Here is a 49,441-nt window from a genome sequence, read left to right on the forward strand (position 1 = left end):
CGCGCACCCCCGGCGCACGCCGCCCGGCCCCCTGGGCGGGGGTCGGACGGCCGTTTCGGGGACGGGAAGGCAGGGCGGGGCGGGGGCGCGGGCGCGGGCGCCGGGATCCGGGCCTCAGGCGCCCGGGGTACCCGCCAGCGGCATCGAGGCGGCGACCAGCTTGCCGTTGCGGGCGGCCTTGTCCAGGGCGTCGCGCAGCAGGTCCTCGCGGGGCTGCTGACCGATGGTGCCGACGGGGGCGGCGTACACCAGGACGCGCTGCGTCTTGTTGACGGCGGCCCGCCAGCCGTCGGTGACCGACAGCGGCCGGTGCGCCTGCCACCAGGCGATCTGACCGGGCTGGAGGACCGAGTGCAGCTGGCCCGCGGCGAGCAGGATCGACCAGCCGGTCAGGGCCTGCGGGACCTCCTCGGTGTCGGTCATGGGGATGAAGCCCTGCTCGATCAGGAGCGGGAGGAAGTCGTCGCCGGGACCGGTGGTGCCGGGGCGCGCGATGGGCGCGGTCGGCTCCACCACGAGGGCGGGGTGCAGCTCCCCGTTGATCAGGATCAGGCCGCTGGTGATGCCGAGGACGGCCTGGCCGCCGGGCACGGACTGCGGTACGTCGCCGGCGGGGGCGGCGGCCGGGGCGGGGCTGTCGCCCGTGATGGAGCGGACGGCGCCCTGGAGGTCCGCCTCGGGGACGGAGACGACCTGCGAGGGGATGCAGCCGGCGTGCGCGAAGGCCAGGACGGCCGTCTCGTCGCCGACGAACAGCACGGTGCTGGTCTGCTCGCGCTCGGAGTCGCCGGGGGTGCGGCAGGAAGTGCAGTCGTAGCTGCCCGGGGATCCGTCACCTGCGAGCAGCCGCTCGGCCTCCTCGTCGCCGATCTCGGCACGTACCTCATCACTGACTTCGAGCATGCGCGGCACGGGGTGGCTCCTCGGGACTAGGCGTGCGGGGCCGGGGGTTCCGGCTCGCCGGGCTCAACGGGGGAGTGGTGGCCGGGGTCACGCCGTTTGAGGGAACGGAATCGAACCGGACCCCCGAAGGAGTGAACGGTCCGACCGGGTCGTTGTTTTCGTGCCAACTCTTTTTTGGTTGTGCGCAGTTGATGGCCGGTGCTGGTCGGTTGCGCGGTGGGCCGAGCGGGTGGGGGCGCGCGGGGCGCGGTGTGGCGAGCGCGGGGGGTGGTACGGGGCTGCGTAGCGTGACGCGATGCGCAACTTCGGGGTTCCCGGTGGGGTGGGCGCGACGGCGCTGGCGGCGCTGCTGCTCTTTGGTCCCGCGTCGTCGTCTGCGGCGGTGGCGGCGCCGCCACCGCCCAGGCCGGGGGCGGCCGGCCGGGCGGTGGACTGCGGTCCCGGCGGCCAGTGGCCCTGGGACTGCGTGGCCGACTGCGAGAGCGGGGGCCGCTGGGCGGTGAACACGGGGAACGGCTTCTACGGCGGACTGCAGTTCTGGCAGCCGACGTGGGAGGAGCACGGGGGGCTGGCCTTCGCACCGAGGGCGGACCTGGCCACACGGGAGCAGCAGATCCGGGTCGGGGAGGAACTGCTGGCGAGCCAGGGCTGGGAGGCGTGGCCCGTGTGCGCGAACCGGTACGGGCTGGCGGGCCGGATGCACGTGGTGCGGAAGGGGGACACGCTGGTGGCGATCGCGCGCAGACACCGGGTGCGGGGTGGCTGGCAGGCGCTCTACGCGGCGAACCGGACGGTGATCGGCCCGCGTCCGCACGTGCTGCGGATCGGCACGATGCTGGCGCTCCCGGCCGTGCGGGCCGAGGCGCCGGTGCCCGCGGTGTCTCCGGCCCCGGCGGGCCCGGCATCCCCGGCAGCCCCGGCCACGCCGGTGCCGGGTGGGGCGCCCGCCGTGGCTCCGGCCGCGCCCGCCGCACCGCCTCCGGGCCCGTCGGCGCCGCCTTCCGGGGTGGCGCCGTCCGCGAGTCCCGCCCCGGTGGGTGGATCGAGGGTGTGAGCCCGGTGGGCGGGTGCGGTGCGTGCGGCCCTGCGGGGCGGAGTCCCCTACTCGCCCTTCGCACGTTCCCCGGGGCTGCGCCCCGGACCCGTTGTCGCGTGCGGCGCCGTTGCCGGGGGCCGGCCCCCGGATTCCCGCTCCTCACACGCCGGAGGGGCCGGATCCCGGCGGGGCCGGAGTTTCCCGGCTGGGCTGGAGTTTCCCGGCGGGGCCGGAGCGGGACCCCGCGTGCCGTGGGTCAGGCCGGGTGGCCGAGTGCCGGGTCGTGGTCGGGGGAGGGCTGGGCCGGGATGCGGGCTCCGGCCGGGGCTGGGATCGCCTCGGGGCCCGGCTGGGCGGGCAGGCGGACCTGGGCGGGCTCGGAGTCCGCGCACTCCATCGTGCGGGGGAGCCTCAGCGCCATCGCCGCTCCCGCCAGGAGCAGCGCCGCGCTCACCAGCAGCGTGACGTGCAGCCCGTGCACGAAGGAGTGCCGGGCCGCCGAGAACAGTGACTCGCCCGCGGGTCCGCCGAGCCGCGCCGCGATCTGGTAGGCCTCGCCCAGCGAGTGCGAGGCGCCGGCGGAGTCGGCCGCCGACACCCCCGGAACCGCCGCCAGGCCCGGCGCGTAGGCCGCGTTCATCACGCTGCCCAGCAGGGCGATGCCCATGCCCGCACCGAGCTGGTAGGAGGTCTCCCCGATCGAGGCGGCGCCGCCGGCCGTGGCGGCCGGAGCCTCGCTCAGCATGGACTCGTAGGCCGCGAACAGCGTGGTCTGGAGTCCGAAGCCGAGCAGGACGAAGCCCACGGTCAGCAGGACCGGCCGGTCGTGCTGGCCCATGAACGTCAGCAGGAGCACCGCGCCGGCCGTCAGGACGAAGCCCAGCGAGACCATCCTGCGCGGCCCGGTCCGGGCCAGCGTGTAGGAGCCGGTCGCACCCGCCGCCATCGCGGCGAAGGTGAGCGGCAGCAGGCGCAGCCCGGTCTCCAGCGGGCTCAGGTGCAGCACGAGCTGGAGGTACTGGACCGCGATCAGTTCCAGTCCGACGAGCGCCAGCATGGCCAGCACGATGCAGCCCACGGAGGTGGTGAAGGCCGGCCGCGAGAACATCCGCATGTCGATCAGCGGGTGCGCCCGCCGCTTCTGCCGGCGTACGAAGAGCACCAGCAGCCCCGCCCCGATCAGCAGCGGGACCAGGGCCTGCGGGTCGGTGAGCTGGCGTTCCGCGCCGAGCCGCTTGACCCCGAGCACCGCGCCGAGCACGCCGCCGGCCGCCATGAGCGCGCCGAGCACGTCCCAGGGACCGTCGGACGTGCCCTTGGACTCGGGCAGCAGCCACCGTCCCAGCGGCAGGATCATGATCATGAGCGGGATGTTGATCAGGAAGACCGAGCCCCACCAGAAGTGCTGGACCAGGAAACCGCCGAGCACCGGACCGCTGGCCGCGCCGATGGCGGCGACGGCGGTCCAGATTCCGATGGCGAGGGCCCGCTCGCGCCGGTCGGGGAAGACCTGGCGCAGGATCGACAGGGTGGCAGGCATGATCATCGCGCCGCCGACGCCCAGCAGGGCGCGGGCGGCGATCAGGACCTGGGCGCTGTCGGCGAGGGCGGCCAGGGCCGAGGCCGCGCCGAAGAGTCCGTAGCCGAGGAGCAGGACGCGGCGGCGGCCCACGCGGTCACCGAGGGTGCCGAAGAGGATGAGGAGGGCGGCGCACACGAGGGGGTAGGCGTCGACGATCCACAGCAGCTCCATCGGGCCGGGCCGCAGGTCTTCGGTGACGGAGGGAACGGCGACGTGCAGGATCGTCGCGTCGAGCGCGACGAGCACCAGGCTCACGCAGAGGACCGCCAGTACGGCCCAGCGGTTGGCCCCGCCGGAGGCCGCGCCGAGTAGCCGCAGTCGCTGCCAGGGGGAAGGGTTCCTGTCGCCGGTCACGTTCGTCCCCGACATGCATGTACCTCCCAGGTGATCCCTCGCACTCGGCGGACCAGCGTCTTTCGGGGCCACGGGTGGGGAGGGTGGCGTCCTACGGGGTCCGGCGTCGACATGCGAGTGAAGAGTCAGCGTACGCGAGTTCGGCTGTCCGACACGTGGTCAAGCTCTCATCCCGCCGCCGGCTGCGCTGTGGTGTGCGCCACTCGTTCCCCCTCGGCCCTTCCCGTCCGGGCAGGGCCGCCCCGGACCTCGATAATCATGCCCGTGAAGGATCTTGGATTTCGACGGGCCGCGCCCGCCCTGGCCGTGTTCGTGGCGGTGCGGCTGCTCGGGCTGACGGTGCTCGCGGTGTGGGGGGCGGTGGCCGGCAGCAGTGCGCACACCCTGCTCTCGGCCCGCTGGGACTCCCTCTGGTACGCCCGGATCGCCGCCGAGGGGTACGGGTACCAGGTGGCGCTCCCGAACGGCGACGTCCATTCCAACCTGGCCTTCTTCCCGCTGCTGCCCTGGCTGGAGCGGCTGGTCTCGGCCGTCACCGGGCTCGGCTACGGATCCGCGGGCCTGGTGGTGTCGGCGCTCGCCGGGCTCGCCGCGGCCTGGGGGATCTTCGCGGTCGCTGACCGCGTCCACGGCCGGCGGGCCGGGGTGTTCGCCGTCGGGGTCTGGGCCGCGCTGCCCGTCGGGATCGTCCAGTCGATGGCGTACAGCGAGTCGCTGTTCACCGCGCTGGCCGCCTGGAGCCTGTACGGGCTCCTGCGCGGGCACTGGCTCACCGCGGGCCTGCTCGCGGCCGGGGCGGGGCTGACCCGCCCGGTCGGAGCCGCCGTGGTCGCGGCGGTGTGGGTGGCCGCGGCCCTGGCCCTGCGCGGCGGGGAGCGTTCCTGGCGGCCGGTGGCGGGGGCGCTGCTGGCGCCGCTCGGCGCGGCGGGGTACGTGCTGTGGGTGGGCGCGCGCACCGGCGGCCTGACCGGGTACCTGGAGGTGCAGGGCGGCTGGGGCAACGGGTTCGACGGCGGCTGGGCGTTCGCCCGGTTCATCGGGGACCGGCTGGCCTCCGCGGCCTTCGCCGCCGGGATCGGACTGATCGCCGGGGTCGCGCTGGTGCTGTGGCTGTACGCGCTCTGCGTGCGGCGGCGCCAGCCGCCGCCGCTGCTGGTGTACGCCGGGATCGTGGTGGCCCTGGCCCTGTGCGCCTCCGGGTACTTCGGCTCCAAGCCCCGCCTGCTGCTGCCCGCCTTCCCGCTGGTGTTCCCGCCGGCGGTGGCGCTGGCCCGGTGGCGGACGGGCCGGGCGGCCGCGGTGCTGGGCGCGGTGGCCGTCGCCTCGGCCGCGTACGGGGCCTTCTGGCTGAACGGCTCGGGGCCGCCGTAGGCCCCGGCGGGAGGGAGCCCGGCGGCCCCGAGATCACGGAATGGATCGTTCCGCTCCATATTTGGGCAAAGCAATTGAGCGGGACCGATAAATGCAAGATAAGTGTGCGAGGAAAATGAGTGGAGGGTGAGACCTCCACGGGTCCAACCAAAGGCTAAATGCCGGGAATTAACTCCCGCGTGAGACCAACTCCACATCACATGGTCATCACAAAGCGTGTGGTTCGACCGGGCCGCCCATCGGCGCGCGGTAACGTCGATTGAGTGCGTACCGACCAAATCCTGCCCAGACTGGAGCGGGTGTTCGCCCGGCTGGACCGGGAACCAGAGCGACCGGCTCATCTGCAAACACCGCGGATGAGCCGGCACCGCGTCGTGCTCCTCGGCGCGAACCTCGCCTTCTACCTGGCAATCGTCGTCGCGGTCCTGACCACTTCCTGGCTCGTCCGCCTCGACTGGCAGATCATGTTCTTCCGGCCGTACGAGCAGTGGCCACAGCTCCACGCCTTCCTCGACTACCTCGTCGTCCTGGGTCAGCGCGGCCCCACCGCGGTCATGGTCGCCGCCTGGCTCGGCTGGCGGTCCTGGCGGCAGCACACCCTCCGCCCGCTGATCACCCTCGGTGTGGCGCTGCTGCTGCTCAACATCACCGTGGGCGCGGTCAAGCTGGGCCTGGGCCGGCTCGGTCCGCACTACGCCACCGAGATCGGGTCCGCCGAGCTCTTCGCCGGCGGCGATATATTTCCTTCCGGCCACACCGCCAACGCCGTGGTGACCTGGGGAATCCTGGCCTACCTGGCGTCCACGGTGGTCACCCGCCGGGTGCTCTCCCTGGTGTCCGCCGTGGTCTCCCTGAGCGTCGGCGCCACGACCGTCTACCTGGGCACCCACTGGGTCAGCGACGTCCTGCTCGGCTGGCTCGCCGGCCTGCTCGTGATGCTGGCGCTGCCGTGGTTCGAGCCGCTCATCGCCCTGGTCGAGGCCTACGTCTTCGACGTGCGCGCACGGCTGCGCAGCCTCGTGGAGGCCGGGCAGGTGCCCGAGGCCCTCACCGGGCTGCTCGTCCCGCTGCTCTCGGCCGGAGGCAAGTGGCAGCTCCAGCGGGCCGCAGCCGAGCCGGCCGAGCGGCCGTCGGCGCAGCCTGCGCCGCCCGTGGTCGTCCTGCGGCAGCCCGAGCAGGCCGAGCCCGCGCAGGTCCCGGTCCCGGCGTCGGCTTCCGCTTCCGCCTCCGGTTCCGCCCAGGCCGCGGGGCACCAGCCGGCCGCCCGGCCCGCCGCGCACCTCTCCGGCCGCCCGCACCTGATCCGTTCCGAGCGGACCCCGCTCACCCCGGCCGGCAGCCGCCGCCCGGCCCACGCCGACCGCGCCCCGGTGCGCGGCGCGGCGCCCCGCCCGGCCGCGGGCGGCTGAGCCGGACGGTAAGCACCCTGCCGCGCATCCATGGCGGGGGGGGGGGGGGCGGCCGGGGGCGCGGGGGCGGGGGCGGGCAAGGCCGCGTTCCGCGGGATGTGGGTCGCCTCCGTGCAGAACGTGGACTGGCCGTCGCGGAGCGGGCTTTCCGCACGGGAGCAGCGCGCCGAACTGCTGGCCCTCCTCGACACCGCCGTCGCCCGCCGCCTCAACGCGGTGATCCTCCAGGTCCGGCCGACCGCCGACGCGATGTGGCCCTCGGCGCGCGAGCCCTGGTCGCAGTGGCTGAGCGGCGAGCAGGGGGTCGACCCGGGCTGGGACCCGCTCGGCACGGCCGTCGCCGAAGCGCACGCCCGGGGGCTGGAACTGCACGCCTGGTTCAACCCGTACCGGGTGGCCAACCACACCGACCGGAGCCTGCTCGTCCCCGGGCACCCGGCCCGCCGCAACCCGGGCTGGACCGTGCCCTACGGCGGCAAGCTGTACTACAACCCCGGGCTACCGGAGGTCCGCCGCTTCGTGCAGGACGCCATGCTCGACGCCGTCGCCCGCTACCCCCTCGACGGGGTGCACTGGGACGACTACTTCTACCCGTACCCCGTCGAGGGCCGCGATTTCGACGACGACTCCGCCTACGAGCAGTACGGCCGGGCCTTCGCGACCCGCGCCGACTGGCGCCGCCACAACACCGACACCCTGGTCCGCGAGATGTCCGAGCGGCTGCGGGCGCTGCGCCCCGCGACGCGCTTCGGCATCAGCCCCTTCGCCGTCTGGCGCAACTCCGACCGCGACCCGCTCGGTTCGCCGACGCAGGCGGGCGTCGCCACGTACGACGACCTGTACGCCGACACCCGCACGTGGGTGCGCGAGGGCTGGATCGACTACATCGTGCCGCAGGCGTACTGGCAGCTCGGGCACCCGGCCGCCGACTACGCCGCCATCGTCCCCTGGTGGGCGCGGACCGTCGCCGGCACCCGCGTCCAGCTCTACGTGGGGGAGGCGCTGTACCGCTGCGACGCGCAGAGCTCCACCGCGGCCTGGCGCGATCCGCGCGAGCTGTCCCGGCACCTGCGGTTCGCCGCCGGATACCCGGAGGTCCGCGGCCATGCCTACTTCTCCGCGAAGCAGGTGGTCGCGGACCCCAACGGGGCGTTGGCCCACGTGGTCGCCGATCACTATCCGACGCCGGTGGCGGTGCCGCCGCGCTGATCCGGTGCGCTGCGGCGGACCCTCTCCGGTGCTCCGGCCGCCGTCCTCAGCGGTCGTGCTCGGCCGGGTGCTTCACGACGCAGTCGGGGCCGGGGGACATGACGGCCTCGTGTCCGTCCGTGAAGCGGACGCGGTAGGGAGGGGTTCCGTTCTCTCCCAGGACCTGGGTGATCTCACCGACCTTGTCGTGCTGGCCCACGATCCTGCCGTGCTGAACCAGCTGGTCGCCCTCGGTCGCGCGCATGCTGACCTCCTCGGTGGCGGTCCGATCCGGTGCTAGCAGTTTAGGTCGTTTGGCCCCTTTTTGACCCATCGGGCCGCTGGGTCACGGCGATGCAGACGAGCACCGCGCAGGCGGCGACCGGGGCGGCCGGGGACAGCCGCTCGCCGAGCAGCAGCACCGACCACAGCAGGGTCAGCAGCGGCTGCGCGAGCTGGAGCTGGCTGGCGCGGGCGGCGCCGATCTCGGCCATGCCGCGGTACCAGACGTACAGGCCGAGGAAGGAGGATCCGACCGCCACCCAGACGAGCCCGGCCACCCCGCGGCCGGTCGGATCGGCCGGTTCGTACGCGAGCCCGAGCGCGGAGCCGGCCACGCCGATGGGCAGGCACAGCACCAGCGCCCAGGCGATCACCTGCCAGCCGGGCAGCAGCCGGGCCAGGCGCCCGCCCTCGGTGTACCCGGCCGCGCACACCAGCAGCGCGGCGAACAGGAAGGCGTCGCCGGCCGAGAGGGCGCCGCCGCTCTGGGCCACGGTGAAGCCGAGGACGACGGCCGCGCCGGCCACGGCCGCGGCCCAGAACCGCCGCGAGGGCCGGGCTCCGGTGCGCAGCGAGGAGACGACCGCGGTGGTGAGCGGCAGCAGGCCGACCACCACGGCGGCGTGCGAGGTGGTGGAGGTCTGCAGGGCGAGGGTGGTGAGCAGGGGGAAGCCGACGACCACACCGCCGGCGACGACCGCCAGCCCCGCCCAGTGGGCGCGGGCGGGCACCGGGACGCGCAGGGCCAGCAGGAAGGCGCCGGCCGTCAGGCCCGCGAGCAGACAGCGCAGGCCGAAGAGGGACCACGGGCCGAAGCTCTCCAGGCCCCAGGCGGTGCCGGGGAAGGTCAGCGAGAAGGTGACGACTCCGGCCGCCGCGAGCGTGGTGCCTCCGGGGGCGGGTCGGGGCCGACGCGCTGTGGCGCCTCCAACTGCTATCGCGTTGGGGAGAGTAGCGCTATTCTGTGCTGTCATGTATGAGCGTAGCAGTGTGGCGGAACTGGCGGAATCCCTTCGAGTCGAGCTGGACCGCTACTCGGTGGGTGGAAAGCTCCCGTCGAGCCGGGCCCTGGTCGAGCAGTACCGCGTCAGTCCCGTCACCGTCTCCCGGGCCCTCGCCCAGCTCGCCGCCGAAGGCCTGGTCGTCACCCGCCCCGGAGCCGGGGTCTACCGCGCGCAGCCCCGTACGCACACCCAGGAGCTCGGCGACACCTCCTGGCAGGCCGTCGCCCTGAGCGCCGAGGACTCCGGTGAGGTGGTGCCGCGCTCCGTGGACGCCTCCGGAGTGCTGGTCACCCTGGCCGCCCCGCCGGCCGGGGTCATCGAACTGCACAGCGGCTACCTGCATTCCGCGCTCCAGCCCGAGCGGGCCATGGCGGCGGCCCTCGCCCGGGCCGGCCGGCGGCCCGGAGTGTGGGGACGGCCGCCCGTGGAGGGCCTGGCGGAACTGCGGGACTGGTTCGCCCGCGAGATCGGCGGGGCCGTCGCGGCCGGGGACGTACTGGTGACCGCGGGCGGCCAGAGCGCGCTGGCCACCGCGCTGCGGGCGCTCGCCCCGCCGGGTGCGCCGATCCTCGTCGAATCCCCGACCTACCCGGGGCTGCTGGCCCTCGCGCGGGCCGCCGGCTGCCGGCCGGTGCCCGTCCCGGTGGACGCGGACGGGGTCCGGCCGGAGCTCCTGGCCGCCGCCTTCGAAGCGACCGGGGCGCGGGTGTTCGTATGCCAGCCGCTGTTCCAGAACCCGACCGGGGCCGTGCTGTCCGGCGAGCGGCGGGGCGCAGTGCTGCGGATCGCGCGCGCCGCCGGGGCCTTCGTACTGGAGGACGACTACGCACGCTCCCTGGCCCACGAGGACTCGGGCCCGCTGCCCGCGCCGCTCGCCGCCGAGGACCCGGACGGGGTCGTCGTCCACGTGCGGTCGCTGACCAAGGTCACCTCGCCCAGCCTGCGGGTGGGCGCGCTGGCGGCCCGGGGCCCGGTCTTCGACCGGCTGCGCGCCATCCAGGTCGTGGACAGCTTCTTCGTGCCCCGGCCGCTCCAGGAAGCCGCCCTGGAACTGGTCGGAGCACCCGCCTGGCCGCGCCACCTCAAGGCCGTCGCCGCCGAGCTGCGCCACCGCCGGGACGTCCTCACGGGGGCGCTGCGCAGGGAGCTGCCGGAGCTGGAGGTGCCCCATCCGCCCCGTGGCGGCTACCAGCTGTGGGCGCGGCCCGGCGGGAGCGGCGACGACGCGGCCTTCGTGGCGGCCGCCCTGCGGGCCGGGGTCGCGGTCGCGCCGGGACGGCCGTACTTCTGCGCCGAACCGCCCGCTCCGTTCGTCCGGCTGAGCTTCGCCGGGGTGTCCGGCGCGGGCGAGCTGACCGAGGCCGTCCGGCGGCTGCGGTCCGGGCTTCGTCTCGACGCTTGACCTCGTGCGACACCCGGATCACCATCGCCGCATGCATGTTCGGGTTTCGCTAGTCGCAGCAGCCCGTGGTACCTCGCTGCTCGCCGAGCGCTTCGACGACGACCGCCCCCTCGACGTGGACGGCTGGCGCGCGGTGGAATCCGCCGCGCGAGGGCTGGTCCCGCTGGGCTCGGCCGAGCTCCGCTACTGTTCGCCGACCTCGCGCAGCCGGGCCACCGGGACCGCCCTCGGCTACGCCCCCATGGCGCAACCCGCCCTGCGCGAGTGCGACATGGGGTGCTGGCGCGGGCTCACCCTGGCCGAGGTGGCGGCCCGGGACCCCGCGGCCGTGGACCTCTGGCTCACCGATCCGCATGCCGCGCCGCACGGCGGGGAGTCCCTGCTCGACTTCATCGCCCGGATCGGCGGCTGGCTCGACACCCGGCCGTCCGACGACGGGGGAGCGATCGTGGCGGTGGCCGAGCCGTCGGTGGTCCGGGCGGCCCTGGTCTACGCCCTGAACGCGCCGCCGCTGACGTACTGGAACGTGGACGTCCGCCCCCTGGCCACGCTCACCCTCGCCGGCGGGCCGCGGCGCTGGCACCTCTCCCTCCAGGCGCCCGTCTGAACCCGCAAAATCGGTTGAGGCGCAGGTGGGGCGTGCCTAGCCTGCGGGCATGGACGACATCACAGACATGGGCGCCGCGGGCATCCGGATCACCACGCTCGCGGAGCGGCCCGAACTCGCGGCCCGGCTCTGGGACATGAAGGACTCGTGGCCCGAGTTCGCCCAGCACGACTCACTGGCCTGGCTGCTGTATCCGCGGATGGTGGCCGAGTTCCCCGAATACGTCCTGATCGCCACGGACGGGGACGTGGTGGTCGCCCGGGGCTTCAGCGTGCCCTTCGCTCAGCACGCGCCGGGCCGCGACGGGGTGCTGCCCGCGCAAGGTTGGGACCGGATCCTGATGTGGGCCTTCTCCGACCTGCGGCGCGGGGTCGAGGCCGACACCGTGAGCGCGATCGAGATCAGCGTCGCCACCGACCGGCAGGGCGAGGGCCTGTCCGGCCGGATGCTCGCCGCGATGCGGGAGACCGCCCGGGCGCGCGGTTTCGCCGAGGTGGTGGCGCCGGTCCGGCCCAGCGGAAAGCCGGCCGAGCCGGACACCTCGATCCACGCGTACGCGTACCGCACCCGCGAGGACGGCCTCCCGTACGACCCGTGGCTACGGGTCCACGTGCGGGCGGGCGCCGTCATCGACTCGGTGGCCCCGCTGTCGATGACGATCACCGGTTCCCTCGCGCAGTGGCGGGAGTGGACCGGCCTGCCCTTCGACACGGCCGGCCCCGTCCGCGTCCCGGGCGCCCTGTCCCCGGTCCACTGCGAACCGGAGCAGGGATTCGCGGTCTACGTGGAGCCGAACGTCTGGGTCCGGCACGCGCTGGGGTCCGCCGCCTAGAGGAGCGCGATGGGGGCGGTGGCGGAGGAGGGGAGATAGATCCCCGCGATGCCCGCGTAGGTGGCCCGGTAGCCGCGCAGGAGTTCGTCCAGCGGGATCGTCAGCCGGGCCGGGGTGTCGCAGCGGGCAGCTCCGAACTGGTCGGTGACGGCGGTGCACAGCGTCCGGCCGCCCACGGTGGTGAAGGTGACCGGTACGCCGTCCAGCCCGGCCGGAGCCTCCGCGATCCGCACGGTGGTGCTGAGGTTCCTGACCCCGAAGAGCAGCCCGTTCAGCTTCGCCGGACCGGCCGTGGCGACCGTGGCCACGGCGGGCCGGACCAGCTCGGGGGCCGCGCAGAGCTGCGTGCCGGGAGCGTAGACCTCTCCGGTGGGGCAGGCCACGACGGTGGCGACCCCGCCCGCGCACTGTACGTAGAACCGGTGGTCCTGCAGGCGCGGCAGCCGCCCGGTGGCGCCGCCGGCGCAGGAGCCCTCGGCGGCGCTCGCGGGCGCGGCCCCCACTCCGAGGGCGAGGACCGCCCCGGCGGCCAGTGCGGTCAGCGAGGCCAGTGCCCTGACGACCGGTCCCTTGGCGATGCGTAACACCCTTGCCCCCAGCTCACTCAGTGTGACGGAATGAATACGAAGTGACTATAGGGACGGGTGTGTGGCGGGCGCAACGCTCTCGGACCATCGCCAGGGCGTGCGAATACCCGCTAGCTTGAACGCGTTCAAGTCGACCGGCCGGGCAGAGGAGGCGGGCATGGCGCAGACCGTGCCGTCCGGCCGGGGCGCGGCGGGCGGCGGTGCCGCGCTGCGCCGGGCGCGAGCCGTGCATCCGTGGCAGCAGCGCATCGCGCTGGCCGCGCTGATCATCCCGGTGCCGCCCGTGGTGGAGATGCTGGGAGCCGGGCTGCCGCCGTTCGTGCTGATCGCCCCGGTCCTCCTGCTCGCGGGGCCGCCGTTCCTGCGTGCGCACCGTGCCTGGTTCGCGACCTCGTGCGCGGCCCTCGCGGTCCTGCTGCTGGGCTGGTCGCTCCTCGGCGTGGCGGCGGGGGCGTGGGTGTTCCTGCCCTCGGCGCTGCTCCTGCTGTGCGCGAACTTCGCCGACCCGCGCGCGCACGCGACCCCGGCGGCGGTCGTCACCTTCGCCGCCGTGGTCATCGCGGTGCTGCCCGCCGTCGCCTCGACGGCGGCCGCCGTCCACCTGCTCGGCGGCTGAGCCGGGCAGGCCTAGCGGCCGCGGGGCTTGCCGCGCTTGCCGGTGGATTTGGCCGTGGCCTTGCCGCCCTTGGCGGCGCCGGAGCGCGGGTTCTTGGCCGCCGGCTTGCCTCCCGACCGGGGGGCGGGCTTCCGCGCCGGCTTCGCCTTCTTCTGCTCGGGCTCGGGCTGCGTACGGCCGCGCCCGCGCGAGCTGTTGACGGTCCGCCCGCGCACGATCCCGATGAACTCCTCGACCAGGTCGGGAGTGACGTCCGCCTCGGGCCACGACAGCGCGACACGCGACTCGGGGGCGTCGGTGAGGGTCCGGTACGTGAGGTCCTTGCGGTGGTGCAGCCGCGCGAGCGACTGGGGCACGACCAGGACTCCGATGCCCGCGGCCACCAGCTCGATCGCGTCGGCCGTGGTCTCCGGTCGCTGGAGCGCGGCCTTGCCCGGCAGCTGCTCCCACTCGAGGGTGTCGTCCAGCGGGTGGAGCACGATGTCGTCGGCCAGCTCCGCGACGGACAGCTCCTCGGCCGCGGCCATGAGGTGGTCCTTCGGGATCACGACGACCGTGGTCTCGGTGTAGAGAGGGATCGCGCTGAGGTCCGTACGGTCGATCGGCAGCCGGACGAACCCGGCGTCGGCGCCGCCGCCGCGCAGCAGGTCGGGGGCCTCGGCCGGACCGACCTGGACGAGGGTCAGCGGAACGTCGGGCAGTCGCTCCTTCCAGATCCGGACCCACTTCGTGGGAGTCACCCCGGGGACGTATGCGAGCTGGAACGACGGGGGTGTCCGGGAGTCTGTCACCCGGCCAGATTACCGGCCGTGGTCGGAGGTGGCGCACATGCTCGATACCCTTGACCCCATGACGTCGCACCAGACCACCCAGACCATGAAGCCCGCTACTGCGGCGAAGAAGCTGGGTGTGTACCTCGAGGCCACCCCCGCAGAGTTCCAGGAGGGTGTCGTCTCGCGCACCGAGCTGACCGCCCTCCAGGCAGATCCGCCCCAGTGGCTGCAGGACCTCCGCAGCAACGGCCCGCACCCCCGTCCGGTGGTCGCGGCGAAGCTCGGCATCTCCATCTCCGGTCTGGCGCGCGGCGGTGTCACCGAGGCGCTCACCACGGAGCAGATCGAGGCCCTGAAGCAGGAGATGCCGGAGTGGCTCGCGAAGGAGCGCGCCACCCAGGCCGACGTCCGCAAGGAGACCGTCCGCATCAAGCAGATGCAGGCGGAGAAGGCCGGGAAGGCCGGGAAGGCCGAGAAGTAGGAGCCGGGGGAGCAGCCGGGAGTCCGGCGCGTTCCAGGCCCGGAGTTCCCGGCCCCGGAGACCCCGGCGGTGAGGCCCCTCGGCCTCCCGTCGGCCCGCACCGGCCGTGAGATGCTGGTACGCGTGATGATCGAGGACCTGGTGCGGCTGCGGCGCGCCCGGGACGTGATGGACCGCGACTACGCCGAGCCGCTGGACGTCCCGGCACTGGCGGGCGTCGCCCTCATGTCGCCCGGGCACTTCTCCCGCAGCTTCCGGGCAGCCTTCGGGGAGACCCCCTACAGCTATCTGATGACCCGCCGCGTCGAGCGGGCGAAGGCACTGCTGCGCCGGGGCGACCTGAGCGTGACCGAGGTCTGCTTCGCGGTCGGATGCACCTCACTGGGGTCGTTCAGCTCCCGCTTCACGGAGCTCGTCGGCGCGACGCCCAGCGCCTACCGGGCCCGCCGGCACGAGGACGGCGCCGCCATCCCGGCGTGTGTCGCCAAGGCCTTCACCCGGCCCGTTCGGAGCTCCGCCGGCAGCGGGAGCGGGATCCACGGCCGCGTCGTAGCGTTCGAAGCATGACCATCAAGCTCTCGCAGTGCTTCATCGCCGTGGACGACCACGACAAGGCCCTCGCCTTCTACCGCGACGCCCTCGGGATGGAAGTCCGCAACGACGTCGCGTTCGAGGGGATGCGGTGGGTGACCGTCGGCTCGCCCGAGCAGCCCGACGTGGAGATCGTCCTCGAACCTCCGCTCGCCGACCCCGGCGCCTCACCGGCCGACCGGCAGGCGATGGCGGAACTGCTGGCCAAGGGCCGGCTCCGCGGGGTGATCTTCTCCACGGACGACGTGGACGCCACCTTCGAGCGCATCCGGGCCGCCGGCGCCGAGGTGCTCCAGGAGCCCGTCGACCAGCCGTACGGGGTCCGCGACTGCGCCTTCCGCGATCCGGCCGGCAACATGCTCCGCTTCAACCAGCCCCGAACCCGCTGACCCCGAAACCGCCGTCCCCGGAACCTCGGCTCCGGAACCCGCCGTCCCCGTAGCGGGGCCTCACCCCCCATGGCCCCGATCACGGCCACGGCCGTGAAGGCCTGGCCCGTCGCCGCGCGCTCGGTTGACCGTGCCGACGGCCTCGGTCATGTCCCCCACCTGCTGTTACCCCCCGATATGTGCCCGGGGAACCCAACCCGTGATCATCGGGCGGGCGAGGGAGTGACACTGGGGGAGTAAGGCCCGATGACTGCTTTGCATAAACGTGCGGTCGTACGTATAGTCATGCCATCGAGGAGGAGGGTCCGATGGTGGTACGTGTAGCGGTGGCCGGTGCGAGTGGATACGCGGGCGGGGAAGTGCTGCGCCTGCTGCTGGCCCACCCCGAGGTCGAGATCGGCGCGCTGACCGCGAACTCCAACGCCGGGCAGCCGCTCGGCGCCCTCCAGCCGCACCTGGTGCCGCTGGCCGGACGCATTCTGGAGCCGACCACGCCCGAGGTGCTCTCCGGACATGATGTCGTCTTCCTGGCCCTTCCGCACGGCCAGTCCGCCGCCGTGGCCGCCCAGCTCGGCGAGGAGGTCCTCGTCGTCGACATGGGCGCCGACCACCGGCTCCAGGACTCCGCCGACTGGGACAGGTTCTACGGCGCTCCGCACGCCGGGACCTGGCCCTACGGCCTCCCCGAGCTGCCCGGCGCCCGCGTCGCCCTGGCCGGCTCCAAGCGCATCGCCGTCCCCGGCTGCTACCCCACCGCCGTCTCGCTCGCGCTGTTCCCGGCCTACGCCGCCCAGCTCGCCGAGCCCGAGGCCGTGATCGTCGCCGCCTCCGGCACCTCCGGCGCCGGCAAGGCCCTGAAGCCCAACCTGCTGGGCTCCGAGGTCATGGGCTCCATGAGCCCGTACGGGGTCGGCGGCGGCCACCGCCACACGCCCGAGATGGTGCAGAACCTCAGTCCCCTGGCCGGGCAGCGGGTCTCCGTCTCCTTCACGCCCACGCTGGCGCCGATGCCCCGCGGCATCCTGGCCACCTGCTCCGCCAAGGCCCTGCCGGGCACCACGGCCGACGCGGTCCGCGCCGCGTACGAGAAGGCGTACGCCGACGAGCCCTTCGTGCACCTGCTTCCCGAGGGCCAGTGGCCGGCGACGGCCTCGGTCTACGGTTCCAACGCCGTCCAGATCCAGGTCGCGTACGACGCGGCCGCGCAGCGGATCATCGCCATCAGCGCCATCGACAACCTCACCAAGGGCACCGCCGGCGGCGCCGTCCAGAGCATGAACATCGCCCTGGGGCTCCACGAGAGCCTGGGTCTTTCCACGATCGGAGTCGCACCGTGAGCGTCACGGCAGCACAGGGGTTCACGGCGGCGGGCATCGCCGCCGGGATCAAGGCGAACGGCAATCCCGACCTGGCCCTCGTGGTCAACAACGGGCCGCGCCTGGCCGCGGCGGGCGTCTTCACCTCCAACCGGGTCAAGGCCGCGCCCGTCCACTGGTCCGAGCAGGTCCTGCGCGGCGCCACCGTCAGCGCGGTGGTCCTCAACTCCGGCGGCGCCAACGCGTGCACCGGCCCCAAGGGCTTCCAGGACACCCACGCCACCGCCGAAAAGGTCGCCGAGGCCCTGGGCGGCGAGGTCAACGCCGGTGAGGTCGCCGTGGCGTCCACCGGCCTGATCGGCGTCCTGCTCCCCATGGACAAGCTGCTCCCCGGCGTCGAGACCGCGGTCGCCGCGCTCTCCGCCGACGGCGGCGAGGCCGCCGCGATCGCCATCAAGACCACCGACACCGTGCACAAGACGGCCACCGCCTCCCAGGACGGCTGGACCGTCGGCGGCATGGCCAAGGGCGCGGGCATGCTCGCCCCGGGCCTGGCCACCATGCTCGTCGTCCTCACCACCGACGCCGACGCGGACAGCGCCACCCTCGACAAGGCGCTGCGCGCCGCGACCCGCACCACCTTCGACCGGGTCGACTCCGACGGGTGCATGTCCACCAACGACACGGTGCTGCTGCTCGCCTCCGGCGCGTCCGGCCAGGTGCCGGCGTACGAGGCGTTGGCGGAGGCCGTACGCACGGTCTGCGACGACCTGGCCCGCCAGCTCATCGGCGACGCCGAGGGCGCCAGCAAGGACATCCGCATCGAGGTCATCGGCGCGGCCACCGAGGAGGACGCGGTCGAGGTCGGCCGGTCCATCGCCCGGAACAACCTGCTCAAGTGCGCCATCCACGGCGAGGACCCGAACTGGGGTCGCGTCCTGTCCGCGATCGGCACCACGCAGGCCGCCTTCGACCCGGACCGCCTGAACGTCGCCATCAACGACGTCTGGGTCTGCAAGAACGGCTCGGTCGGCGAGGACCGCGACCTGGTGAGCATGAAAGACCGGGAGGTCCGCATCACCGCCGATCTGTCCAACGGGTCCGAGTCCGCGGTCATCTGGGCCAACGACCTGACGGCCGAGTACGTCCACGAGAACAGCGCGTACTCCTCATGAGCACCGCACGCAGGCACACCGCGCTGCCCAAGGCCGAGATCCTCATCGAGGCCCTGCCCTGGCTGACCCGGCACAACGGCAAGATCGTCGTCATCAAGTTCGGCGGCAACGCCATGATCGACGAGGACCTGAAGGCCGCCTTCGCCCAGGACGTCGTCTTCCTGCGCCAGGCCGGCCTGAAGCCCGTCGTCGTGCACGGCGGCGGGCCGCAGATCAACGCCCAGCTCGACAAGCAGGGCCTGGTCAGCGAGTTCAAGGCGGGTCTGCGCGTGACCACGCCCGAGGCGATGGACGTCGTACGGATGGTCCTGGCCGGGCAGGTCCAGCGCGAGCTGGTCGGACTGCTCAACCAGCACGGGCCGCTGGCCGTCGGAATGACCGGCGAGGACGCCCACACGATCACCGCCACCAAGCACACCCCCGAGATCGACGGCGAGAGCGTCGACATCGGGCGGGTCGGCGAGATCACCGCCATCGACACCGGCGCGATCGAAGCGCTGCTGGCCGACGGCCGGATCCCGGTCATCTCCTCCATCGCGCGCAGCGCCGACGACCACCACGTGTACAACGTGAACGCCGACACGGCCGCCGCGGCGCTCGCGGCCGCGCTCGGCGCCGAGACGCTGATGGTCCTCACCGACGTGGAGGGGCTCTACGCGGACTGGCCCAACAGCGACGAGGTCATCAGCCGGCTCACCGTCAGCCAGCTGGAGAAGCTGCTGCCCGAGCTGTCCAGCGGCATGGTCCCGAAGATGGAGGGCTGCCTGCACGCCGTGCGCAACGGGGTGACCACCGCCCGCGTGATCGACGGGCGGGTCCAGCACTCGATCCTGCTGGAGATCTTCACGGACGAGGGAATCGGCACGATGGTCGTGCTCGACGGCCCGGGACTCGAAACACAGGCAGTCGGAACACAGGCAGTCGAAACACAGGGAGGGGACCCCGCATGACCGGCAACCAGGAGTTCGCCGCCCGCTGGCAGGGCGCGCTGACCAACAATTACGGCACCCCGGCGCTGGCCCTCGTGCGCGGCGCCGGCGCCCAGGTCTGGGACGCGGACGGCAAGCAGTACACCGACTTCGTCGGCGGCATCGCGGTCAACGCCCTCGGCCACGCCCACCCGGCCATCGTCACCGCGGTCACCGAGCAGATCTCCACCCTGGGCCACGTCTCCAACCTCTACGCCTCCGAGCCGGTCCTCGCGCTCGGCGAGCGGCTGCTCCAGCTCTTCGGCCGTCCCGGCAAGGTTTTCTTCTGCAACTCCGGCGCCGAGGCCGTCGAGGCCGCCTTCAAGATCGGCCGGCTGACCGGGCGGACCCATATGGTCGCCACCGACGGCGGCTTCCACGGCCGCACCATGGGCGCCCTGGCACTCACCGGCCAGCCCAAGAAGCAGGACCCGTTCCTGCCGCTGCCCGGAGACGTCACGCACGTTCCCTACGGCGATGTGGAGGCCCTGCGGGCCGCCGTCACCGAAGAGACCGCACTCGTGATCATCGAGCCCATCCAGGGCGAGAACGGCGTGGTCGTTCCCCCGGCCGGATACCTGACGGCCGCCCGCGAGATCACCCGGGCCACCGGCACCCTGCTCGTCCTCGACGAGGTGCAGACCGGCATCGGGCGCTGCGGCCAGTGGTTCGAGCACCAGGCCCACGAGGGCGTGGAGCCCGATGTCGTCACACTCGCGAAGGGTCTCGGCGGCGGTCTGCCGATCGGCGCCGTCGCCGCCTTCGGACCCGTGGCCGATCTGCTCCAGCCCGGCCAGCACGGCACCACCTTCGGCGGCAACCCGATCGCGTGCGCCGCCGGCCTCGCGGTGATCGACACCATCGCCGCCGACGGGCTCCTCGACCAGGTCAAGGAGCGCGGCGAGCGGTTGCGGGCCGGAATCGAAGGATTCGCACACCCGCTCGTCTCGCACGTCCGCGGCGCGGGCCTTCTGCTGGGTATCGTGCTGACCGAGCCGCTCGCACCGCAGGTGCAGCGCGCGGCTCAGGACGCCGGCTTCCTGGTCAACGCGCCCGCCCCCGACGTCGTACGGCTCATGCCTCCGTACGTGCTCTCCGAGGCCGAGGTGGACGCGTTCCTCCAGGCCCTGCCCGGTGTGCTGGACGCAGCGAAGTCCGCCGCGGACGTGGACGGATGATCAATCGGGGAATGGGACGACGATGAGTCAGGCGCAGGAACACGAGCAGAACGGCCAGTCCGTCCCGCAGACCCGCACCGCCCGCCACCGCCGGATCGTGGACATCCTCAACCGGCAGCCGGTCCGCTCCCAGAGCCAGCTGGCCAAGCTGCTCGCCGACGACGGGCTGAGCGTCACCCAGGCGACGCTCAGCCGCGACCTCGACGAGCTCGGCGCGGTGAAGATCCGCAACACCGGCGGAGAGCTGATCTACGCGGTCCCCAGCGAGGGCGGTTTCCGCACCCCGCAGGCACCGCTCGGCGAGTCGGCGAAGGAGGAGCGCATGCGGCGCCTCTCCGGCGAACTGCTGATCTCGGCGGAGGCCTCCGCGAACCTCGTGGTCCTGCGCACCCCGCCGGGTGCGGCCCAGTTCCTCGCGTCCGCGATCGACCAGGCCGAACTCCAGGCCATCCTCGGCACCATCGCGGGCGACGACACCCTGATGCTGATCAGCCGCGACCCGGCGGGCGGCCAGGCCCTCGCCGACCACCTGCTGAGGCTGGCCCAGAAGGAGAGCTGAACCACCGCTCCTGTGCCACGTCACGGGCGCCGGGAATCCCCTCCCGGGTCCGGCGCCGCCCGGGCGAAGGAGGGCGGTTGCGGGACTGCTGCGGTTGCGTGGGCGTGGTCGTGCTGGTGATCTGCTGGCTCGCCGCGGCCGAGCTGCTGGTGCTGTCCCGCCCGCACGGAGTCCTGGAATGGGCCACCGCCGCGATGACCGGCCTGGGCCTGGGGCTGCTCTGGTACGAGAACGGGAACGGTCCTGCCGGAGAGACCGAAGGCGGCCCCGCGCCCGGCCGCCGGGGCGACGACGGCCCCGACGGCAGGCCCGGCCCGCGCCCTAGTAGCGGGTGACGGCGAGCCGGCCCTCCCGCGTGCCGATCGCGATGTGCGGCTGCCTGCGCGGGTCCGCCCAGCGCAGGATCGCGCGCATGGCGCCCTCCGGTACCGAGACGCAGCCGGCCGTGGCGCCCTTGCCGTCGACGTGCAGGAAGATGCCCGCGCCGCGGCCCCGTACGGGGCGTGCGTAGTTGAAGGCGATGACCAGCGCGTGCGCGTACTGCCGCTCGTACGAGACCAGGTGCTCCGCCTCGCCCGGTGCGCAGTCGGCGGGCAGCGGTTCCACCCAGCGGTTGTAGCTGTCCGAGGCGTTGTCCTGGCACCACCAGGAGTCCGGGGTCACCCGCCGGTAGGAGTAGTCCGTTCCGGCCGGCGCGCGCTCGATTCCGAACGCGAAGGGGAGCGCGTACAGGCCGGCCGGCGTGGTGTTCGTGCCCTGGGTGCGGTGCGCGCCCTCGGTCAGGCCGTTCGCGCCGAAGCGGGCGGGCGCGCTGCCCACCCTGTACCAGCGCCCCGCCCGCCGGTCCCACCAGGTCAGGAGACCGGTGGTGGAGTCGGCGGCCGGGGCGACGGCCATGATCAGCTGGCTGCCGCCGCCGGTGTCGGCGAGCCGGGCGGGCATCGGTGGATCGCCGTGAAGGCCCTGGGGCGGCGGGCCGGTGACGATCAGTGAGGCGAGGGCGAGGGCGAGGGCGACAGCGGTACGCGGCACACGTCAGACGGTACGGGGCGGAAGGGGCAGAGGCAGCGCAGGCAGGCCGTCCACGCTCACCCCGATGAAGTCCTTCTTCTCGCAGTACGCGGCGAACTCCTCGTCCGTCTTGCGGCCGAAGTACTCCGCGTGGAGGGTGCGCTCGCCCTGGTACTCCATCAAGGGCACGGCGTACCCGCAGACGTCCCCGATCCGGCGGGCCTTGACGAGGATGACCGCGCGCGCCGAGGGCCCGTCGGCGTCCCCGAACAGGGCTATGAGCTCACCCCAGCGGGGGTCGTCGCGGAAGACGGCCTCGCCGTCGCCGTGGATGCGGACGATGTTCGGCGGGCCGCTGAACGCGCACCACATCAGCGTGATGCGGCCGTTCTCCCGGACGTGGGCGATGGTCTCGGCGCCGCTGCCGCCGAAGTCCAGGTAGGCGAGCGTCTGCTCATCGATGACGACGAGGGTTCCGGCGCGCCCCTTGGGGGACAGGTTGACGTGACCGTCGCCCGCGAGCGGGGCGGTGGCCGTGAAGAAGATCGGCTGCTCCTCGATGAACTTGCGCAAACGGCCGTCAATACGTTCGTAGAGCTTTCCCATGACCGGATTATCACCTCAGCGGTCAACGGCCCGGTCAGGGGGTATCAGCCGTCGAGTTCGAGGCGGGAGCGGCGTAGCAGCAGGTCGCGGAAGTGGAACAGGTGCTCCGACCGGGCGAGCAGCTCGGCCAGTTCGGGCCGTTCCGCCTCTCCGGAGCGCCAGGTGAAGCGCCAGTCCCAGCCGAGGACGAGGGACCGGGCCGTCGCGCGCAGCAGGGGATCGGGGTCCTTCGACAGGAGCACGGCGGCCCGCAGGGCGTGGATCCCGCCCCGCGCGCGCAGCAACCGGAAGGCGGCCCGGCGTACGTGCAGGGGCCGTTCGGGCTCGATGCGCTCGGCGAGGTGGTGGTGGTCGAGGCGCTCCACCACCTGGAGCAGGCTCAGCGAGGTCTCGCGGGCCACCGACGCCGAAGGGTCGTCCAGCAGCGGGAGCAGGACCGCGTCGTCGGTGGCGTCGTCCAGCCGGCGCAACCCGGCCACGGCGGCGGCCCGCACCGCGGGGGAGGTGTGGCCGAGCAGGGAGCGCAGCACCGGCGCGTCCACGTGCGCCGCGCATTCGGAGAAGCCGGTCACCGCGTACGGGGAGACGTGCCCGGAGGCCGTGATCAGCGCGAAATAGTCCCCGGCCGGGTCACCTCCGGCCTGCGAGACGAGCCAGCGCGCGCAGGCCCGTACGAGACCGGAGCGGTCGGTGAGGTACCGCTCGGCCTCGAACGCCCGCCCGGCCCCGCGCAGGGCGGTGACCCCGGCGGCCCGGACCATCGGGCCCCGGGCGGCGAGCAGGGTGTCGATCGCCGCGTCGTCCGGCCCGTCGGCGGCCGTGATCCGCAGCGCGGCATCGGTCCACAGCCGCGCCGCGACCGGGTCCGGCTCCTCGGCGGCCCGCCGCGCGAGCTCCCGTACGCCGGTCCCCCCGGCCTCGATGATCAGCCGGGCGGCGAACCGCCGGGTCGGGCGGTCCCCCCTGCGGCTCAGCCGCTCCAGGGCGTCGGCCCGCTGGGCGGGGGTCAGTGAGTTCCAGCTCCACGTGGTCGAGGGCCGGCCGGGGCGCCACCAGGCGGCGAGAAGGGAGTACCGGCCGGTCAGGGCGGCCTCCAACTGCTCCACCGCCCAGGCCCCGTGCTCGCGCCGGCCCAGTCGCAGGACGAGCGGGGCGATCTGGACCAGCGCGTCGACGGGGTGCCGGGCCACGATCCGGCCGAGCACCCGCCGGGCGCGCCCGCGTACCGGCGGCGCCCAGTCGGCGCACCGGATCAGGACGAGCTCCAGCGGCGGGTGCAGGGCCGCGGCCCGGTCGAGCGCGCGCCGGTAGCGCGCCCGCAACGGCGGGAACCAGGACACGAAGGTGAGCAGGACGAAGTCGAGGGGCGGGGGCGGCGACGCGCGCAGGGCGGACGCGCGGACCCGCCCGTCGGGGTCGCAGAGCCGGGCTTCGACCCGCCTGCCGCGGAGCGGCTCGTACGCGCGGCGGCCGATGCGGCGGACCTCCTCGTCGAAGGCCGTCCAGGCCTCGGGACCGTTCCAGGCGAGCACTTGGGTGACCGGGGCGGGGTCCCGCCCCGCCAGCAGGTCCACCGCGGCGCCCCGCCCGGTCGATACGTCGCGCCGTACACCGGCTCCCATCGCACCCTCCCCGAGTCCTCGGCCGATGGTAGGCGGCCGGATGCGGCCCGGTCCTCCGATATACGTGCTGGTCAGTGGCCACCGCCGGATCCGATTGACGAATCATGCAGAGCAGTGCATAGTTATGCCTACCGCTGCTGATGTACACGGCGGACGCACCGTGTAAGGAGGAACCCGTGGCCGAGCGCGTCGTACTCGCCTATTCAGGCGGTCTGGACACCTCCGTCGCCATCGGCTGGATCGCCGAGGAGACGGGCGCCGAGGTCATCGCCGTCGCGGTGGACGTCGGCCAGGGCGGCGAGGACCTGGACGTCATCCGCAAGCGGGCGCTCGCCTGCGGTGCGGTCGAGGCCGAGGTCGCCGACGCCAGGGACGAGTTCGCCGACGAGTACTGCCTCCCGGCGATCAAGGCGAACGCCCTCTACATGGACCGCTACCCGCTGGTCTCCGCCCTGTCGCGGCCGGCCATCGTCAAGCACCTCGTGGCCGCGGCCCGCAAGCACGGCGCGACGACCGTCGCCCACGGCTGCACCGGCAAGGGCAACGACCAGGTCCGCTTCGAGGCCGGCATCGCCGCCCTCGGCCCCGACCTGCGGTGCATCGCCCCGGTCCGCGACTACGCGATGACCCGCGACAAGGCCATCGCCTTCGCCGAGAAGGCGGACCTGCCGATCGCGACCACCAAGAAGTCCCCGTACTCCATCGACCAGAACGTCTTCGGGCGCGCCGTCGAGACGGGCTTCCTGGAAGACATCTGGAACGCGCCGATCGAGGACATCTACGAGTACACCGCGGACCCGGCCCTCCCGCGCGAGGCCGACGAGGTCGTCATCTCCTTCAAGGAGGGCGTTCCGGTCGCCATCGACGGCAAGCCCGTCACCGTGCTCCAGGCCGTCCAGCAGCTCAACGAGCGCGCCGGGGCCCAGGGCATCGGCCGGATCGACATCGTCGAGGACCGGCTCGTGGGCATCAAGTCCCGCGAGGTGTACGAGGCGCCGGGCGCGATCGCGCTGATCACCGCCCACCAGGAGCTGGAGAACGTCACCGTCGAGCGCGAACTGGCCCGCTACAAGCGGCAGGTCGAGCAGCGCTGGGGCGAGATGGTCTACGACGGCCTGTGGTTCTCCCCGCTCAAGCGGGCGCTGGACGGTTTCATCAACGAGGCCAACCAGCACGTCAGCGGCGACATCCGGATGACCCTGCACGGCGGCCGCGCGGTCGTCACCGGCCGGAAGTCCGACGAGTCGCTGTACGACTTCAACCTCGCGACCTACGACTCGGGCGACACCTTCGACCAGTCGAAGGCCCAGGGCTTCATCGAGATCTTCGGCCTGTCCTCGAAGATCGCGGCCCGCCGCGACCTCGCCTGATCCGACCCCGTAGTACGAACTGCCTCCCCGTTACCTCCGCGGCGGGGAGGCGGTTGCACATCCAAAGCCATGCACGTTCTTGAGGAGCAGTAGCTGTGAGCAGCAACAACGGTGGTGACGTCCGGCTCTGGGGCGCTCGGTTCGCCGACGGTCCCGCCGAGGCCCTCGCGAAGCTGTCCGCGTCGGTCCACTTCGACTGGCGCCTGGCCCCGTACGACATCGCGGGCTCCAAGGCCCACGCCCGCGTGCTGGCCAAGGCGGGCCTGCTCACGGCCGACGAGCTCGGCCGGATGATCGCCGGCCTGGACCAGCTCGCGATCGACGTGGAGAACGGCTCCTTCACCGGCACCATCGCCGACGAGGACGTCCACACCGCGCTGGAGCGCGGCCTCCTGGAGCGGCTCGGGGCCGACCTCGGAGGCAAGCTGCGCGCCGGCCGGTCGCGCAACGACCAGATCGCCACCCTCTTCCGCATGTACCTGCGCGACCACGCCCGGATCATCGGCGGCCTCGTCGCCGACCTCCAGGACGCGCTCGTCGGCCTCGCCGAGGCGCACGCCGACGTGGCCATGCCCGGCCGGACGCACCTCCAGCACGCGCAGCCGGTGCTCTTCGCCCACCACGTACTGGCCCACGTGCAGGCCCTGTCCCGGGACGCCGAGCGGCTGCGCCAGTGGGACACCCGGACCGCGGTGTCCCCGTACGGCTCGGGCGCCCTGGCGGGCTCCTCGCTCGGCCTGGACCCGGAGGCGGTCGCCGCCGACCTGGGCTTCGAGCGGGGCTCGGTCGGCAACTCCATCGACGGCACGGCCTCGCGCGACTTCGTCGCCGAGTTCGCCTTCGTCACCGCGATGATCGGGATCAACCTGTCGCGGATCGCGGAGGAGATCATCATCTGGAACACGAAGGAGTTCTCCTTCGTCACCCTGCACGACGCCTTCTCCACCGGGTCGTCGATCATGCCGCAGAAGAAGAACCCGGACATCGCCGAGCTGGCGCGCGGCAAGTCGGGCCGCCTCATCGGCAACCTGACGGGCCTGCTCGCCACCCTCAAGGCCCTTCCCCTGGCCTACAACCGGGACCTCCAGGAGGACAAGGAGCCGGTCTTCGACTCCTGCGACACCCTCGAGGTCCTGCTGCCGGCCTTCACCGGGATGATGGCGACCCTCACGATCAACCGGGAGCGGATGGAGGAGCTGGCCCCGGCCGGCTTCTCGCTCGCCACCGACATCGCGGAGTGGCTGGTCAAGCAGGGCGTGCCCTTCCGGGTGGCGCACGAGGTGGCCGGCAGCTGCGTCAAGGAGTGCGAGGGGCTCGGCATCGAGCTCGACGAGCTGACGGACGAGCAGTTCGCGAAGATCTCCGAGCACCTGACGCCGGAGGTCCGTACGGTCCTCAACGTCAAGGGCGCGCTGGCCTCCCGCGACGGACGCGGCGGCACCGCCCCGTCGGCGGTCGCGATCCAGCTCACGGAGCTGAAGGCCGACCTGGTCATCCAGCACGCCTGGGCCGCCCACAAGCAGTAACCGCCGTGCCCGCAGGGGCGGTCGGAGCCTTCGGGCCCCGGCCGCCCCTGCGGTGCTCTCACCGTCATTGCGCCGCCCAGTCCGCCAGCGCGTCGAAGTCGGCCCGGACCAGCCCGATCCGCTCGTCGATCCGCAGCAGCAGCGCGTGCGCGGGGTGGTTCTGCTCCACGTAAGCGCGGTCCATGTCCGTGATGTCGTCGTCGATCCAGGCGAAGGGCCGCTCGCCCGCGTACTCCACGATGTACTGGGTCTTCCAGAACGTCCCGCGCGGTGCGCGCCCGTGCATCTGCGGCCAGTTGATCCAGGGGAGCTCCGGCAGGCCCAGGTGCGGGCCTATCCACTCGTTCGCCTCGTCCTTCCAGGTCGTCGCCCAGACCAGCTCGTACGCGTCCCCGAGCGCGAGCAGCTCCGCTCCGTGGCCGGGGTTCAGCCAGACCCGCAGCGGCTTCGCACTCTCCGCCCCGGTCCAGCCCGTCGGGCGCATCCGGTGGGTGCGGTAGCCCTCGGGGCGACGTTGGGGCTTGGCTCCGTAGGGGTTCAGCGGGCCGTCCACGTCGATCAGGAGCAAGGGTTTGATGGTCGCCATTCCGGAAGGATTCCTCTCGTCGCCCTGAGGGGCAGCCCATTTATTCAATGAGACATCAACGTCTCATTCGGGTTATGCTTGTCTCATGGCCATGGATCGTGATCAGGTGCTCCGCGCCGCCGCCGCGCTGCTCTCCCGCAAGTCGACCGCCACGATGGACGAGGTCGCGAAGGCCGCCGGCATCGGCCGCGCGACCCTCCACCGGCACTTCGCCGGGCGTGACGCCCTCGTACGGGCGCTCGAAGAGCTCGGGATCCGGGAGTTCGAGGTGGCCTTCGACAACGCCCGCCTCGGCGAGGGCACGGCGATCGACGCGCTCCGCAGGCTCGTCGCCGAAGCGGAGCCCAACGCCGAACTGCTGGCCTTCCTCGTCACCGAGAACCAGCTCTTCGAGGGAGACCAGGTCAACGAGGGCTGGGCCCGCCTCGACGCCCGCGTCGGCGACCTCTTCCGGCGCGGCCAGCGCGAGGGCGACATCCGGATCGATCTGAGCACCGCCTGGCTCACCGAGGCCCTCTACGGGCTCATCGGCACCTGCGCCTGGGCCGTCATGGACGGCCGGGTCGCGGCCAAGGACTTCCAGTACATGATCATCGAGCTGCTGCTCGGTGGCGCACGACGGAGTGTGGAGAAATGAGCCGTACCGAACAGCTGACCCGGACCAAGGGGGCGGAGGCCCGCAGCCCCGGGCGCTGGCTCGCGCTCTCCGTGCTCGTCCTGGCCGTCCTGCTGGTCGCCGTCGACGCCACCGTACTCGGTCTCGCCACGCCCGCCCTCAGTGAGGACCTGAAGCCCTCGGGCACCCAGCTCCTGTGGATCGGCGACATCTACTCCTTCGTCATCGCCGGCCTGCTCGTCTCCATGGGCTCCCTCGGCGACCGGATCGGCCGCAAGAAGCTCCTCCTCGTCGGCGCGACCGCCTTCGGCGCCGTCTCGGTCCTCAACGCCTACGCCACCAGCCCCGAGATGATGATCATCGCCCGGGCCCTGCTCGGCGTGGCCGGTGCGACCCTGATGCCGTCCACCCTCGCGCTGATCCGCAACATCTTCCACGACCCCAAGGAGCGCAGCCTCGCCATCGGCATCTGGGGCGCCACCGCCTCGGCCGGCGCGGCCGTCGGCCCCGTGGTCGGCGGAGCCCTGCTCCAGCACTTCTGGTGGGGCTCGGTCTTCCTCATCAACCTCCCCGTGATGATCGTCCTGGTCATCGTCGGCATCAAGCTGCTGCCCGAGTCCAAGAACCCGGTCGCCGGCCCCTGGGACCTGTTCAGCGTCGGCCTCTCCCTCGTCGGCATCATCGGCGTGGTCTACGCCGTCAAGCAGGTCGCCACCCACGGCATGGGCTGGGAGGTGTGGGCGGCCGCCGTCATCGGAGCGGGCGCGCTCCACACCTTCGTACGCCGCCAGTTCACGCTGCCGGCCCCGCTGCTCGACATGCGGCTGTTCAAGCACCGCGGGTTCTCCGGCGCCGTCCTCGCCGACCTGCTCACCGTCTTCGGCCTGTCCGGACTGGTCTTCTTCCTCTCCCAGTTCCTCCAGCTCGTCCAGGGCCGCGACCCGCTCGAAGCGGGCCTCGCCGAGCTGCCCGCAGCCATCGGCGCCGTGGCCACCGGCCTGGTCGCGGGCAGGTACGCCCGCAGGTACGGGGTACGGGCCATGGTGACCGGAGGCCTCGCCGCCATCGGCATCGCGCTGGCCGCGCTGACCGTGATCCACAAGGAGACCGGCTACCCGCTGCTCGGCGCGGCCCTGCTCGTCGTCGGCCTCGGCGCCGGATTCTCCTTCACCGTCACCGCCGACGTGATCCTCTCCAGCGTGCCCAAGGAACAGGCCGGTTCCGCCTCGGCCGTCTCCGAGACCGCCTACGAACTGGGCGCCGCCCTCGGCATCGCCCTGCTCGGCTCGGTCGTCACCGGCGTCTACCAGGGCTTCACCGCCCCGGCCTCCGTCAGCGGCCCCGTCGCCGACGCCGCCCACGAGTCCCTCGGCGGCGCCGTCGAAGCGGCCAAGTCGCTGGACCCGCAGACCGCCCAGCAGATGGTCGGCGCCGCCCAGGAGGCCTTCGTCGACGGCCTGCGGCTGGCCTCCGGCGTGGGCGCGGCCGTCCTGCTGGCCACCGCCGCGGCCGCCTGGTTCCTGCTCAAGGGCCAGGAGCTCCAGGACGGCATCGAGCACTGACGCCGCCCTGACGTCCTGCCAGGGGCGGCCGTCCCGGACGGAGTTGACAGTACGCGGAGCCGCGGGACACCATCCCGGCGATGGAGATCAACGACCTGACCCCGGCGGAGCGCCGCGTATGGGACGCCTTCCCCCGCGGGGAAGGCGTCGATTTCCGGGAGGACCGCAGGGAGGAGGCCACCGACGGCGCCTCGTGGGGACCCGACCGGACCGTACGGGCCGACTTCCTCGCCTTCCTGCTGCTACGGGGGGCGGCCCCGCTCGACGGGCAGGTCCCCGGGCTGAACGTCCGGGGCGCCCGGATCACCGGCAAGCTCAACCTCAAGTACGCCGACATCGACCACGCGATCCGGTTGCGGGCCTGCTGGTTCGAGCGCAAACCCCTCCTGTACGGGGCCCGGTTGAGGATCGTGTCGCTGAGCGACTCGGCCCTGCCCGGCCTGACCGCCTCCACCGTCAGCGTCGACATCGCGCTCACGCTGTCCTGCTGCCGCATCACCGGGCCGGTACGCCTCGCGGGTGCCCGGATAGCGGGCGGACTCTTCCTCCAGAAGGCGGTCATCGGCACGGCGGGCCCGGCCGAGGAGGGCCAGGAGGCGGCGCTCCAGTTCAACCACGCCGACATCGGAACCGACGTCATCGCCATGGAACTCACCGTCCACGGACAGACCCGCATCAACGGTGCGACCGTCGGCGGCCAGATCAACTTCGACGACGCCCGGCTCCTCGCCCCCGGCGGGACCGCCCTGCACGCCGAGATCCTGGGCGTCGGCACGGACCTGCGCGCCATGCGGCTGGAGGCCCGCGGCCGGGTCAACCTCAGCGGCTCCCGGATACCGGGCCAGCTCAACCTCGCCTACGCCCGCCTCATCAACCCCGGCGGGGTCGCACTGCGCGCCTCCAGCTGTGCCGCCGGCGAGGTGTGGCTGCGCAACTGCCCGACCGTCCAGGGCGGCATGAACCTGCGCCGTTCCCAGTTCGACCTGCTCCACATCACGCCCGAGACCTGGCCCCGGCAGATCCGCATCGCGGGACTCACCTACCGCGCCCTCAGTCCGCACGTTCCCGCCGGGCAGCGACTGCCCGTTCTGGAGCGCGAGGAATCCGGCTACCTTCCGCACGCGTACGAACAGCTCGCCATGTCCTACCGGACGGCGGGCGACGAGGCGGGTGCACGGACCGTCCTGCTCGCCAAACTCCGGCGGCACCGCCGCACCCTGCCCCGGGTCGCCAGGTTCTGGGGGTTGCTCCAGGACGCCACCGTGGGCTACGGATTCAGGCCGCTGCGCGCCGCGGGCTGGCTGCTGGCGCTGCTGATCACGGGGACGGTCGCCTACGGACTCCACCCGCCCCGCGAGCTGAAGCCGGGGGAGGCGCCGGAGTTCAACCCGGCCTTCTACACGATCGACCTGATGCTGCCGATCATCGGCTTCGGGCAGGAGGCGCCCTTCGCGCCGGACGGCTGGTACCAGTGGCTGTCCTACCTGCTGATCGTGACCGGCTGGGTCCTCGCCACGACGACCGCGGCGGGCGTCAGCCGGTCACTGCAACGCCAGTAGGGGAGCCGCTCGAACTACGCGGCCTTGGCCTTGGTCGCGTACATGTCCACGTACTCCTGGCCGGAGAGCCGCATGACCTCGGCCATCACCGAGTCGGTGACGGCGCGCAGCACGTAGCGGTCGCGGTCCATGCCCTCGTACCGGGAGAACTCCATCGGCTCGCCGAACCGGACGGTGACCCGGCCCGGGCGCGGCATTCCGGCGCCGCCGGGCTGCAGCTTGTCGGTGCCGATCATCGCGAAGGGGACGACGGGCGCGCCGGTCATCAGGGTGAGACGGGCGATGCCGGTGCGGCCCCGGTAGAGGCGGCCGTCGGGGGAGCGGGTGCCCTCGGGGTAGATGCCGAAGATCTTGCCCTCTTCGAGGATCCGGCGGCCGGTCATCAGGGCGGCGACTCCGCCGTTGGCCCCGTCGCGGTCCACGGGGATCATGCCGGCGCCGGTGAAGAACCAGGCCATGGCCCGGCCCTTGATGCCCTTGCCGGTCACGTACTCGTCCTTGCCGATGAAGTGGACCGTGCGGTCGCACACCAGCGGCAGGATCATCGAGTCGATGAAGGTGAGGTGGTTGCCCGCCAGGATCACCGGCCCGGTGCCCGGAATGTTCTCGATGCCCTCGACGCGAGTGCGGAACATCAGGCGCATGACAGGTCCGACAGTGGCTTTGATCAGGCGCGTACGGAACAACGTGGGCCCTCCGGCATCGAAAAGCAAGGTTCTCGCACCCACCACACGCGGCGGTAGTGCAGGTGAGGACGATACTCGCGGGTCCGCTCTGATCGCACATCGGGTTCACGAGGTGGATACGCAGTGTTGACACACGTTTGCGCCATGTTCCGCCCGCACACCCCCGCCCGCCATCGACGCTTGCCTACCATCGGCACGCGGATTCGGGCCGCAGGCCCCGGAGATCCCGGGACGCCCGGCCCTTGTCCGATGGGGAGTGGCACGCATGACACAGGGTGGGGCAGCGCGGCGCACGGTACTGGGTGCGGCCGTCGTCGCGGCGGGTGGAGCCTTCGGAGGACTCGTGGCCGGCGGCGGTTCGGCCGCGGCGGCGGGGAGCGGCCACGGGGGAGGCGCGGGAGGCGGCCGGGGCGGCGGCTTCCGGGACCTGCCGGTGCCCACGGTCATCGGGCACCGGGGGGCCAGCGGCTACCGTCCCGAGCACACGCTCGGGTCCTATCAGCTCGCGCTCGACCTCGGCGCCGACGTCGTCGAACAGGACCTCGTGCCCACCAGGGACGGCCACCTGGTGTGCCGCCACGAGAACGAGATCGGCGGCACGACGGACGTCGCCGACCACCCCGGGTTCGCCTCCCGGAAGACGACCAAGACGGTCGACGGGGTCGCGGTCACGGGCTGGTTCACCGAGGACTTCACCCTCGCCGAGCTGAAGACCCTGCGCGCGAAGGAACGCATCCCCGCCGTCCGCCAGCGCAACACCCTCTACGACGGCCGCTGGGACGTCCCCACCTTCGAAGAGGTGCTCCGCTGGGCCGACCGCGAGGGCCGGCGGCGCGGGAAGCGCGTATGGCTCCACGTGGAGACCAAGCACCCCAGCTACTTCCGCGGCCTGGGCCTCGGCCTGGAGGAGCCCCTCGCCAAGCTGCTGCGCCGGTACGGGCGCGACGGCCGGGGCGCCCCGGTCTTCCTCCAGTCCTTCGAACCCTCCAGCATCCAGCGGCTCTCCCGGCTGGTCTCCAGCCCGCGCGTGGTGCTCCTCTCGCCGGCGGGCACCCGCCCGTGGGACTTCGAGCTGGCCAAGGATCCGCGGACGGTCGCCGATCTGGTCAGGCCCGAGGGCCTGCGGTGGATCGCCGGCTTCGCCCAGGGCATCGGGCCGACCATGGACCTGATCCTGCCGCGCGACGCCTCCGGCAAGCTCGGCGCCCCGACCACCCTGGTCGCGGACGCCCACGCGCAGGGGCTGATCCTGCACCCCTACACCGCGCGGAACGAGAACACCTTCCTGCCGGCCGACTACCGCAAGGGCACCGACCCGACGGCCTACGGGGACGCCTTCGCCGCCTTCAAGACCTACTTCGAACAGGGCATCGACGGCATCTTCACCGACCACCCCGACACCGGACTGCTCGCGGCGGAGGGCTTCCGCCCGGGCCGCGGCGTCAACGCCTGACCCGGGCTTCTCGTACGAGTGGGCCGTGCCCGGCGGGGAAACCGCCCGGCACGGCCTTCGCGTCCCGCCCGGCATGGACCTGCTGAAGGCTGAACTCCCCGACCTGTACGAAACGCTCCGCCCGCTGCTCTCGGCCGAGGCGGCCGCCGAGACCGCGGGCACCGGGGTGGACGCCGCCGACCTGGAACAAGCCGTCTGGGTCAGGCTGCTGGAGCGCCGCCGCTTCCCCGCCGAACCGGCCGACTGGCTGCGCCGGGCGGTGCGCGGGGAGGCCCGCCGCGCGCGGCGCCGGGCCCGGCGCGAAGTCCCGTACGGGCACCGCCAGAACGCGGTGCAGGGCGGCCCCGGCGCGAGGACCCGTACCAGTGCGGGCGCGGAACCGGAAGACGCCCTCATGCACGGCGAGCAGAACCGGGCCCTTCGATCGGCGGTCGCCCGATTGCCCGGACGGTGTCCGGAGCTCATGAGGGCACTTCTTTCGCCCAGGGACCTCACCTACCGTGAAATCGCAGGAGAGTTGGGTATCTCACAAGGAAGTTTGGGGCCCGTCCGTTCCCGATGCCTGGGATGTCTGCGCAGAATGCTGGCCGTAGAGGTTGCGGCTCCCGCCCTGCGGGGAATGGAGCGGTAGACCAACAGGCCACCAGGTGAGCGGGAGGCATGCGCACATGGGCATGAGCGTGACGATTTCGGCGGCAGGCGCCGAGGATGCCGAGCAGATCATCAAGCTGCAGTATCTGGCGTTCCAGAGCGAGGCCGAGCTGTACGGCAACTACCGCATCCAGCCGCTCACCCAGTCCCTGGACTCCCTCAAGGCCGAGCTGGCCTCGGACACCGTCCTGGTGGCCCGGCTCGGCGAGGAGATCGTCGGAGCCGTGCGCGGCACCGTCGACGAAGAGGGCACCGGCAAGATCGCCAAGCTCTGCGTGCACCCCCGGCTCCAGGGCCACGGCCTCGGCGCCCGGCTGCTGCACGCCGTCGAGGCGGTGCTGTCCGGCAACGACGCGACCACCCGCTTCCGGCTGCACACCGGCCACAAGAGCGAGTCGAACCTGCGGCTCTACCGCAAGGCCGGCTACACCCAGGTCGGCGGGCGCACCGCGTCCGACGGCGTCCGCCTGGTGATCCTGGAGAAGGAGGCCAAGGAGGCCACCGACTTCGCGGTCAGCGCCTGATCCGACGGCAGTGAGCGCCGAGCCCTGAGCCCTGAGCGCTCAGGGCTCAGCGCTTCGCGCGCAGCCAGAGCATCCCGGTGATCGGCAGGATCACCGGGATGAACAGGTAGCCCATCCCGAAGTCCGACCACACGGTCGCGTCGGGGAAGGCCTCGGGCCGTGCCAGGGTCCAGGTGCCCACGACGAGTACGCCGGCCAGCTCGGCGGCGCAGCAGATCCGCGCCGCCTTGCGGGCCGTCTCCCCGCCGCGCACCAGCGAGTACGTGATGAAGGCGTAGACCAGGGCGGCTCCGGCCGACAGCGAGTACGCGAGCGGCGCCCGGTCGAACTCGGTGGAGATCTGGTAGATCGAGCGCGAGACCGCGCCGACGGTGATCACTCCGTAGAACCAGACCAGCAGCACCCCCGGCCCGGTGACCAGGCGCCCCCGCCCGGGCGGGGTGGCCGCAGCCGTGGCGTCCGTGTCGGTATCAGGCACCGGTGTTTCCCCAGATGTCGTAGAGCCGTACTTCGAGCACGGCGAGGACGACCGCTCCCGCGGCCACCGTCACCGAACCCCATTTGGTCCGCTCGCTCAGCGAGAGGAACCCCGCCGCCGGTATGGCCGCGAAGGCACCCACCAGATAGGACACGAAGAGCACCGTGCCCTGACCGGGCTCCTCGCCCCGGGCGAGCTGGACCAGTCCGACCACCAGCTGCGCGAGGACCAGTACGGTCACCACGGCCATGCCGATGAAGTGCCAGTCCTTGGTCGGCTGGTCGCGCCATGCGGCGAAACCGCACCAGGCGGCGAGAGCGAGTGCGGCCACGCCGATGGCGACCGTCAGGGCGTCGAGCATGCAGCGAGGGTATTACGGGCCGAAAGACCCGATGCGCTCACCCCTGCCCGGGGGCTTTCCTTGAAGACATGAAGCTGCTGCACGGGAAGCTCGGTCCGCAATTCGACGCGCTGCTGTTCGACAACGACGGCACGCTCATCTCCTCCATGGAGTCGGTGCACCGCTGCTGGACCCGCTGGGCCGGGGAGTACGGGATCACCGAGGAGGCCTTCGCCGCGGTGGAACTCCACGGCCGCCCGGCCGCGGAGATCATCGCCGACCTCCTGCCCGAGGCCGAACGGGCCGGGGCGCTCGCCCGGATCGAGGTCCTGGAGACCGAGGACGTGGCGGGCGGCGTGGTCCTGCTCCCCGGCGCCAAGGAACTGCTCTCCGCCCTTCCCGCCGGCCGCTGGGCCGTGGTCACCTCCGCGACCCGCCCGCTGGCCGAGGCCCGGCTGCGGGAGGTCGGCATCGCCGCCTGGGGGGAGGGGGGCCCGGAGATGGTGGCCGCCGACGACATCACCCGCGGCAAGCCCGACCCGGAGCCCTTCCTGCTGGCGGCCGCCCGGCTCGGCGTGGACCCGGCCCGCTGCGCTGTCTTCGAGGACGCCCCCGCCGGCCTGGCCGCGGGCCGTGCCGCGGGGATGACCACCGTGGCCTTGACCACAACGCACCCGGCCGCCGAACTCGACGCGGACGTCGTCGTACGGGACCTCTCGGCCGTGTCCGTGCTGGTCGGAGCCGATGGCGTGGCGATCGAGACGGACGATCGGCCCTGACCGGTGTCGTCCGGTATGCGGCCGAAATCTGTCCGCTATTCGGACGCCTTTGATCGGTGACGGGGAACGTCTGGTTTACTGGGCCCATGACCACGACGAGCAGCCGCACCCTTGCGACCGAGGCGACGATGACGCCCGGTGCTCGTTGTATGTGTCGAATGCGCGCCTTCTGAGGGCCCCTGTCCCAGGTCTCACGCCCCGAAGCGAGACCGGCCGAGCCGCTCCCGGCACCCCCGTGTGAACCCGGACCGCTCCTGCCCCGCGCATGCGCCGAAGCCGTCGATTTCCGATGGTTCGCCCCGTATCGCGTCCCCAGATGTTTGCCCCGTGCCCGGCACCCGCTGCGCCGTGCACTCGACAGCGACGGAAATCCTGTGATCACCACAACGGGCCTCACGAAGGTCTACCAGTCCCGTGGCCGCGAGGTCACCGCCCTGGACGGCGTCGACCTGCACGTCCGCCAGGGCGAGGTCTACGGAGTCATCGGCCAGAGCGGCGCCGGAAAGTCCTCCCTGATCCGCTGCGTGAACCTGCTGGAGCGCCCCACCACCGGCACCGTGACCGTCGACGGGATCGACCTCACCGCCCTCGCCGGGCGCGGCCGGCGCGCCGGCAAGGAGCTCCGCGAGGCCCGCAGCCGCATCGGCATGGTCTTCCAGCACTTCAACCTGCTGTCCTCGCGCACCGTGCAGGGCAACATCGAACTGCCCCTGGAGATCCTCGGGGTCTCCGGCCGCGAGCGCTCCCGCAAGGCCGCCGAACTGCTCGACCTCGTCGGTCTCGCCGACAAGGCCAAGTCCTACCCCGGTCAGCTCTCCGGCGGCCAGAAGCAGCGCGTCGGCATCGCCCGCGCCCTGGCCGGCGACCCCAAGGTGCTGCTGTCCGACGAGGCCACCAGCGCCCTGGACCCCGAGACCACCCGCCAGATCCTCCAACTGCTGCGCGACCTCAACCGCCAGCTGGGCCTGACCGTCCTGCTCATCACGCACGAGATGGACGTGGTCAAGTCCGTCTGCGATTCGGCCGCCCTCATGCGGCAGGGCCGGATCGTCGAGGCCGGCAGGGTCACCGAGCTGCTGGCCACCCCCGGCTCCGAGCTCGCCCACGAACTGTTCCCGCTGACCGGGTCCGCGACCACCGCCGAGCACACGGTCATCGACGTCACCTTCCACGGCGAGACCGCGACCCAGCCGGTCATCTCCCAGCTGGCCCGGACCTACAACATCGACATATCGATCCTCGGCGCCGCGATGGACACCGTCGCAGGCCGGCAGATCGGCCGCATGCGCATCGAACTGCCCGGCCGCTACGAGGACAACGTCGTGCCCGTCGGCTTCCTGCGCGAGCAGGGCCTGCAGGTGGACGTCGTGGATGCGGATGCCGATGAGGGCATCGACGGCGAAGTCGAGGCCGACGTCGACGGCGAACTCGCCGAGCTGGTCAAGGAGGGCGCGAAGTGACCTGGTCCGAAATGCAGCCGCTGCTCACGCAGGGCACCTTCGACACCCTCTACATGGTGTTGTGGTCCGCCCTCGTGACCATCCTGGGCGGACTGCCCATCGGCATCCTGCTCGTCCTCACCGACAAGGGCGGCCTGCTCCAGAACCGCGCGGTCAACAAGGTCCTCGGCGTGATCGTGAACACGGGCCGCTCGCTGCCGTTCATCATCCTGCTGATCTTCCTGATCCCGGTCACCACGGCGATCGTCGGCACCTTCATCGGCCCCACCGCCATGATCGTCCCGCTCGCCATCGGCGCCGTCCCCTTCTTCGCCCGGCTCGTCGAGACCGCCGTCCGCGAGGTGGACCACGGCCTGATCGAAGCCGTCGAGTCCATGGGCGGCGGCATCCCGACCCTGGTCGGCAAGGTGCTCCTCCCGCAGGCGCTGCCCTCGCTGATCGCGGCCGTCACCACCACCGTGATCACGCTGATCGGCTACTCGGCCATGGCCGGCGCGGTCGGCGGCGAAGGCCTCGGCTCCAAGGCCATCACGTACGGCTTCCAGCGCTTCGAGACCGGCTTCATGATCGCCACCGTCGTCGTGCTGATCGTGCTCGTCACGCTGATCCAGCTCATCGGCGACGGCGTGGTACGCCTCCTCGCGCGGCGCGGTCGGACAGCCTGAACCGGGCTCGAGCCGGACGACCACCAACTTTTCCCCTGAAAGCCCGCACTTGTCGTGCTTGGGCCGTCATCCACCAGCAAGACGCAAGAAAGGCACTCTTCGTGCGCAAGAACATCAAGCTCACCGCCCTCGCCGCCACCGCCGCCGCGCTCACCCTCTCCCTGAGCGCCTGCGGCAGCTCCTCGGACCCGTCCTCCACCAAGGCCGACGGCGGCAAGACCGATGAGAGCAAGGCCCTGGTCGTCGCGGCGTCCCCGACCCCGCACGCCGACATCCTGAAGTTCGTGCAGGACAACCTGGCGGCCAAGGCCGGCCTCAAGCTGGAGGTGAAGGAGTTCACGGACTACGTCCTGCCGAACACCGCCACCCAGCAGGGCCAGGTCGACGCCAACTACTTCCAGCACGTGCCGTACCTCGACGACTTCAACAAGAAGAACGGCACCGACATCGTGCCCGTCGTGAACGTGCACCTGGAGCCCCTGGGCCTCTACTCCAAGAAGGTCAAGGCACTCACGGACATCAAGGCCGGCCAGACCATCGCCGTCCCCAACGACCCCACCAACGAGGGCCGCGCGCTCCAGCTGCTCGCCGCGAACAACCTCATCACCCTCAAGGAGGGTGTCGGCACCAGCGCCAAGCTGTCGGACATCACCGACAAGAAGGGCCTGGAGTTCAAGGAGCTGGAGGCCGCCACGGTCCCGCGCGCCCTGAACGACGTGGACGCCGCCGTCATCAACGGCAACTACGCCATCGAGGCCAAGCTCGTCCCGGCCAAGGACGCGCTCGTCCTGGAGAAGGCCGAGGGCAACCCGTACGCCAACATCCTCGCGGTCAAGAAGGGCAACGAGAACGACCCGCGGATCCAGAAGCTCGCCAAGCTCCTGAACTCCGACGAGGTCAAGAAGTTCATCGACGACACGTACGAGGGCTCGGTCATCCCGGCCTTCGGCAAGCCGGCCTCCTAGTTCCGGCCGGCGGCACCGGACCGGCCCGATCCGGCCGGCCCGTCCGCCGATGCGTCCGGCCCCGTACGCCACACCGGCGTACGGGGCCGGACGGCTGCCCGCTTCCGGGCAGCCCGGCCCTGCACATCACCAGGCCGATGCTGCATGCTGTGGCCTACGACCCGCGGCTGCGGACCGTATACCCCGTGTATGCCGTCCCGCGCCGCGGTCGCCTCGCACCACGGTCGCACCACGGTCTCAGGCTTGGAGCTGCGCATGACTACCACCTTCCCGGACGTCACCATCAGCACGGACCGGCTGGTGCTGCGCCCCTTCGAGGAAGAGGACGTCACCGCGCTCGCCGAGATGATGAACGACGAACACGTCACCGCCTGGACCTCCGTCCCGCACCCCTACACCTACGCCGACGCGGTCACCTGGGCCACGCGGACCGCCCACACCGAGCGCACCGAGGGCCGCGGCATCGTCTTCGCCGTCACCGAGTTCCTCACCCAGCGGCTGGTCGGCATCGTGCACCTGCAGGACACCGACTGGCGGACCCGCACCACCGAGGTCGGCTACGTCACCGCCCCCTGGGCCCGCGGCGAGGGCTACGCCAGCGAGTCCGTCCGCGCCGTGGCCCGCTGGCTCTTCACGGACCAGCGCTTCGAACGCCTCGAACTGCGCACCGCCGCCGACAACACCGCCTCCCAGCAGGTGGCCCAGAAGACCGGTTGCATCAGTGAAGGCGTCCTGCGCAACGCGTGCATAGTGCGCACCCAGAACCCCGACGGCTCCTGGGCCGACACCCGCAGCGACCTCATCGTCTGGGGCCTGGTCCCCGAGGACCTGGACGAGGACGCCGAGGGCTACGACGACTACGGCGACGGCTACGGGGACGGCTACTCCGTGGGCTACGCGGACCCCCGCGACGACGCACGCGACGGCTACCGGATCCCGCCCGCCCAGGCGAACGGCGCGAACGGCTACGCCGTCTTCTCGGACCTGAACTGACCGGATGACCGGGTAGTCTCGCCAAGCCTGCCCCTCGACGAAGCTCCGCCCTGCCCCGGCCACCGCCGGGAAGGGCCCCCTCCCACATCAGGAGACTGACGACGATGGCCGACCGGGTCACGGTGATCGGCTGGGACGGCTCCCCCCTGACCGCGGCAGCCCGGTCCGCGCTCTCCGCCGCCACCCTGGTGGCCGGCGCCGCCCACCACCTCGCCCTCCCCGAAATCCCGCCCACCGCCGAACACGTGCGCCTGGGCAGCCTGTCCATCGCCGCCCGCCGGATCGCCGGCCACCGCGGCACCGCCGTCGTCCTCGCCGACGGGGACCCCGGCTTCTTCGGCGTCGTACGGGCCCTGCGCGCCCCGGAACACGGCCTGGAGGTGGAGGTCGTGCCGGCCGTCTCCGCCGTCGCCGCCGCCTTCGCCCGCGCAGGGATGCCCTGGGACGACGCCCAGGTCGTCGTCGCCCACCGCCGCACCCTGCGCCGCGCGGTCAACGTCTGCCGCGCGCACCCCAAGGTCGCCGTCATCACCTCGCCCGGAGCCGGCCCCGCCGAACTCGCCCTGCTGCTCGAAGGCGTCCACCGCACCTTCGTCATCTGCGAGGAACTCGGCACCGAGAAGGAACAGGTCACCGTCCTCACCTCCGACAAGGCCGCCGACCACAGCTGGCGCGACCCCAACGTCGTCATCGTCATCGGCGGTACGGGACCGGCCGCGACCACCGCCGAACCGGCCTGGCTGCTGGGCCGGAGCACGGCCCCGACCGCCGGACGGGGCTGGGCCCGCCCGCAGATCGACGTAGGAGAAGGAGAGGCCACGCAACTGCGCGCGGCCCAGCTCGCCCGGCTCGGCCCGCGCACCGGGGACCTCGTCTGGGACATCGGCTCCGGGTCCGGAGCCCTCGCCGTGGACGCCGCCGCTCTGGGCGCCGCCGTCATCGCCGTCGACGCCGACCGACACGCTTGCGAACGCACAACGACCGCCGCCCGCGCCCGGGGTGTGCAGCTCCAGGTCGTCAACGGCCGCGCCCCGCACGTCCTGGAGACCCTGCCCGAACCCGACGTCGTCCGCGTCGGCGGCGGCGGGGCCGCGGTGGTCGCCGCCGTCGCCGACCGGCGCCCCGAACGGATCGTCAGCCACGCCTCCACGCGCGACGAGGCGGAGGCCATCGGCCGGGTCCTGACCGAGGGCGGGTACGCCGTCGAGTGCGCACTGCTCCAGTCCGTCGGCCTGGACACCCGTACCTGGACCGAACAACAGCGCTCCGTGGTGTTCCTGCTGGCCGCCGAACGCCCCGTTAACCGCCCGGACCGTACCTAGCGACGAGCCCGGGGTAGGCTGGCCGATCGTCGCACCGCCCGGACGATTCGGGCACGCGGCTCCGGCTGGACGCGCGACGTGGCGCAGTCCACAGAGGACCGTGGCGGTTATGGCCGACACGGCGACGAACGGGCAGGACAATACTTACTGGTTGTCGTGCGGGCGTACGTGAGGCCTCGTTGGCGACCGGGTAGTCGAAGAGGCAACACCGATGGGCGAGGGGTACGCATGACTGACACCGGCCAGGTTCCGGGCGAGGGTCTCCCGGACAGCACGGGCATGGTGGATCAGCCGGGCGTCCCCGCCCCGGTTCCCATGTCCCCTTCCCCGGCGACCGGGAGCTACGCCTTCCAGGACCTCGTGGACGACCCGGCCGAGCCGGAGGACGAGGAACTGCTGCTGATGCCGAGCAGCCAGGGCGCGTGGAGCGACCCCCAGGTCGTCCCGCCGGTGCCCGCCTTCCCCGAGCCCTCCGCGTACACGGACGCCCCGTACGCGGACGGCCCGTACGCCGACTTCGGCGGGGCCCCCGAGTACCGGCAGCCCCACCCGGCCCAGGCCCCGGTTCCCGAGGCGCCGCTCGGCTACGAGACCGCCGGCTACCCGCAGCCGTCCTTCGAGGGGCAGTCCTTCGAGGGGCAGCCGTTCGCGGAGCAGCCGGCCTTCGCCGACGCCTCCTACGGGGCCGGTGCGCACGAGGCCGGCGGCCGGGATTCCGGCGCGCTCGACCTCAGCGGCCTCGTGACCCCGCAGCCCCTGTCCCAGCCCCCGGCGGCCCCGGTCGCGCCGGCCCCGGTGCGGCGGCCGCTGCACATGGGCCCGCCCGTCCCCGAGGCCACCGGCGGAGTCGTACGGTCCCTCGCGGACCGCGGCCCGGCCGCGGCGCCGGCTCCCGCGGCTGCCCCCGCGCAGGCCCAGGCTCCGCTGACGCAGGCCGCGCCCGTGCCGGTCGCCTCCGGCTCCGAGCCCGTGGCACCGGACCTGAACACCCCGGCGACGCCCGTCCCGGTGCGCCAGTCCGGCCCGCCGACCACGGGGCCCGAGTACCTGGACTTCACGCAGGCCGAGGCCGAGCACGTGCCGGTCCCGGCGCAGCAGCCGGTCGAGATCCCGGTCCAGGCCGGGACGCCGTGGTCCGTGGAGCCGGCCCCCGAAGCGCCGGCGCAGCACGTCGTGGAGCCCGTCGCCGAGCCCGTCGCCTTTGCCGAGCCCGAGGCCGCCCCCGCCCCCGTGCCCGAGCCGGAGTCGCCGCCCGTGGCGGAGCCGGTCCCCGCGGCCGAACCGGTCCTCGTCGAGCACGCGCCGGAGCCGGTCGCCGAGCCCGTCGCCTTCGCGGAGCCCGTGGCCGCCGCCGTCGCGGCATCCGAGCCCGTCGCGGTTCCCGCCGTCGAGGTCGAAGCCGAGGCCGCGGCCGAGGTTCCCGCCGCCGTCGAGCCGGAGCCCGCGCCGGTCGTGGAGCCCGGGCCGCAGCCCGCAGAAACGGTGGTTCAGGCCGACGAGCCGGAGCCCCTGCCCGAGCCCGCCCTCGTGGCCCCCGAGTCCGAGCCGGTCGCGGTCGCGCAGGCCGACGTACCGCTGGAGGCCGTACCGGCCCCCGAGGCAGGAACCGAGCCGCAGGCCGAGCCCGAAGCCGAGCCCGAGGCCCCCGTCACCGAGGCGGCCCCCGGATATGCCGACGCCGAGCGCGAGGCCGTCCTGCGCGTCATGCGCGAGCGCCGGGACATCCGCAAGGGCTTCCGCCGCGACCCCATCCCGCACGAGGTGCTGCTGCGCGTCCTGGAGGCGGCCCACACCGCGCCCAGCGTCGGCCACTCCCAGCCGTGGGACTTCGTCGTCATCAAGTCCGCGGAGACCCGCCGGACGATGCACGAGCTCGCCGAGCGCCAGCGCGAGGCCTACGCGAAGTCGCTGCCCAAGGGCCGGGCCAAGCAGTTCAAGGAACTCAAGATCGAGGCCATCCTCGACACCCCGGTGAACATCGTGGTCACCGCCGACCCGACCCGGGGCGGCCGCCACACCCTGGGCCGGCACACCCAGCCGCAGATGGCCCCGTACTCCTCGGCCCTCGCCGTGGAGAACCTCTGGCTCGCGGCGCGTGCCGAAGGCCTCGGCGTCGGCTGGGTCAGCTTCTTCGACGAGCGCGAGATGGTCCGCGAGCTCGGCCTCCCCGAGCACCTGGAGGTCGTCGCCTACCTGTGCGTCGGGTACGTCGACGAGTTCCCCGACGAGCCCGAGCTCGCGCAGGCCGGCTGGTCGCAGCGGCGGCCCCTCGCCTGGGTCGTGCACGAGGAGACGTACGGGCGCCGCGCGCTGCCCGGCGAGGAGCCGCACGACCTCCTCTCCGAGACCGTCGCCAGCATCCGCCCGCTCGACGCGAAGGCGCTCGGCGAGGCGTGGGAGCGGCAGAAGCGCATGACCAAGCCCGCCGGGGCCCTGGGCATGCTCGAAATCATCTCCGCCCAGCTGTCCGGCCTCTCGCGGGTCTGCCCGCCGCCGATCCCGGAGCCCGCCGCGGTGGCGATCTTCGCGGGTGACCACGGCGTGCACGCCCAGGGCGTCACCCCGTGGCCCCAGGAGGTCACCCTGCAGATGGTGGCCAACTTCCTGGGCGGCGGCGCGGTGTGCAACGCGTTCGCCAACCAGGTGGGCGCCGAGGTCTGCGTGATCGACGTGGGCGTCGCCGGTGACCTCCCGGCCACGCCGGGTCTGCTGCCGCGCAAGGTCCGTCCGGGGACGGCCGACCTCTCCACCGGTCCGGCGATGACCCGCGAGGAGGCCGTCGCGGCCATCGAGGTCGGCATCGAGACGGCCCGCGACCTGGTCGCGGCGGGCAACAAGGCGCTCCTCACCGGCGAGATGGGCATCGCGAACACCACGGTGTCAGCGGCCCTGATCTCGGTCTTCACCGGCGTGGACCCCGGCGAGGTCACCGGACGCGGCACGGGCATCAACGACGAGACCCACGCCCGCAAGGTCGAGGTCGTACGGCGTGCCCTGGAGCTCCACCAGCCCGACCCGGCGGACCCGATCGGCGTCCTGGCGGCCATCGGCGGCCTGGAGCACGCGGCGATCGTGGGCCTCCTCCTCGGTGGTGCCTCCCTGCGCACCCCGGTGATCCTGGACGGTGTCAGCGCCGGCGCGGCCGCGCTGGTGGCCCGGGCCATCGCGCCGGAGTCGCTGTCCGCCTGCATCGCGGGACACCGCAGCGCGGAGCCGGGCCACGTGGCCGCCCTGAACAAGCTCGGCCTGCGCCCGCTGGTCGACCTGGACCTCCGCCTCGGCGAGGGCACGGGCGCGCTGCTGGCGCTGCCGCTGGTGCAGAGCGCCGCGCGGGCCATGCACGAGGTGGCGACGTTCGACTCGGCGGGGGTCACCGAGAAGTAGGGCCGGCTCGCTGCGGGGCTCCGGCACCAGATCCAGCCCCTCCGGCGTTCGGGGAGCGGGGGCCCGGGGCAGCGCCCCCGACGGGGCCCGGGGCAGCGCCCCGGTTCCGGGAAGGGGCGGGGTGGGGAGAGCTCCGCAGGGCCCGGGAGAGCCGGGTCCGCGTGCGGCCCCGCACAGCCGCCCCCGGGCGGGAGGCCCCGTACGGGCCGGGGATCATGGGGCTGTGGCCCCGTGGCCTGGGGCGGAGCCCGGAGGCGGGTCGGGTCACCGCCCGGCCGGGGCACAGGCCCCCGGGGCGACCACCGCGCAGGTGGGTCGTATCGTGGACCCCGGACGGGCCACCGCACGTCACCGCCCGATCAGCCGCTCCAGCGACGCAGCGGCCCGCCGTCACCGCCGCATCAGGAGCCGCAACCGCCATGGGACACCCGGCACACCCCGCCTACCCCGTCGGACTCCGTCTCACGGGCCGCCGCGTCGTCGTGATCGGCGGTGGCCAGGTCGCCCAGCGCCGACTGCCCGCGCTCATCGCGGCCGGCGCCGACATCGTCCTCATCTCGCCCTCCGCGACCCCCTCCGTGGACGCCATGGCGGAGACCGGCGAGATCCGCTGGGAGCGCCGCCGCTACGAGGACGGCGACCTGGCCGGCGCCTGGTACGCCCTGGTCGCCACCCGGGACCGCGCCGCCAACGACACCGCCTCCGCCGAAGCCGAGCGCGAGCGGATCTGGTGCGTCCGAGCCGACGACGCCGAGGCCGCGAGCGCCTGGACCCCGGCCACCGGCCGGGTGGAGGGCGTCACCGTCGCCGTACTGAGCGGCAACGACCCCCGCCGTTCCGCCGCCGTCCGCGACGCGGTCGTCGAGGGGCTCCGGGACGGCTCGCTGACCGCCGCCCGCCCGCACACCCCCGGCGTGTCCCTGGTCGGCGGCGGTCCCGGCGACCCGGACCTCATCACGGTCCGTGGCCGGCGCCTGCTCGCCGAGGCCGACGTGGTCATCGCCGACCGGCTGGGCCCCCGCGACCTCCTCGACGAGCTCCCGCCGCACGTCGAGGTCATCGACGCCGCGAAGATCCCGTACGGGCGTTTCATGGCCCAGGAGGCCATCAACGACGCCCTCATCACGCACGCCAAGGCCGGCAAGGCCGTGGTCCGGCTCAAGGGCGGGGACCCGTACGTCTTCGGTCGCGGCATGGAGGAGCTCCAGGCCCTCGCCGAGGCAGGCATCCCCTGCACGGTCGTGCCCGGCATCTCCAGCTCCATCTCCGTGCCCGGCGCGGCCGGCATCCCCGTCACCCACCGCGGCGTGGCCCACGAGTTCACCGTGGTCAGCGGCCACGTCGGCCCCGACGACCCGCGCTCCCTCGTGGACTGGGCCTCGCTGGCCAAGCTCACCGGCACCCTGGTCATCCTCATGGGCGTCGACAAGATCGGCCTGATCGCCGAGGCGCTGGTGCGCCACGGCCGATCCGCCGACACCGCCGTCGCCGTCATCCAGGAGGGCACGACCGCCTCCCAGCGCCGCGTGGACGCCACCCTGGCGACGGTCGGGGAGACCGTCAAGGCCCAGGAGGTCAGGCCGCCCGCCGTCATCGTGATCGGCGACGTCGTGAAGGTGCACCGGCCCGTGGCCGAGTGACACCCCCGCAATCCCGCAACCCGGCAGAGCCGTTGGCACCGCACCCAGGACAAGGCAGTATCACCCTGTGGCTGATCTCATCACCGTCGAGGACCCCGACGACCCGCGCCTGCGCGACTACACGGGTCTGACCGACGTAGAACTCCGGCGCAGGCGCGAGCCCGCGGAAGGTCTCTTCATCGCCGAAGGCGAGAAGGTGATCAGACGTGCCAAGGACGCCGGGTACGAGATGCGCTCGATGCTGCTCTCCGCCAAGTGGGTCGACGTCATGCGCGACGTCATCGACGAGCTCCCGGCTCCGGTCTACGCCGTCAGCCCGGAGCTCGCCGAGCGCGTCACCGGCTACCACGTGCACCGCGGCGCCCTCGCCTCCATGCAGCGCAAGCCGCTGCCCACGGCCGAGGAACTGCTCGCCACCACCCGGCGGGTGGTCATCATGGAGGCGGTGAACGACCACACCAACATCGGTGCCATCTTCCGCAGCGCGGCCGCCCTCGGCATGGACGCGGTACTGCTCTCACCCGACTGCGCGGACCCGCTGTACCGGCGCTCCGTCAAGGTCTCCATGGGCGCGGTGTTCTCCGTCCCGTACGCCCGGCTGGAAGCCTGGCCCAAGAGCCTGGACTCGGTGCGCGAGGCGGGCTTCAAGCTGCTCGCCCTCACCCCGCACCAGAAGGCCTCGCCGATCGACGTGGCGGCTCCTCAGGACCTGGAGCGGGTCGCGCTGATGCTGGGCGCCGAGGGGGACGGGCTGTCGACGCAGGCACTGGTCGCGGCCGACGAGTGGGTGCGGATCCCGATGGCGCACGGGGTGGACTCGCTGAACGTGGGCGCGGCCGCGGCCGTCGCCTTCTACGCGGTGGCCAGCGGCCGCCCGTAGGACCGCACTGGGCCCGGAAGCTCCCGGCTAGAGCTTCTGGGCCAGCGCGATGCCCAGCGCCACGAGCAGCGTCACCACGACGAAGACGATCAGGCGCTGGCGCATCAGCCGGGGGTCCGGCCGTGACGGCCGCCGCCCCGTGCCCGTCGTACGGGGAGCCGGGCGGCCGCCCGTACGCCCGGCCGTGGACCCGGGCCCCCGCGAGCCGGTGCCCCGGGCCGAGGAGGGCCGCGAGTCCGGCCCGCCGCGCGGTCCCCGACCCTGGGACGGCGCCTTCCCCTGGCCGGCTCCGGTTCCCGTACCCGGTCGTCCGGGCGCGGGAGTGCCGGCGCCACGGCGCTCCGTACGCTGCTCGGCGTACCCCGCGGTCTCCTCGACGTACCCCTCGGGCAGTCGCCCCGTCGGCCGCTCGGTCCGCGCCCGCTGCGCGGGCGGGCGGCTGTCGCCCATCCCGTTGGCCTCGCGGGCCGCGATCTCCTTGAGCCGCATCGACAGCTGCAGCGTGGTCGGCCGCTCTTCGGGATCCTTCGCCAGGCAGGCCCGTACGAGGGGCGCGAGCGCGTCCGGAACGCCCTGGAGATGGGGCTCCTCGTGCACCACGCGGTAGAGCATGACCTCGGAACTGCCGTGCCCGAAGGGCGAGTCGGCGGTGGCCGCGTAGGCGAGGGTGGCGCCCAGCGAGAAGACGTCCGTGGCGGGGGTGACGGCGGCTCCGCGCACCTGCTCGGGCGCCAGGAAGCCGGGGGAGCCGACGGCCGTTCCCACGTGGGTGAGGGTGCTGGCGCCGGTGGCCCAGGCGATGCCGAAGTCGATGATGCGCGGGCCCTTGGGCGACAGCAGGATGTTCGAGGGCTTGAGGTCGCGGTGGACCACCCCGGCCTCGTGTACGGCGACCAGTCCCTCGGAGAGCGCGGCGCCGATGGCGGCGATGGCCGCGGCCGTCAGGGGGCCTTCCTCGGCCACCTTGTCGTGCAGGGAGGGGCCGGGCACGTACTGCGTGGCGAACCAGGGGCGCTCCGCCTCCAGGTCCGCGGCCACCAGGCGCGCGGTGCAGCCGCCGCGGATCCGCCGCGCGGCGGAGACCTCGCGCGCGAAGCGGGAGCGGAACTCCTGGTCCTCGGCCAGGTCCGGCCGGATCACCTTGAGCGCGACGCGCTGTCCGCGCCGGTCGGAGCCCAGATAGACGACGCCCATGCCGCCGGCGCCGAGGCGCCGGTGCAGCCTGAACGAGCCGACGACACGCGGGTCCTCGCGCCGGAGCCGCATCATCGCCATGTCCACCCCGCTGACCGGTCGTCCTGTTGACGTGGCACAGCTTACGGACCATCCGGCATGCGCGCTCAGAGGCCGCGCCCTCGCCGGGGGATTCGATTGTCAGTACGGGGCGGTCCACTTGGGGAATCGCGGGACCACCGGTAGGACGCATGTACGGGGACGGGTGGTTCGCTCAAGCCGGGCCAGGGCCAAGGGAATTGGGGTTCGGGGTGGGGCGGCGGGGGAGCGGTGGCCGGCGGAGCGGCCGGCCCCGGTCGGTTGATCTTGGGACTGCCTGGTCGGCGGCTGGACGTGTGCGGTGAGTGACGGAAGTGAGCGAAGTCACTACGCTCCGGTGATCCCCTCCGGGATGACCCTCAGACCGGGGGGCCGGTCTCCACCCAGGGGAGTACGCGCGAGGTGGACTCCTCATCCTCCTGGAGGCCAGGCAATGGGTACGAAGGCATGAGGCCAGGAGCCTTTGCCGCGCCTAGTGTTGAAGACAAGCGGCGGGTGGAGACCACTCGTCCCCCGAGGTGACAAACCCGCCGCTGCCAAACGACAGGGAGAGGACCATGGCGGACATCGCACGGCAAGGACGCAAGGCATTCGCGTTCAACAGCCATGAGTCCGGTCGTCGCCACCCACTGGTGGCCGCGGCCATGGTGCTCCCCCTGGCCGCCCTCCTGCTCTTCCTCTTCGGAGCCTTCGACCAGGTGGCGGCACAGGCGTCGTCCGTAAGCGTGATGCTGGGGCGCTGAGCGGCGCCCCGGGCCCAGGAGAGCGGCCTGGGCCGGGACTGTCACCGGCCGAACCCCGTGGGGACGGGGGAGCGGTCGACGGACGGCAGGTGAAGGGTGCTGCGCGTACGGCTGGGGAGCCGGACGCGCAGCACCCATTTTCATG

Annotated in this window: 48 protein-coding genes and 1 pseudogene; 35 read left to right on the top strand and 14 right to left on the bottom strand. The window is 72.9% G+C overall.

Annotated features, from left to right (window positions below; genetic code table 11):
• Positions 1-114: 114 nt before the first annotated feature.
• A complete protein-coding gene (locus tag ABZY57_RS15490; RefSeq protein WP_356512042.1) occupies positions 115-912 on the bottom strand; it encodes a hypothetical protein in 798 nt (265 codons plus the stop codon).
• 286 nt (positions 913-1,198) lie between these two features.
• Between ABZY57_RS15490 and ABZY57_RS15495 the strand changes: the two are divergent.
• A pseudogene (locus tag ABZY57_RS15495) lies at positions 1,199-1,750 on the top strand (transglycosylase family protein); the annotation flags it as partial.
• 445 nt (positions 1,751-2,195) lie between these two features.
• On the opposite strand, the gene ABZY57_RS15500 reads toward ABZY57_RS15495, so the two are convergent.
• Positions 2,196-3,890: an MFS transporter gene (locus tag ABZY57_RS15500; RefSeq protein WP_356512044.1), complete on the bottom strand. Its 1,695-nt coding sequence runs from the start codon at positions 3,888-3,890 to the stop codon at positions 2,196-2,198.
• Between the two features lie 249 nt (positions 3,891-4,139).
• On the opposite strand from ABZY57_RS15500, the gene ABZY57_RS15505 reads away from it, so the two are divergent.
• The 3 genes from ABZY57_RS15505 to ABZY57_RS15515 all read left to right on the top strand — a co-directional run bounded on the left by ABZY57_RS15505 (position 4,140) and on the right by ABZY57_RS15515 (position 7,864).
• Positions 4,140-5,246: a hypothetical protein gene (locus ABZY57_RS15505; protein WP_356512046.1), complete on the top strand. Its 1,107-nt coding sequence runs from the start codon at positions 4,140-4,142 to the stop codon at positions 5,244-5,246.
• A 263-nt stretch (positions 5,247-5,509) separates the two neighbouring features.
• Complete coding sequence (locus tag ABZY57_RS15510; protein ID WP_356512048.1) at positions 5,510-6,655, top strand: phosphatase PAP2 family protein; 1,146 nt, start codon at positions 5,510-5,512, stop codon at positions 6,653-6,655.
• A gap of 30 nt (positions 6,656-6,685) precedes the next feature.
• Positions 6,686-7,864, top strand: coding sequence for a family 10 glycosylhydrolase (locus ABZY57_RS15515; protein ID WP_356512050.1), 1,179 nt, complete (start codon positions 6,686-6,688; stop codon positions 7,862-7,864).
• 46 nt (positions 7,865-7,910) lie between these two features.
• Here ABZY57_RS15515 and ABZY57_RS15520 read toward each other — a convergent pair whose 3' ends face one another.
• Entirely contained in the window at positions 7,911-8,108 is a 198-nt protein-coding gene (locus ABZY57_RS15520) for a DUF1918 domain-containing protein (RefSeq protein WP_254384814.1), read from the bottom strand.
• A 40-nt stretch (positions 8,109-8,148) separates the two neighbouring features.
• Positions 8,149-9,099 (bottom strand): DMT family transporter, encoded by a 951-nt coding sequence (locus ABZY57_RS15525; RefSeq protein ID WP_356512053.1) that lies wholly within the window; start codon positions 9,097-9,099, stop codon positions 8,149-8,151.
• Between ABZY57_RS15525 and ABZY57_RS15530 the strand changes: the two genes are divergently transcribed.
• From ABZY57_RS15530 to ABZY57_RS15540, 3 genes are read left to right on the top strand one after another with little or no spacing between them, the layout of a single operon-like run.
• Complete coding sequence (locus ABZY57_RS15530; RefSeq protein ID WP_356512054.1) at positions 9,098-10,531, top strand: PLP-dependent aminotransferase family protein; 1,434 nt, start codon at positions 9,098-9,100, stop codon at positions 10,529-10,531. The genes ABZY57_RS15525 and ABZY57_RS15530 overlap by 2 nt on opposite strands.
• A 31-nt stretch (positions 10,532-10,562) precedes the next feature.
• The gene (locus ABZY57_RS15535; protein WP_356512056.1) at positions 10,563-11,138 is read left to right on the top strand and encodes a histidine phosphatase family protein; all 576 of its coding nucleotides are present in this window, start codon (positions 10,563-10,565) and stop codon (positions 11,136-11,138) included.
• Between the two features lie 49 nt (positions 11,139-11,187).
• Entirely contained in the window at positions 11,188-11,970 is a 783-nt protein-coding gene (locus tag ABZY57_RS15540; RefSeq protein ID WP_356512058.1) for an N-acetyltransferase, read from the top strand.
• Here ABZY57_RS15540 and ABZY57_RS15545 read toward each other — a convergent pair.
• Positions 11,967-12,557 carry a carbohydrate-binding module family 14 protein gene (locus tag ABZY57_RS15545; RefSeq protein ID WP_356512060.1) on the bottom strand — a complete coding sequence of 197 codons (591 nt, stop codon included), beginning with the start codon at positions 12,555-12,557 and terminating at the stop codon, positions 11,967-11,969. The two genes, ABZY57_RS15540 and ABZY57_RS15545, sit on opposite strands and share 4 nt — an antisense overlap.
• Positions 12,558-12,714: 157 nt before the next feature.
• Between ABZY57_RS15545 and ABZY57_RS15550 the strand changes: the two genes are divergently transcribed.
• Positions 12,715-13,173, top strand: a complete 459-nt coding sequence (locus ABZY57_RS15550) for a hypothetical protein (RefSeq protein ID WP_356512062.1) — start codon at positions 12,715-12,717, stop codon at positions 13,171-13,173.
• Positions 13,174-13,184: 11 nt separating this feature from the next.
• On the opposite strand, the gene ABZY57_RS15555 is transcribed toward ABZY57_RS15550, so the two are convergent.
• Entirely contained in the window at positions 13,185-13,964 is a 780-nt protein-coding gene (locus tag ABZY57_RS15555; RefSeq protein ID WP_356512064.1) for a LysR family substrate-binding domain-containing protein, read from the bottom strand.
• 37 nt (positions 13,965-14,001) lie between these two features.
• Here ABZY57_RS15555 and ABZY57_RS15560 point away from each other — a divergent pair, with 37 nt between their 5' ends.
• From ABZY57_RS15560 to ABZY57_RS15600, 9 genes are all read left to right on the top strand, one after another.
• Positions 14,002-14,427: a DUF5997 family protein gene (locus ABZY57_RS15560; RefSeq protein WP_356512066.1), complete on the top strand. Its 426-nt coding sequence runs from the start codon at positions 14,002-14,004 to the stop codon at positions 14,425-14,427.
• A 123-nt stretch (positions 14,428-14,550) separates the two neighbouring features.
• On the top strand, positions 14,551-14,994 hold the full coding sequence (locus tag ABZY57_RS15565; RefSeq protein WP_356512068.1) for a helix-turn-helix transcriptional regulator: 444 nt from the start codon (positions 14,551-14,553) through the stop codon (positions 14,992-14,994).
• On the top strand, positions 14,991-15,407 hold the full coding sequence (locus ABZY57_RS15570) for a VOC family protein (RefSeq protein ID WP_356512070.1): 417 nt from the start codon (positions 14,991-14,993) through the stop codon (positions 15,405-15,407). Before ABZY57_RS15565 ends, ABZY57_RS15570 begins: the two co-directional genes overlap by 4 nt.
• Positions 15,408-15,715: 308 nt before the next feature.
• On the top strand, positions 15,716-16,744 hold the full coding sequence (argC, locus tag ABZY57_RS15575; protein WP_356512072.1) for an N-acetyl-gamma-glutamyl-phosphate reductase: 1,029 nt from the start codon (positions 15,716-15,718) through the stop codon (positions 16,742-16,744).
• Entirely contained in the window at positions 16,741-17,898 is a 1,158-nt protein-coding gene (argJ, locus tag ABZY57_RS15580; protein WP_356512074.1) for a bifunctional glutamate N-acetyltransferase/amino-acid acetyltransferase ArgJ, read from the top strand. The genes argC and argJ overlap by 4 nt, the downstream gene beginning before the upstream one ends.
• On the top strand, positions 17,895-18,848 hold the full coding sequence (gene argB, locus ABZY57_RS15585) for an acetylglutamate kinase (protein WP_356512076.1): 954 nt from the start codon (positions 17,895-17,897) through the stop codon (positions 18,846-18,848). The genes argJ and argB overlap by 4 nt, the downstream gene beginning before the upstream one ends.
• Positions 18,845-20,044, top strand: coding sequence for an acetylornithine transaminase (locus ABZY57_RS15590; RefSeq protein WP_356512078.1), 1,200 nt, complete (start codon positions 18,845-18,847; stop codon positions 20,042-20,044). The genes argB and ABZY57_RS15590 overlap by 4 nt, the downstream gene beginning before the upstream one ends.
• Positions 20,045-20,066: 22 nt before the next feature.
• A complete protein-coding gene (locus tag ABZY57_RS15595; RefSeq protein WP_266910251.1) occupies positions 20,067-20,603 on the top strand; it encodes an arginine repressor in 537 nt (178 codons plus the stop codon).
• Positions 20,604-20,707: 104 nt separating this feature from the next.
• Complete coding sequence (locus ABZY57_RS15600) at positions 20,708-20,938, top strand: hypothetical protein (protein WP_356512081.1); 231 nt, start codon at positions 20,708-20,710, stop codon at positions 20,936-20,938.
• Here the strand turns inward: ABZY57_RS15600 and ABZY57_RS15605 are convergent.
• From ABZY57_RS15605 to ABZY57_RS15615, 3 genes are read right to left on the bottom strand one after another with little or no spacing between them, the layout of a single operon-like run.
• On the bottom strand, positions 20,925-21,593 hold the full coding sequence (locus ABZY57_RS15605; protein WP_356512125.1) for a L,D-transpeptidase family protein: 669 nt from the start codon (positions 21,591-21,593) through the stop codon (positions 20,925-20,927). The genes ABZY57_RS15600 and ABZY57_RS15605 overlap by 14 nt on opposite strands.
• Positions 21,594-21,638: 45 nt before the next feature.
• Positions 21,639-22,220, bottom strand: a complete 582-nt coding sequence (locus tag ABZY57_RS15610) for a pyridoxamine 5'-phosphate oxidase family protein (protein WP_356512083.1) — start codon at positions 22,218-22,220, stop codon at positions 21,639-21,641.
• A gap of 44 nt (positions 22,221-22,264) precedes the next feature.
• Complete coding sequence (locus ABZY57_RS15615; RefSeq protein WP_356512085.1) at positions 22,265-23,842, bottom strand: HEAT repeat domain-containing protein; 1,578 nt, start codon at positions 23,840-23,842, stop codon at positions 22,265-22,267.
• Between the two features lie 176 nt (positions 23,843-24,018).
• On the opposite strand from ABZY57_RS15615, the gene ABZY57_RS15620 reads away from it, so the two are divergent.
• A complete protein-coding gene (locus ABZY57_RS15620) occupies positions 24,019-25,212 on the top strand; it encodes an argininosuccinate synthase (protein ID WP_356512087.1) in 1,194 nt (397 codons plus the stop codon).
• 95 nt (positions 25,213-25,307) lie between these two features.
• Positions 25,308-26,738, top strand: a complete 1,431-nt coding sequence (gene argH, locus ABZY57_RS15625) for an argininosuccinate lyase (protein ID WP_356512089.1) — start codon at positions 25,308-25,310, stop codon at positions 26,736-26,738.
• 64 nt (positions 26,739-26,802) lie between these two features.
• Here the strand turns inward: argH and ABZY57_RS15630 are convergent, their stop codons facing one another.
• A complete protein-coding gene (locus ABZY57_RS15630; RefSeq protein ID WP_356512127.1) occupies positions 26,803-27,315 on the bottom strand; it encodes an HAD domain-containing protein in 513 nt (170 codons plus the stop codon).
• 94 nt (positions 27,316-27,409) lie between these two features.
• Between ABZY57_RS15630 and ABZY57_RS15635 the strand changes: the two genes are divergently transcribed.
• The 3 genes from ABZY57_RS15635 (at position 27,410) to ABZY57_RS15645 (ending at position 31,061) form a co-directional block, all read left to right on the top strand.
• A complete protein-coding gene (locus ABZY57_RS15635) occupies positions 27,410-27,961 on the top strand; it encodes a helix-turn-helix domain-containing protein (RefSeq protein ID WP_356512091.1) in 552 nt (183 codons plus the stop codon).
• Positions 27,958-29,502, top strand: coding sequence for an MFS transporter (locus ABZY57_RS15640; RefSeq protein ID WP_356512093.1), 1,545 nt, complete (start codon positions 27,958-27,960; stop codon positions 29,500-29,502). Before ABZY57_RS15635 ends, ABZY57_RS15640 begins: the two co-directional genes overlap by 4 nt.
• 80 nt (positions 29,503-29,582) lie before the next feature.
• Positions 29,583-31,061, top strand: coding sequence for a membrane-associated oxidoreductase (locus ABZY57_RS15645; protein WP_356512095.1), 1,479 nt, complete (start codon positions 29,583-29,585; stop codon positions 31,059-31,061).
• A 14-nt stretch (positions 31,062-31,075) separates the two neighbouring features.
• Here the strand turns inward: ABZY57_RS15645 and ABZY57_RS15650 are convergent, their stop codons facing one another.
• On the bottom strand, positions 31,076-31,696 hold the full coding sequence (locus ABZY57_RS15650; protein ID WP_267756847.1) for a lysophospholipid acyltransferase family protein: 621 nt from the start codon (positions 31,694-31,696) through the stop codon (positions 31,076-31,078).
• Positions 31,697-32,012: 316 nt separating this feature from the next.
• Here ABZY57_RS15650 and ABZY57_RS15655 point away from each other — a divergent pair, with 316 nt between their 5' ends.
• The 3 genes from ABZY57_RS15655 to ABZY57_RS15665 all read left to right on the top strand — a co-directional run bounded on the left by ABZY57_RS15655 (position 32,013) and on the right by ABZY57_RS15665 (position 34,375).
• Positions 32,013-33,200 carry a glycerophosphodiester phosphodiesterase gene (locus ABZY57_RS15655; protein ID WP_356512098.1) on the top strand — a complete coding sequence of 396 codons (1,188 nt, stop codon included), beginning with the start codon at positions 32,013-32,015 and terminating at the stop codon, positions 33,198-33,200.
• A 73-nt stretch (positions 33,201-33,273) separates the two neighbouring features.
• Complete coding sequence (locus ABZY57_RS15660; protein WP_356512129.1) at positions 33,274-33,831, top strand: sigma-70 family RNA polymerase sigma factor; 558 nt, start codon at positions 33,274-33,276, stop codon at positions 33,829-33,831.
• 37 nt (positions 33,832-33,868) lie between these two features.
• Entirely contained in the window at positions 33,869-34,375 is a 507-nt protein-coding gene (locus ABZY57_RS15665) for a GNAT family N-acetyltransferase (protein WP_356512100.1), read from the top strand.
• Between the two features lie 46 nt (positions 34,376-34,421).
• On the opposite strand, the gene ABZY57_RS15670 is transcribed toward ABZY57_RS15665, so the two are convergent.
• Both ABZY57_RS15670 and ABZY57_RS15675 read right to left on the bottom strand, forming a co-directional pair.
• Positions 34,422-34,853, bottom strand: a complete 432-nt coding sequence (locus ABZY57_RS15670; RefSeq protein ID WP_356512102.1) for a hypothetical protein — start codon at positions 34,851-34,853, stop codon at positions 34,422-34,424.
• Entirely contained in the window at positions 34,846-35,214 is a 369-nt protein-coding gene (locus tag ABZY57_RS15675; protein WP_356512104.1) for a hypothetical protein, read from the bottom strand. The genes ABZY57_RS15670 and ABZY57_RS15675 overlap by 8 nt, the downstream gene beginning before the upstream one ends.
• Before the next feature lie 68 nt (positions 35,215-35,282).
• Here ABZY57_RS15675 and ABZY57_RS15680 point away from each other — a divergent pair, with 68 nt between their 5' ends.
• From ABZY57_RS15680 to ABZY57_RS15720, 9 genes are all read left to right on the top strand, one after another.
• The gene (locus ABZY57_RS15680; protein WP_356512106.1) at positions 35,283-35,972 is read left to right on the top strand and encodes an HAD-IA family hydrolase; all 690 of its coding nucleotides are present in this window, start codon (positions 35,283-35,285) and stop codon (positions 35,970-35,972) included.
• Positions 35,973-36,346: 374 nt separating this feature from the next.
• Entirely contained in the window at positions 36,347-37,432 is a 1,086-nt protein-coding gene (locus tag ABZY57_RS15685) for an ATP-binding cassette domain-containing protein (RefSeq protein WP_356512108.1), read from the top strand.
• Positions 37,429-38,097, top strand: coding sequence for a methionine ABC transporter permease (locus ABZY57_RS15690; RefSeq protein ID WP_356512110.1), 669 nt, complete (start codon positions 37,429-37,431; stop codon positions 38,095-38,097). The genes ABZY57_RS15685 and ABZY57_RS15690 overlap by 4 nt, the downstream gene beginning before the upstream one ends.
• A gap of 101 nt (positions 38,098-38,198) precedes the next feature.
• The gene (locus ABZY57_RS15695; RefSeq protein ID WP_356512111.1) at positions 38,199-39,062 is read left to right on the top strand and encodes a MetQ/NlpA family ABC transporter substrate-binding protein; all 864 of its coding nucleotides are present in this window, start codon (positions 38,199-38,201) and stop codon (positions 39,060-39,062) included.
• Positions 39,063-39,317: 255 nt separating this feature from the next.
• Positions 39,318-40,055 (top strand): GNAT family N-acetyltransferase, encoded by a 738-nt coding sequence (locus tag ABZY57_RS15700; RefSeq protein ID WP_356512113.1) that lies wholly within the window; start codon positions 39,318-39,320, stop codon positions 40,053-40,055.
• A gap of 104 nt (positions 40,056-40,159) precedes the next feature.
• Entirely contained in the window at positions 40,160-41,377 is a 1,218-nt protein-coding gene (gene cbiE, locus ABZY57_RS15705) for a precorrin-6y C5,15-methyltransferase (decarboxylating) subunit CbiE (protein WP_356512115.1), read from the top strand.
• A gap of 228 nt (positions 41,378-41,605) precedes the next feature.
• On the top strand, positions 41,606-44,761 hold the full coding sequence (cobT, locus tag ABZY57_RS15710) for a nicotinate-nucleotide--dimethylbenzimidazole phosphoribosyltransferase (protein WP_356512116.1): 3,156 nt from the start codon (positions 41,606-41,608) through the stop codon (positions 44,759-44,761).
• Between the two features lie 419 nt (positions 44,762-45,180).
• Positions 45,181-46,401 (top strand): uroporphyrinogen-III C-methyltransferase, encoded by a 1,221-nt coding sequence (cobA, locus tag ABZY57_RS15715; protein ID WP_356512118.1) that lies wholly within the window; start codon positions 45,181-45,183, stop codon positions 46,399-46,401.
• A gap of 67 nt (positions 46,402-46,468) precedes the next feature.
• A complete protein-coding gene (locus tag ABZY57_RS15720) occupies positions 46,469-47,281 on the top strand; it encodes an RNA methyltransferase (RefSeq protein WP_254384856.1) in 813 nt (270 codons plus the stop codon).
• 27 nt (positions 47,282-47,308) lie between these two features.
• Here the strand turns inward: ABZY57_RS15720 and ABZY57_RS15725 are convergent, their stop codons facing one another.
• On the bottom strand, positions 47,309-48,556 hold the full coding sequence (locus ABZY57_RS15725; protein WP_356512121.1) for a protein kinase: 1,248 nt from the start codon (positions 48,554-48,556) through the stop codon (positions 47,309-47,311).
• 554 nt (positions 48,557-49,110) lie between these two features.
• Here ABZY57_RS15725 and ABZY57_RS15730 point away from each other — a divergent pair.
• Positions 49,111-49,296 (top strand): hypothetical protein, encoded by a 186-nt coding sequence (locus ABZY57_RS15730; RefSeq protein ID WP_356512123.1) that lies wholly within the window; start codon positions 49,111-49,113, stop codon positions 49,294-49,296.
• The last annotated feature ends 145 nt before the right edge of the window (positions 49,297-49,441 follow it).

Source organism: Streptomyces sp. NPDC006450 (genome assembly GCF_040612195.1).
GTDB lineage: Bacteria > Actinomycetota > Actinomycetes > Streptomycetales > Streptomycetaceae > Streptomyces.

What these genes read in the sequence shown, in the direction of transcription:
- ABZY57_RS15500 (WP_356512044.1), bottom strand. Translation starts at nt 3,890, where the DNA reads ATGTCGGGGACGAACGTGACCGGCGACAGGAACCCTTCCCCCTGGCAG.
- ABZY57_RS15515 (WP_356512050.1), top strand. Translation starts at nt 6,686, where the DNA reads ATGGCGGGGGGGGGGGGGGCGGCCGGGGGCGCGGGGGCGGGGGCGGGC.
- ABZY57_RS15520 (WP_254384814.1), bottom strand. Translation starts at nt 8,108, where the DNA reads ATGCGCGCGACCGAGGGCGACCAGCTGGTTCAGCACGGCAGGATCGTG.
- ABZY57_RS15530 (WP_356512054.1), top strand. Translation starts at nt 9,098, where the DNA reads ATGTATGAGCGTAGCAGTGTGGCGGAACTGGCGGAATCCCTTCGAGTC.
- ABZY57_RS15525 (WP_356512053.1), bottom strand. Translation starts at nt 9,099, where the DNA reads ATGACAGCACAGAATAGCGCTACTCTCCCCAACGCGATAGCAGTTGGA.
- ABZY57_RS15535 (WP_356512056.1), top strand. Translation starts at nt 10,563, where the DNA reads ATGCATGTTCGGGTTTCGCTAGTCGCAGCAGCCCGTGGTACCTCGCTG.
- ABZY57_RS15540 (WP_356512058.1), top strand. Translation starts at nt 11,188, where the DNA reads ATGGACGACATCACAGACATGGGCGCCGCGGGCATCCGGATCACCACG.
- ABZY57_RS15550 (WP_356512062.1), top strand. Translation starts at nt 12,715, where the DNA reads ATGGCGCAGACCGTGCCGTCCGGCCGGGGCGCGGCGGGCGGCGGTGCC.
- ABZY57_RS15560 (WP_356512066.1), top strand. Translation starts at nt 14,002, where the DNA reads ATGCTCGATACCCTTGACCCCATGACGTCGCACCAGACCACCCAGACC.
- ABZY57_RS15570 (WP_356512070.1), top strand. Translation starts at nt 14,991, where the DNA reads ATGACCATCAAGCTCTCGCAGTGCTTCATCGCCGTGGACGACCACGAC.
- argC (WP_356512072.1), top strand. Translation starts at nt 15,716, where the DNA reads ATGGTGGTACGTGTAGCGGTGGCCGGTGCGAGTGGATACGCGGGCGGG.
- argB (WP_356512076.1), top strand. Translation starts at nt 17,895, where the DNA reads ATGAGCACCGCACGCAGGCACACCGCGCTGCCCAAGGCCGAGATCCTC.
- ABZY57_RS15590 (WP_356512078.1), top strand. Translation starts at nt 18,845, where the DNA reads ATGACCGGCAACCAGGAGTTCGCCGCCCGCTGGCAGGGCGCGCTGACC.
- ABZY57_RS15595 (WP_266910251.1), top strand. Translation starts at nt 20,067, where the DNA reads ATGAGTCAGGCGCAGGAACACGAGCAGAACGGCCAGTCCGTCCCGCAG.
- ABZY57_RS15610 (WP_356512083.1), bottom strand. Translation starts at nt 22,220, where the DNA reads ATGGGAAAGCTCTACGAACGTATTGACGGCCGTTTGCGCAAGTTCATC.
- ABZY57_RS15615 (WP_356512085.1), bottom strand. Translation starts at nt 23,842, where the DNA reads ATGGGAGCCGGTGTACGGCGCGACGTATCGACCGGGCGGGGCGCCGCG.
- ABZY57_RS15635 (WP_356512091.1), top strand. Translation starts at nt 27,410, where the DNA reads ATGGCCATGGATCGTGATCAGGTGCTCCGCGCCGCCGCCGCGCTGCTC.
- ABZY57_RS15640 (WP_356512093.1), top strand. Translation starts at nt 27,958, where the DNA reads ATGAGCCGTACCGAACAGCTGACCCGGACCAAGGGGGCGGAGGCCCGC.
- ABZY57_RS15645 (WP_356512095.1), top strand. Translation starts at nt 29,583, where the DNA reads ATGGAGATCAACGACCTGACCCCGGCGGAGCGCCGCGTATGGGACGCC.
- ABZY57_RS15650 (WP_267756847.1), bottom strand. Translation starts at nt 31,696, where the DNA reads ATGTTCCGCACTCGCGTCGAGGGCATCGAGAACATTCCGGGCACCGGG.
- ABZY57_RS15655 (WP_356512098.1), top strand. Translation starts at nt 32,013, where the DNA reads ATGACACAGGGTGGGGCAGCGCGGCGCACGGTACTGGGTGCGGCCGTC.
- ABZY57_RS15660 (WP_356512129.1), top strand. Translation starts at nt 33,274, where the DNA reads ATGGACCTGCTGAAGGCTGAACTCCCCGACCTGTACGAAACGCTCCGC.
- ABZY57_RS15665 (WP_356512100.1), top strand. Translation starts at nt 33,869, where the DNA reads ATGGGCATGAGCGTGACGATTTCGGCGGCAGGCGCCGAGGATGCCGAG.
- ABZY57_RS15675 (WP_356512104.1), bottom strand. Translation starts at nt 35,214, where the DNA reads ATGCTCGACGCCCTGACGGTCGCCATCGGCGTGGCCGCACTCGCTCTC.
- ABZY57_RS15680 (WP_356512106.1), top strand. Translation starts at nt 35,283, where the DNA reads ATGAAGCTGCTGCACGGGAAGCTCGGTCCGCAATTCGACGCGCTGCTG.
- ABZY57_RS15700 (WP_356512113.1), top strand. Translation starts at nt 39,318, where the DNA reads ATGACTACCACCTTCCCGGACGTCACCATCAGCACGGACCGGCTGGTG.
- cbiE (WP_356512115.1), top strand. Translation starts at nt 40,160, where the DNA reads ATGGCCGACCGGGTCACGGTGATCGGCTGGGACGGCTCCCCCCTGACC.
- cobT (WP_356512116.1), top strand. Translation starts at nt 41,606, where the DNA reads ATGACTGACACCGGCCAGGTTCCGGGCGAGGGTCTCCCGGACAGCACG.
- cobA (WP_356512118.1), top strand. Translation starts at nt 45,181, where the DNA reads ATGGGACACCCGGCACACCCCGCCTACCCCGTCGGACTCCGTCTCACG.
- ABZY57_RS15725 (WP_356512121.1), bottom strand. Translation starts at nt 48,556, where the DNA reads ATGGCGATGATGCGGCTCCGGCGCGAGGACCCGCGTGTCGTCGGCTCG.
- ABZY57_RS15730 (WP_356512123.1), top strand. Translation starts at nt 49,111, where the DNA reads ATGGCGGACATCGCACGGCAAGGACGCAAGGCATTCGCGTTCAACAGC.